Annotated in this window: 36 protein-coding genes and 4 pseudogenes (2 of these 40 cut by a window edge); 13 read left to right on the top strand and 27 right to left on the bottom strand. The window is 71.3% G+C overall.

Going from position 1 to position 57,671, the window contains the following annotated elements; translation table 11 throughout:
• Positions 1 to 1,210: the start of an NPCBM/NEW2 domain-containing protein gene (locus QF027_RS16040; RefSeq protein ID WP_373432414.1), read on the bottom strand. The gene continues 2,018 nt to the left of window position 1, outside the view; only the first 1,210 of its 3,228 coding nucleotides appear in the window; its start codon is at positions 1,208 to 1,210; its stop codon lies off the left edge, out of view.
• A 385-nt stretch (positions 1,211 to 1,595) separates the two neighbouring features.
• On the opposite strand from QF027_RS16040, the pseudogene QF027_RS16035 reads away from it, so the two are divergent.
• Positions 1,596 to 1,904: pseudogene (locus QF027_RS16035) on the top strand (IS200/IS605 family accessory protein TnpB-related protein); the annotation flags it as partial.
• Positions 1,905 to 2,356: 452 nt separating this feature from the next.
• Here QF027_RS16035 and QF027_RS16030 read toward each other — a convergent pair.
• The 3 genes from QF027_RS16030 to QF027_RS16020 all read right to left on the bottom strand — a co-directional run bounded on the left by QF027_RS16030 (position 2,357) and on the right by QF027_RS16020 (position 7,944).
• Positions 2,357 to 2,998, bottom strand: a complete 642-nt coding sequence (locus tag QF027_RS16030) for a DUF6461 domain-containing protein (RefSeq protein WP_307075245.1) — start codon at positions 2,996 to 2,998, stop codon at positions 2,357 to 2,359.
• Positions 2,999 to 3,147: 149 nt separating this feature from the next.
• Positions 3,148 to 4,533, bottom strand: a complete 1,386-nt coding sequence (locus QF027_RS16025; RefSeq protein WP_307075243.1) for a NucA/NucB deoxyribonuclease domain-containing protein — start codon at positions 4,531 to 4,533, stop codon at positions 3,148 to 3,150.
• A 42-nt stretch (positions 4,534 to 4,575) separates the two neighbouring features.
• Positions 4,576 to 7,944 carry an ALF repeat-containing protein gene (locus tag QF027_RS16020; protein WP_307075241.1) on the bottom strand — a complete coding sequence of 1,123 codons (3,369 nt, stop codon included), beginning with the start codon at positions 7,942 to 7,944 and terminating at the stop codon, positions 4,576 to 4,578.
• Positions 7,945 to 8,495: 551 nt separating this feature from the next.
• On the opposite strand from QF027_RS16020, the gene QF027_RS16015 reads away from it, so the two are divergent.
• Together QF027_RS16015 and QF027_RS16010 are read left to right on the top strand one after the other, a co-directional pair.
• Positions 8,496 to 9,023 (top strand): hypothetical protein, encoded by a 528-nt coding sequence (locus QF027_RS16015; protein ID WP_307075240.1) that lies wholly within the window; start codon positions 8,496 to 8,498, stop codon positions 9,021 to 9,023.
• Between the two features lie 83 nt (positions 9,024 to 9,106).
• Positions 9,107 to 10,648, top strand: coding sequence for an FG-GAP-like repeat-containing protein (locus QF027_RS16010; RefSeq protein WP_307075239.1), 1,542 nt, complete (start codon positions 9,107 to 9,109; stop codon positions 10,646 to 10,648).
• Between the two features lie 110 nt (positions 10,649 to 10,758).
• On the opposite strand, the gene QF027_RS16005 is transcribed toward QF027_RS16010, so the two are convergent.
• Complete coding sequence (locus tag QF027_RS16005; protein ID WP_307075238.1) at positions 10,759 to 11,271, bottom strand: hypothetical protein; 513 nt, start codon at positions 11,269 to 11,271, stop codon at positions 10,759 to 10,761.
• Between the two features lie 338 nt (positions 11,272 to 11,609).
• On the opposite strand from QF027_RS16005, the pseudogene QF027_RS16000 reads away from it, so the two are divergent.
• Positions 11,610 to 11,902 (top strand): annotated as a pseudogene (locus QF027_RS16000) (VapC toxin family PIN domain ribonuclease); the annotation flags it as partial.
• A 986-nt stretch (positions 11,903 to 12,888) separates the two neighbouring features.
• Here the strand turns inward: QF027_RS16000 and QF027_RS15995 are convergent.
• On the bottom strand, positions 12,889 to 16,074 hold the full coding sequence (locus tag QF027_RS15995; RefSeq protein ID WP_307075236.1) for an AfsR/SARP family transcriptional regulator: 3,186 nt from the start codon (positions 16,072 to 16,074) through the stop codon (positions 12,889 to 12,891).
• 232 nt (positions 16,075 to 16,306) lie between these two features.
• On the opposite strand from QF027_RS15995, the gene QF027_RS15990 reads away from it, so the two are divergent.
• Entirely contained in the window at positions 16,307 to 18,421 is a 2,115-nt protein-coding gene (locus QF027_RS15990; RefSeq protein ID WP_306981724.1) for an ATP-binding protein, read from the top strand.
• Positions 18,422 to 18,463: 42 nt separating this feature from the next.
• Here the strand turns inward: QF027_RS15990 and QF027_RS15985 are convergent, their stop codons facing one another.
• The 8 genes and pseudogenes from QF027_RS15985 to QF027_RS15950 all read right to left on the bottom strand — a co-directional run bounded on the left by QF027_RS15985 (position 18,464) and on the right by QF027_RS15950 (position 29,083).
• A complete protein-coding gene (locus QF027_RS15985; protein ID WP_307075234.1) occupies positions 18,464 to 18,976 on the bottom strand; it encodes a hypothetical protein in 513 nt (170 codons plus the stop codon).
• Positions 18,973 to 20,196 carry a hypothetical protein gene (locus QF027_RS15980; protein ID WP_307075232.1) on the bottom strand — a complete coding sequence of 408 codons (1,224 nt, stop codon included), beginning with the start codon at positions 20,194 to 20,196 and terminating at the stop codon, positions 18,973 to 18,975. Before QF027_RS15980 ends, QF027_RS15985 begins: the two co-directional genes overlap by 4 nt.
• Positions 20,197 to 20,388: 192 nt before the next feature.
• A complete protein-coding gene (locus tag QF027_RS15975) occupies positions 20,389 to 22,020 on the bottom strand; it encodes a S53 family peptidase (RefSeq protein WP_306981730.1) in 1,632 nt (543 codons plus the stop codon).
• Positions 22,021 to 22,141: 121 nt separating this feature from the next.
• Entirely contained in the window at positions 22,142 to 24,988 is a 2,847-nt protein-coding gene (locus QF027_RS15970; protein ID WP_307075230.1) for an AAA family ATPase, read from the bottom strand.
• An 84-nt stretch (positions 24,989 to 25,072) separates the two neighbouring features.
• The gene (locus tag QF027_RS15965; RefSeq protein WP_307075228.1) at positions 25,073 to 26,614 is read right to left on the bottom strand and encodes an APC family permease; all 1,542 of its coding nucleotides are present in this window, start codon (positions 26,612 to 26,614) and stop codon (positions 25,073 to 25,075) included.
• 137 nt (positions 26,615 to 26,751) lie between these two features.
• Positions 26,752 to 27,297: a hypothetical protein gene (locus QF027_RS15960; RefSeq protein ID WP_307075226.1), complete on the bottom strand. Its 546-nt coding sequence runs from the start codon at positions 27,295 to 27,297 to the stop codon at positions 26,752 to 26,754.
• Between the two features lie 818 nt (positions 27,298 to 28,115).
• Positions 28,116 to 28,253: pseudogene (locus QF027_RS15955) on the bottom strand (acyl-CoA synthetase); the annotation flags it as partial.
• A 158-nt stretch (positions 28,254 to 28,411) separates the two neighbouring features.
• The gene (locus QF027_RS15950; protein ID WP_307075224.1) at positions 28,412 to 29,083 is read right to left on the bottom strand and encodes an ANTAR domain-containing protein; all 672 of its coding nucleotides are present in this window, start codon (positions 29,081 to 29,083) and stop codon (positions 28,412 to 28,414) included.
• 334 nt (positions 29,084 to 29,417) lie between these two features.
• Between QF027_RS15950 and QF027_RS15945 the strand changes: the two genes are divergently transcribed.
• Positions 29,418 to 30,356 carry an anti-sigma factor RsbA family regulatory protein gene (locus QF027_RS15945; RefSeq protein ID WP_307082381.1) on the top strand — a complete coding sequence of 313 codons (939 nt, stop codon included), beginning with the start codon at positions 29,418 to 29,420 and terminating at the stop codon, positions 30,354 to 30,356.
• 195 nt (positions 30,357 to 30,551) lie between these two features.
• Positions 30,552 to 31,430: an alpha/beta fold hydrolase gene (locus tag QF027_RS15940; RefSeq protein WP_307075222.1), complete on the top strand. Its 879-nt coding sequence runs from the start codon at positions 30,552 to 30,554 to the stop codon at positions 31,428 to 31,430.
• 457 nt (positions 31,431 to 31,887) lie between these two features.
• On the opposite strand, the gene fxsT (QF027_RS15935) is transcribed toward QF027_RS15940, so the two are convergent.
• The 5 genes from fxsT (QF027_RS15935) to QF027_RS15915 form a co-directional block, all read right to left on the bottom strand.
• A complete protein-coding gene (gene fxsT / locus QF027_RS15935) occupies positions 31,888 to 35,808 on the bottom strand; it encodes an FxSxx-COOH system tetratricopeptide repeat protein (RefSeq protein WP_306981743.1) in 3,921 nt (1,306 codons plus the stop codon).
• A complete protein-coding gene (locus tag QF027_RS15930) occupies positions 35,805 to 37,133 on the bottom strand; it encodes a TIR-like protein FxsC (protein WP_306981745.1) in 1,329 nt (442 codons plus the stop codon). The genes fxsT (QF027_RS15935) and QF027_RS15930 overlap by 4 nt, the downstream gene beginning before the upstream one ends.
• An 89-nt stretch (positions 37,134 to 37,222) precedes the next feature.
• Entirely contained in the window at positions 37,223 to 38,005 is a 783-nt protein-coding gene (locus QF027_RS15925) for an aminoglycoside N(3)-acetyltransferase (RefSeq protein WP_307075220.1), read from the bottom strand.
• Positions 37,998 to 40,163 carry a radical SAM/SPASM protein FxsBH, inactivated beta-hydroxylase extension form gene (gene fxsBH, locus QF027_RS15920; protein ID WP_307075218.1) on the bottom strand — a complete coding sequence of 722 codons (2,166 nt, stop codon included), beginning with the start codon at positions 40,161 to 40,163 and terminating at the stop codon, positions 37,998 to 38,000. The genes QF027_RS15925 and fxsBH overlap by 8 nt, the downstream gene beginning before the upstream one ends.
• A 181-nt stretch (positions 40,164 to 40,344) precedes the next feature.
• Positions 40,345 to 40,518, bottom strand: a complete 174-nt coding sequence (locus QF027_RS15915) for a hypothetical protein (RefSeq protein ID WP_307075216.1) — start codon at positions 40,516 to 40,518, stop codon at positions 40,345 to 40,347.
• A 206-nt stretch (positions 40,519 to 40,724) separates the two neighbouring features.
• On the opposite strand from QF027_RS15915, the gene QF027_RS15910 reads away from it, so the two are divergent.
• Positions 40,725 to 41,639, top strand: coding sequence for a DUF4231 domain-containing protein (locus tag QF027_RS15910; RefSeq protein WP_307075214.1), 915 nt, complete (start codon positions 40,725 to 40,727; stop codon positions 41,637 to 41,639).
• A gap of 21 nt (positions 41,640 to 41,660) precedes the next feature.
• Here QF027_RS15910 and QF027_RS15905 read toward each other — a convergent pair whose 3' ends face one another.
• Both QF027_RS15905 and QF027_RS15900 read right to left on the bottom strand, forming a co-directional pair.
• Positions 41,661 to 42,128: a hypothetical protein gene (locus QF027_RS15905; protein ID WP_306986700.1), complete on the bottom strand. Its 468-nt coding sequence runs from the start codon at positions 42,126 to 42,128 to the stop codon at positions 41,661 to 41,663.
• Between the two features lie 194 nt (positions 42,129 to 42,322).
• Complete coding sequence (locus QF027_RS15900) at positions 42,323 to 42,907, bottom strand: Gfo/Idh/MocA family protein (protein WP_307082379.1); 585 nt, start codon at positions 42,905 to 42,907, stop codon at positions 42,323 to 42,325.
• Positions 42,908 to 43,100: 193 nt separating this feature from the next.
• On the opposite strand from QF027_RS15900, the gene QF027_RS15895 reads away from it, so the two are divergent.
• Positions 43,101 to 43,730 (top strand): ScbR family autoregulator-binding transcription factor, encoded by a 630-nt coding sequence (locus QF027_RS15895; RefSeq protein ID WP_307075212.1) that lies wholly within the window; start codon positions 43,101 to 43,103, stop codon positions 43,728 to 43,730.
• Positions 43,731 to 43,821: 91 nt separating this feature from the next.
• On the opposite strand, the gene QF027_RS15890 is transcribed toward QF027_RS15895, so the two are convergent.
• The 4 genes from QF027_RS15890 to QF027_RS15875 all read right to left on the bottom strand — a co-directional run bounded on the left by QF027_RS15890 (position 43,822) and on the right by QF027_RS15875 (position 49,579).
• Positions 43,822 to 44,859: a rod shape-determining protein gene (locus QF027_RS15890; protein WP_306981759.1), complete on the bottom strand. Its 1,038-nt coding sequence runs from the start codon at positions 44,857 to 44,859 to the stop codon at positions 43,822 to 43,824.
• Positions 44,860 to 45,057: 198 nt separating this feature from the next.
• Complete coding sequence (locus tag QF027_RS15885) at positions 45,058 to 46,740, bottom strand: carboxyl transferase domain-containing protein (protein WP_307075210.1); 1,683 nt, start codon at positions 46,738 to 46,740, stop codon at positions 45,058 to 45,060.
• A complete protein-coding gene (locus tag QF027_RS15880; protein ID WP_307075208.1) occupies positions 46,733 to 48,181 on the bottom strand; it encodes an acyl-CoA synthetase in 1,449 nt (482 codons plus the stop codon). Before QF027_RS15880 ends, QF027_RS15885 begins: the two co-directional genes overlap by 8 nt.
• A gap of 36 nt (positions 48,182 to 48,217) precedes the next feature.
• Positions 48,218 to 49,579, bottom strand: a complete 1,362-nt coding sequence (locus tag QF027_RS15875) for an SLC13 family permease (protein ID WP_307075206.1) — start codon at positions 49,577 to 49,579, stop codon at positions 48,218 to 48,220.
• Between the two features lie 208 nt (positions 49,580 to 49,787).
• Here QF027_RS15875 and QF027_RS15870 point away from each other — a divergent pair, with 208 nt between their 5' ends.
• Positions 49,788 to 50,498 carry a FadR/GntR family transcriptional regulator gene (locus tag QF027_RS15870; RefSeq protein ID WP_307075205.1) on the top strand — a complete coding sequence of 237 codons (711 nt, stop codon included), beginning with the start codon at positions 49,788 to 49,790 and terminating at the stop codon, positions 50,496 to 50,498.
• 443 nt (positions 50,499 to 50,941) lie between these two features.
• On the top strand, positions 50,942 to 54,157 hold the full coding sequence (fxsT, locus tag QF027_RS15865) for an FxSxx-COOH system tetratricopeptide repeat protein (RefSeq protein WP_307075203.1): 3,216 nt from the start codon (positions 50,942 to 50,944) through the stop codon (positions 54,155 to 54,157).
• 28 nt (positions 54,158 to 54,185) lie between these two features.
• Here fxsT (QF027_RS15865) and QF027_RS15860 read toward each other — a convergent pair.
• Both QF027_RS15860 and QF027_RS15855 read right to left on the bottom strand, forming a co-directional pair.
• Positions 54,186 to 54,863 (bottom strand): annotated as a pseudogene (locus tag QF027_RS15860) (hypothetical protein); the annotation flags it as partial.
• A gap of 18 nt (positions 54,864 to 54,881) precedes the next feature.
• Positions 54,882 to 56,171 (bottom strand): RNA-guided endonuclease InsQ/TnpB family protein, encoded by a 1,290-nt coding sequence (locus QF027_RS15855; RefSeq protein ID WP_307075202.1) that lies wholly within the window; start codon positions 56,169 to 56,171, stop codon positions 54,882 to 54,884.
• Positions 56,172 to 56,199: 28 nt separating this feature from the next.
• Between QF027_RS15855 and QF027_RS15850 the strand changes: the two genes are divergently transcribed.
• Positions 56,200 to 56,349, top strand: coding sequence for an Arc family DNA-binding protein (locus QF027_RS15850; protein WP_306981771.1), 150 nt, complete (start codon positions 56,200 to 56,202; stop codon positions 56,347 to 56,349).
• A gap of 335 nt (positions 56,350 to 56,684) precedes the next feature.
• Positions 56,685 to 57,671, top strand: the 5' portion of a protein-coding gene (locus QF027_RS15845) for a MerR family transcriptional regulator (RefSeq protein ID WP_307075200.1). 81 nt of this gene lie beyond the right edge of the window; only the first 987 of its 1,068 coding nucleotides appear in the window; it begins with the start codon at positions 56,685 to 56,687; its stop codon lies off the right edge, out of view.

Below are 57,671 nucleotides of genomic sequence, written 5' to 3'. Positions count from 1 at the left end.
CGGAGCTCGGGCAACTGTTCGCGCTGCCGCCGTCACCGCCCTCACAGGGGTAGTGGACGCCGACGACGTCGACCGACTTGGCGAACTCCGGGTCGGAGACGATGTCGTCCGCGACGTCCAGACCCGAGTCCGCCCCGACGATCCGCACCGGGAGGTGCCTGGCGGCGAGCGTCGCGTGCAGCTTCTCGTACCAGCCGATGTCGTAACCGCGCTCGTTCCAGCCGCCCAGGTAGTCGATGTCCAGGCCGTGTTGGCGGGCACAGCCCAGCCAGGTGGTCAGGTAGTCGATCATGTCCTGGGACCAGAAGTCGCCGCCGCCGGGGGAGTTGTCCGTGTTGCCGATCCAGCCGGGGGCGCCCCAGGCGAGGCCGTACAGCTTGATGTGCGGGTTGCGCTTCTTGGCCTGCTCCATCAGCCACCACTCGTAACCGCTGTCGCAGTGCACGGTTCCCCTGGTGTGCTCGATGCTGGGCTCGGACCCGTCGGTGGAGTTGGTGTCGCCGCCGATCTCCACCTTGAGCATCTGCAGGGCGGCGCCGTAGCCCGGCTTGAAGAGGTAGTCCAGGATCCGGCTGCGCTGCGGCTCGGGGTAGTTGATGAGCAGCCGTGAGTTGCCTCCGCCGCCGCTGATGGCGCCGATGCCGTCGAAGGTGCGGCCGGTGCCGGCACCGTCCACGGTGACGTCGGTCTTGCCCGGGACGGGTGCCTCACCGACGAAGTCGATCCGGTCGACGGTCACCGCCGTGCCACTGGAAGCGGTGTTCTTCCGGCCGGTCGACGTGAGTGTGAAGGTGTGCGGGCCGTCGGGAAGGGTGGGGCTGGTCCACACGGCGGCGTCGCCGGTGCGGGTGGCGCTGTAGAGGTCGACGTCGACGGGCGTGCCGCCGTCGATGGAGACGGCGCCGATGCCATGGCCGGGGTCGGTGATCGCGCGGAAGGTGAGCTGGGTGCCGGTGAAGGCGAAGTCGACCGAGTCGCCGGTGGTCTCGGTCCAACTGTTCGTGCCCTCATAGGGATTGGCGGGTGCGCCCTCGCCACTTGCGTGGCCCCATCCGGAGCCGTGGTAGTCGAACTGGTCCCGGCCGCTTCCCTGGACGGAGTCGTCCACAGTGACGGTGGTGGCGCTGGTGGGGGCGGTGTCTGCGGCGGGGACCCCGGCCGCTCCGGCCTTCGCCGTGGCCGACAGCAGCAGGAGGGTGGTGAGGACCACGCTCCCCAGTCTGGTTGCACGACTCCATGGGGATGGGGACATGTGCGCTCCCGGTGTTGCAGGGGGGATGGAGGGGGAACACTCCGCGCACAGTGCTACAGGAGCTCACGCAGTCGGACAATGGTCCAGACAGAATTCAACAGAAGATTGCACCGCATCCATGTGCAGACCGCTCGATGAGCAGGGCGCGCGCCGTCCCCTTTGGTGGTCAGTAGCCGTAACCGCCACCCGAGTCGCTCGAAGAGGGGCTGGGTGTGGTGCCGGTGATCGGGGTGCCACTGAGGCTGACCACAGTGTGTTCTGGCGTGTGTGAGTGAGTACGGAGGGCCCCGGCGGACGTCTGGAGGCGTTGCCCTGGGAGGGGTCGACGGGCCGTACAGGGGGTGTGGGGTGGGCGGGTTGCGGGAGCTTGGTGGCGGTCCGTACGAGGCTCAAGCAGCTGACGCCCGCCGATGAGAAGGTCCTCGCGCTGGTCGGCGCGCACCTCGGGTCCCTCGCCTCCCGGGACCTGAAGGTCCGGTGCGGGCAGGGACTGGAGCACTGCGCGGACACGTGGGCGGCCCGTAAGCGGGCGTTGACGCCGGTGTCGTCGTCCCGGTGGGCGGGTTCGCTCACCAAGGCCACGCATGACCAGTGGGCGCTGGCCCGGCGTGGCCAGCTCGCCCACATCCAGTTGGCCGACGCGTCGTCGCGGCCCGGGTCGGGTGACCGTGACCGGTGGCCTGTTCGTCAACTCGATGGCCGCGTACGGAATGTCACGGCTGAAGTGGCGAGTCAGGGAGGCGGTCTTCACGCTCGTACTGCTGCTGATGCTGGTCCGGCTGGCCGCTGCCGCCCGGCTACGACGCACGAGCCGCACGCCGCCCCGGCGAAAAGGCGGCATTCACGTGGCCCCACAGGTGCGGCTCGCCGACGGAACTGTCGAGCGTCGACGGCGCCAGGGGCGGGGACGCAACCGGTCGCTGCCCGTGGGGCCAGTTGCGGGAAGAGCGCGCTCACGTCGAGCGGCCGCGGGGGCCACGACTCACTCGGCTACCGATGGTGCTGATCAGCTGAGCTTGTTCCCGAGCGTGAACAGCCCCGTGACAGGGGTCCGGTGAGGATGGCTCCCTCTCGGATCACGGGCTGATCGGGCAAGGGCCGCGCTCACCCTCCGAGCGGCGGCTGGGGCGGAACCGGTCCCTCGCCCGCGTAGGTGTCACCCCGCGGTGCCGACGGTGCGTCGTCCTCGGCGAGCGTCAGACTGGGCCAGGGCCCGGCGAGGGCGGTGTCGTCCAGGGCGATGCCGAGGTGGTCGAGGAGCAGGGCAACCACCGGAGCCATCCCGGTGTCCTCACCCTCGTACGCGGCGAGCGCCGCTTCCACCCGGTCCCACCAGGATTCGGTCCGCTCGGGCCGGGTGTGTTCCATGCCGGGCTCGAAGTTCTCGACGCACTCGCCGTCGCGCCAGTACTGGAACACGTCAAGTCCCTCGGTGGTCAGCACGCTGTACGTCTCGGTGCCGCGGGACAGCTCCGTCAGCGCTTCGCTCCAGGATCCGACGGCACCGTCCTCCTCGACGCAGAACGCCCAGTCGCCGAGCCTGCCGGACCGCAGCAGCGAAACCGCTCCGTCACCGGAGTCGTCCGAGAGAAGATCCGAGGCCTCGTCCGCGTCGAGGGGACGTGCCTGCTCCGGGTCGGCCCCGTACCGGGCGAACACCTCCTCGGGGCCCAGCCCTCGGGTGAAAGTGACACACATCCAGGATGTCGCCCAGTTGAGCGAACGCGCGTCCGTGCCTGCCGCCATGGTCTGCCTCCGTCCTTCACGCCCGGCATCGACTGCCGGGGCTGAGCCTTCCGGGCTCCCCGCGGCGCGCGAGGCGCGGCGGGGAGCCCGGTTCATCATGCCGGGTTCAGACAGCGGGGCCGGTCACGGCATGGGACACCTGTGGGGTCCTATGCCGTGAACTCGATGCGGAACGGGTCACCGTCCACGAGGCGCTGGTACTTGCGAAGAGAGCCGAGGACTCCGCCCGCCGAGCTGTTGGCGCGCTGGGTGATGTGGAGCCGCAGACAGGTCTCGTCGCCCGAGGTCGGCCGGGTGGGCCAGGTCGCCGGGGCGGACCACAGGCCGTTCACCACCTGAGGGGTCAGTTCGGCGCACAGGTCGCCGTCCTGGCCGCCCTCCTGCGTGCTGGCGGGCGGGAACTCGTCGCAGCTGTCCTTGCCGACCTCGCCCGGGTACAGGTTGGTGAAGGGGGTGCAGGTCGAGGCGCGATTGGCGTTCGCCTTGGTCTGGTTGACCGCGTGCAGGACGTCGGTGCCCCGGCGCCTCATGATCTCCTCGTAGATGGGCACGACGATGCCGTACTTCTCGTGCGACTGCGAGTAGCTCAGCACCGGCATCTCGTCGGTCGGTATGACGCAGCCGCGCAGCCGGGGCTGCTCCTTGTCGCAGCGGATCTCGCCGGTCGCGGGGCTGGACCAGGAGGCGTTGGGGTCGACCGGGGTCGCACCGGGCATCGTCACGTACATCTTGTAGCTGGTGCGGAAAGAGGAACGGGTGGTGTCCGCCGCGAAGGCGTCACCGCTGTACTTGGTCTTTCCGGTCTTTTCCGTACCGGGTGTCATCTCGGAGGCGCCGTACCACGGTTGCTTCGTGACCGTCGTGCAGCCGGCACCGCAGCCCACCTGCATCTTCACCACGAGGCTCTTCACATCGCCGGTGACCCGGACCAGCTTGGCGGTGATCGTCTCGTTGAGGTCGAGGGACTTGTAGGAGGTGGCGAGTGTGGAGTTGACCTGGATGAGGCCGGTGCCGATGGTCTTGCCGTTCTGGTCGTAGAGGGTGTACGTGACCTCGACGCCGTTCAGGCACAGGCCGCCGGTGCGGCTCCAGGTCCAGGTTCCCTGACTCGTCAGCGCACACGAGGGCGGGGGCGGCTCGGGGTCGTCGGCGTCCGGCTCGAACTCCGTCCCGAGGCCGTCCCCCGGGTCGTCGGCAGCGAGGTCGGCGGCTGCCGGGGCGGGCGCACCGGTCTTCGTACGGGTCGCCGTGCCCCTCCCGCCGTCCACGCTCACACATGCGCTGACGGCGTCGGGTACGGTCGCGCGGGCTGCGGCGGGGAGCCGGGAGCAGGAGTCCTCGGCGGCGAAGGCGGCGCTCTGCAAGGTCGTGGCGGGAGCGGGGGAACCACCGTCCGCGGTCGCGTCGGCCCCTCCGGGAAGGGACGTACGGGCGGGTGCGGTCCGGCCCTCGGCAGCGCCGGCGGTACCGGTCGCCGTGAGGGCCATGGCGAGGAGCGGAGCGAGCAGCACCCATCTGATGCGTGATGAGGTCATGACTTCTCTCAGGTGTGGTGGGGAAGGAACAGGTGCGGCGGCTCAGAAGATCGACGACAGGGCCTTGGCGGCCCCTGACACGACGTCCTCCCCGACGTCGGCGATCTTGCCGACGACGGGTTTGATGATCTGGCCGCCGGCTGCCTTGTCCGCGGCACCGAGCCACTTGGACTGGCCGAAGGTGACCAGGCTCAGGCCGGTGCCGATGGCGGATTCGATGAACTCGCCGCTGGAGAAGCCGTGTTCGATGCCGGTGAAGAGGGTGCCAAGGGCGCCGGCGCCCATCGAGACCGCGGAGAAGAAGCCGGCTGCCGCGGCAGCCGGGGGGAACACGAAGGCGGCGAGGGCGCAGCCCGCGGCCAGGAAACCGGCGCCGACGCTGATGGCGTTGAACGCGTCGGCGTAGAAACCGGCGTCGTTCCACCACTCGTCGGCGTCCGCGCCGGTGCCGTTGGGGTTGATCTGGTCGTTGGTGTCCTTGTCGGCCGGGTTGATCTTGGCCTCCCGCTCCCGGCGGGCCTTCTCGGCAGCAGCCTTGGCAGCCGCCCTGACCTCGGCCTCCCGCTTGGCCGCGGCGATCTGCCTGGCCTCGGTGGCCGCGGCGGCGGCCGTGGCCGCGTCCTTGCCCGCCGCGATCGAGGAAGCGCGGGCGTCGGCGGCCGAAGCCTGGGCGCTGTACGACGACTTGAGGGCGGCGCGGGCCGAGTCCATCGCCTTGTTCGCCGAGTAGTTCGCGGTGCGGGCGGCACCCCGGGCGGTCGACGCCGCCGTGCTCGCCCTGTTCGCGGACGCCTTGGCGTCGGCCGCGGACTTGTCGGCGGCGTCCGCGTTCCGCCTGGCCTCGTCCGCGTAGTCGTCGGCCTTGGCCGCGGAGTCGAGTGCCTTGTCCGCCCACTGCTTGGCCTCGGCGGCGGCGTTACGGGCGTCGGCGCCGGCCTTCGACGCCAAGGCGGCGTTCTCCTGCGCCTTCTCGGCGATCTTCGCCGCGGCGGCGATGGCGCCGCGGATCGCGGCGACATGGGTGGCGGTGTCGTGGTCGAGCCGGGCCGTGCGGAACTGCACCAGGGAGACGAAGTTGCGGCGCATCCAGGTGGGCCCCTCCATGGCCACCTCGGCGTACGCCTTGGTGAAGGCACCCCCGGTGTTCATCAGCGTGAGGGTGAGGGCCGCGTCGTCCTCCCGGATCGCCTCGGGGTAGTCGTGGTCGAAGAAGTTCTGCAGCGCTTCGGTGGTGTTGAGGCTGAGTGCCTTGTTCGCCGCGGCGGTGACGGCCCTGCCGGGGTTCGAGGCCAGGATGCGGCTGATCGCCACCCGGTTGTCCTCGTCTGAGGCCTTCTTCATGCCGCTGGTGAGGAAGTCGCCGACCGCCTTGGCATCGGGGCTCTCCAGGGCGCCCTGGGCCGCTTCGGCGATCCTGGGGCCGGCGATCGTGGCGACGTGGAGCGTGGTCTCCCGGTCGTCCTGCCCCTGGGCCAGCAGCCGGTCGAGGTCGATCCAGGCGTACACGTCGTCGTCCGTCCCGGAGAGGGCGAACTGGGCGGCCTGCCGGGTCCAGGCACCCCTTGAACCGAGCAGGGCGACGGCCGCCTTGCGGCCCAGGACCGCCGCGGCCGCCATGTCGTTCGCCGCCAGCGCCTGTTCGGCCCTGGCGATCAGATCCTTGGTCGCCTGATCGGTCTGCTGGACCTGGGCGGCCTTGTTCTGATAGGCAGTCAGCTCCTTCGCCTCGATCTCGGCGAGCAGCCTGACCTCCTCGATGGCCTGCAGTTTGTCCTGCTCAAGGGTTTCCGCCTCGGCGTTCCGCGCGTTCTGCTCCACCACGAGGGCGTCCGACACGGCCTTGGTGGCGGTGTTGGCGGCCTGCACGGCCGCCGCCGCGTGGGCGGTGGACCTGTTGGCGTAGTCGACGGCCTGGCCCGCGTACTTCACGGCCTCCTCGGCGGCTGCCGCCGCCTTGTCGGCGTGGTCCGCCGCGGAGTTGGCGGCGTCCCGGGCGGTGCGGGCGGCGGCGGCCGCGGTGGTGGCGAGGCTCTGGGCCTTGGAGGCGGCATTGGTGGCCCGGTTCGCGGCGCTGGACGCGATCGCGGCCTGGCGCTTGGCCTCGGTGGCCTCCGACTGTGCGGCGCCGGCGGCGGCCCCGGCCTGGGCAGCGGCGTTCGCGGCGGCGGCCGCGTTGCGTGCGGCGGAGGCGGCGGCCGAACCGGCGGCGGCGGCCTTGGTTCCGGCGACGGCGGCCTGATCGGCGGCCTTGGCCGCGGTACGCGCCTTGGCCGCGGCGTTGCGGGCGGCGACCGCCGCGTTCTTGGCGGCCTCGGCCTTGCCGGCGTCCTTGGAGGCACCGATCGCGGCATTGAAGGCGCGGGCCGCGGCGCTGCCGGCGTTCGCGGCGGCCTGGGCGGCGCCGGTGGCGGCCCAGGAGGCGCGGCGGGACGCCGACACGGCGGCGTTCGAGGAGTTGATGGCGTTCCGCGCGGCGTCCGCCGCGCCCTTCGCGGCGGACGCCGCCTTGCGGGCCGCCGCCCCGGACTTCTGCACATCCTCCTTGGCGGCTGCCGCCTCGGCGGCAGCCTTCTCCGCCGCCTCCTTCGCCTTCTCCGCGGCGGTCTGGGCGCGTGCGGAGGCCTCGACTGCCAGGTTCGTCTCGCGCTCGGCGCGCTTGCCCTCCCGTACGACGACGGCGACGAGCTCCTCGATCGTCGCCGACTCCTGGTCCCGGGCACGGGCGATGTGCTGCCCGGTCTCGATGAACCACTCCACGTCGGACGCGGTGCCGCTGAGGGCACGCTCGGCGTACTTCTGCACCTCAGGGCCGGCCTGCGTCAGCATGGCCGAGACGTGGACCCGGGCGTCCTCCAGGCGTGCGTTGTACTGGGTGTCGGTGAGGAACGTGAACAGGCTCGGCTGGGTGCCGGCGTTCAGGGCGGCGGTGGCGTCTCGCTGGACCGCCTTGTCGCCGGTGCCCGACACAATGCTGGTGGCCACCTGAAGGTCCTCGAGGATGGCCGGTTTGAAGCCGTCCTTCAGGAAGTCGGCGATGGCGGCGTCACCGTTGTCGAGGGCGGCGACCGCCGCACGGCGCAGGCCCTTGCCCGCGCGGTCCAGGCTGCTCACGATGGCGACGCGGTTGTCCTGCACGGTCTGGTTCGGCAGCGTTTCGGTCAGGAAGGTCTGGATCTCGCTGTCGGAGCCGGCAAGGGCCTCGGCGGCCGCGGCCTTGACGCCTCTTCCGCCCGATATCCAGGCCTTGACCACTTTCGCCCGCTCGGTGTCCGGCAGCGGGACGGGGTCGGGGGCCGTACCCTCCGCCGCGGCGGCGACCGGGGCGAGGAGCACCGAGGGTGTGGAGGCCACGGCGGTGGCGGCGGCGAGCGCGCCGAGCACACGGCGCCGGCTCCAGAAAATTGTCTGCATAAGAGAGTTGTCCCCGTGAGCTGTTGACCGGACATGTCGGATCTCGCTGGCGAGAAGGTTCCCGACGTGCCCGTGGGATGGAATGTCATCGGATGTGAAGTGGCGTACAAATCGCGCTTCTTGTAGTGCCGGACCATATCAACTGCTCTGACAAAAGGAGGTGATTGTGGAGTCCGCTCCCTCAACATCGGTGGGAATTCCAGCCACTGACTGGATCTCGACGAGCATTTACATGTCCTCCACAATCTGCCGTACAACCCTTACTGGATGTGACGGGGATCACCAATACTCCGCGAGGAATGTGGCTTTTTGCATGGTTCTCTGCACTCGACCTGAGAGTGTCTTCATGTTGGTATGGCGAACCGGATGACGATTACCGAGACGGGGGGCCTCTCGTTGCGAGAGGTAAGGGGGCCGCTTTCCAGGGGAGTTGGGACATTCCCGGCGGAGTGATGTCGATATCGCATTCCTGTGTACCCGAATTCGAACCCGGTGATGAACATCCGGCCGTCGGCGACGAACTTGGGGATGTAATGAGGAAACACGGCAGAATGTCCACGAAGCCGCAACGCAAGCGGCTCGCGCTGCGTGCGCTGGGCGCGGCCGCGGCCGGCGCCCTGGCCTGGATCGCGGTGACCGCGGGCTTCCCCGGCGGGGCGTCGCAACACTCGGGCCCCACCGAACTGGTCGCGGAGGGCGCCCCCGGTTATGCGGTGGAGGACTTCGCCTACCCGCTGGCGGACAAGATCCTGGCCGAGAAGAAGATCGTCCTCAAGCGCGGTGACGGGCACATCACCCTGGCCGACTGCGCGGGTGGGACCGGCCTCCTGGAGATCATGGCCCGCGACAAGGCGGACAGGATCTGCTTCAAGGTGGTGGGCAACTCCGGCTGGCTGACCCTGGAGATCCCCGCGGTCTACGCGATCAAGGGCAACGACTACACGACCGCGGTCGACATGACCGTAGGCACCGAGGAGAAGTCGTTCGACATCACCAAGAACTCCTGGACGCCGGTGGGTGAGGCCGCGGACCCGGAGGGCCGCGATCACATGCTCGTCGAGATCCGGTCCGCCAAGTAACCGCGGTTCACACCGACTTGCTCACCGCCGCGCGGTCCGGTGCCCACAGGACGCGCAGCCCTCGTGACTAGGAACCCACCTTCATGTACCTCTCCAGACGCCACCGGCTCGCCGCGTTGGCTGCCGGCCTGATCGCGGCCCCTGTCGCGCTGAGCTCCGCCACCGCCACCGCACTCACCGGAGCCGACGCCCCGGCGCAGCTGAACTACGTCGCGAAGATCAACGTCGGTGAACAGAGTGCCTGCACCGGCACCCTCATCGACCCGCAGTGGGTCCTGACCGCGGCCACCTGTTTTGCCGCGGACGGCAAACCCCCCGCGGGTAAGCCCGCCGTCACCACCACCGTCACCGTCGGCCGCACCGACCTGACCCAGACCAGCGGCAGCGTCCTGTCGGCCATCCGGCTCGTCCCGCACGCCGACCGGGATCTGGTGCTCGTCAAACTCGCCGCCAGGATCACCGATCCGGGCATCACGCCCGTCCGGCTGGCGACCACGCCCGCCGCTGCGGGTGAGGAGTTGGTGAAGGCCGGATTCGGACGCACCAAGACGGAATGGGTGCCCGACAAGCTCCACGCCGGTACGTTCACCGTCGCCGCCACCGCCGACACGACAGTGGACCTCGACGGCTCCGACACCGCGACCGTCTGCAAGGGCGACGCGGGCGGTCCCGCGCTGCGCACCGTCGACGGCACCACGGAACTCGTCGCCGTCAACTCCCGCTCCTGGCAAGGCGGGTGTCTCGGAATCGATCCTGCCGAAACCCGTACCGGTGCCGTCGACACCCGTGTCGACGACATCGGCGACTGGGTCGAGCACGCCGTCTCCCGCGACCCGGACGACCTCACCGGTGACGGCAAGGCCGACCTCGCGGCCGTCAAGGACGACGGCATTCTGTGGATCTACCCCGGCACCGGAAACGCGAGCGGCAGCACCTTCGGCACCCGGTTCCAGGCCGGCACCAGCTGGCAGAGCCAGGACGCCGTCACCGTCGGAGACCTCAACAACGACGGCATCGGTGACCTGCTGTCCCGTCAGGCGTCCGACGGCACCCTGTGGGTCTACCCCGGCACCGGGAAGCCGGGCATGGAGGCCTTCACCACCCGCTACCAGGTCGGCAGGAGCTGGCAGACCCAGGACGTCACCCGCACCGGGGACTTCAACACCGACGGGCTCACCGACGTACTGACCCGTCAGGCGTCCGACGGCACGTTGTGGGTCTACCCCGGCACCGGGAAGCCGGGCATGGAGACCCTCGGCACCCGCTACCAGGTCGGCACCGGCTGGAAGAGCCAGGACGTCATCACCAATGGCGACCTCAACAACGACGGGCGTCCCGATGTGTTGTCCCGTCAGGCGTCCGACGGGACGTTGTGGGTCTACCCCGGCACCGGGAAGCCGGGCATGGGGACCCTCGGCACCCGCTACCAGGTCGGCAGGAGCTGGCAGACCCAGAACGCCATCCGCACCGGGGACTTCAACGGTGACGGGCTGACCGATGTGTTGTCCCGTCAGGCGTCCGACGGCACGTTGTGGGTCTATCCCGGCACCGGAAAGTCCGGCATGGACACCCTGGGCACCCGCTACCAGGCCGGGACCGGCTGGGGGCCCTACCGCATCTTCTGAGCGGCGGTGACGAGGCTGCGGACCGGCAACGCCCGCTGGCAGTCTTCGCCTGCGGCACGCTTCGGTCATCGGCTTGACGGCGCGGCAGTCCGGACGGTTCGCCGAGTGATCTACTCGAGGGAACCTCCGGACTGCTTGCGCACCGGGACGAACCCCACGCCTGGTTCCACGGCGGTCGCAGCCCCGAGGAGATCAGCCGGTGCGGTAGGAACCGGCCGGGGCCAGGGCCAGGGTGGAGCCGCCGGCAGGGCAGATCCGTCGGCGTAGGCCGACAGCCAGGTGCTGGTGGTGGGCTCGATGCCCGTCAGCGCCACCTTGACGCTGGGCTTGGACGTGGCGCCAAGTGTGCGCTGGGCCGCGCCGGTGCCGTCGCGGGTGTCCGGCACCGGAGTCGGAGAGATCGCGAAGCAGGGCGAGCCCGGGGCGCCCGGAAGATCGCCGGTGCCCGCTCCAGGGCCGACCCGGCTGGAGGCGGTGGCGTCGGTCTCGGTGACGTTCAGCAGACCGCTGAGGCGTTGCCGGCCCCGTCGGCTGGCAGGGTGAGCGTGACCGGCCCGCCCGGTCCGGCTTTGCCCGAGCGCCGTGCAGCGCCGCCCCGCCGAGACCGAGATGCTCGAGGGCATCCAGGCCGGCGGCGGACTGGACGGTCCCGGTCCCCGTACACGTGTCGACGGCCGGGGCTGCGAGTCCTCGCTCGTCCCGGGACACGAGAACGACCCGCGCCTCGCCCGGGGCACCGAAGCCCTGTCCGGAGAGCCGCGCAACGTGCCCGTCTGCCCGCCGTATGAGCGACTTCCGGTCCCGGCACCTCACCGCCCCCGAGGGCTACCCGCGTGCACAGGCCCTGGAGGACGTCCACACACGCGGCCGAGAAGCTCTCTGCGAGGGGCGCGCGGGGTGGGTTCGAGCAGGCATCGGCGGCGTACGACGCGCAGAAGCGTGCCCGGCGTACGGCCTTCGAGTGATCACTTACCTGTTGGACACGTCCGCTCTGTGGCACCTCCTTCGAGTTCCCGGCGCGCTGCGGCCGTGGGAGGGGCACGTCGCTGCCGGGGTGTTCCACATCTGCGAGCCGACGCGCACCGACTCTCTCCACTCGGCCACCGGCCCCGCTCATAGGGACGACCCGCCGAGGTGTTGGACGCCCTCTGCCTGCTTTCGCCGGTTCCCAAGAACGCGTGGCCTCGGGTCGACGCCGGCCAGGACGAGCTCACGCAACGGGGCCCACATCGCGCGGCGGGCTCGATCGATCTGTCACCTGTGAGGGTTCGTCGTGCCTGGATCAGGGTCTGGGTGCGGTGCGGTGCGGGAGGCGAGGTGAAGGTGATTCCGTGGAAGTCCCGGCCTTGGATCAGCGGGCCGGAGAGGGTGGACCCCGAGACCTCGTTATGGACGTTGCCGCTGTCGGTGCGCACCAGAGCGGCCTGTTCGTGCCATTGGCGCAGCTCGGTTCGGAAGACAGTGTCCGTCCTCGCGCGTACGGCGAGGGCGTTGCTGAGATCCTGGGCCCGTGTCGGGTCGGTGGGGGAGTCTGCCAGGCAGGTGAGTTCGGCCTCCCCTGAACTCACTCCGGGCGTGCTGGAGCCGACGGATCGTGGGGTCGAGCGCCGCACCAGGGAGCACAGCCCCGCCCACGCCTGTCGCCCGACTTCCCCGCCGGCTCCTCCGGCAAGGGCTGCCAGCAGGGCTACCGATATGGGCTCCACACCCGCACCGCCCCTCCGTCTGCGCACGGTCCGTGGCCGTCCGGCGCGCGCCATGGTCTTGTCCACTGTGGGGTGCGCCAAGAGAGGCTTCAACGGCCTCTCGGAGCGGGGGGAAGGGATTCGGCCGGAGTGTCGGCTCGGTGGGTGGGGTGGCCGGTGATGCCACCCCGACGTGTCTCCCGGGTGGGGAGTTCCGCTTCGGTCAGGGATGTGACCTGTGAGGAGAACCGGTCGGCGGTGTGTGCCGGCCTATTCGGGAGTGGCGATGATGATGCACCTGTCCGTACCGACCTTCGTGGTCGAAACGGTTTCGGCGGCAGCGGCGCCGGGGGCCGCCAGAGCGAGAACACCCAGGGTGATGAAGACAGTCACCACGGATGCTCGGTGGTGCATTTTGGGCACGTGCTTGTTCCCTTTCCCTGTTCGAATCTGCTTACGGTGCGGGAAACCTAGCAGTCGCGGCCCGGTAACGCGAAAATTTGAACGGAGATCAGTAGCTTGTCCCCGCGTCGAGCGAGGGGAGGGGGTGGTTGTTCATTGAATTACCTCGGAATTGCCCTCGAACTGGTCGCGAATGTGCGCACTTTCGAACGCTTGTTTAATCGGGGTGGGGGCGGCCGTCGCATCGCCCGACGCCGATCGCACCTCGGCGAGCGCTCTTTGGGCCCGTACTCTCTCGTCGCTGTCGTGCGTACGTTCGGCCAACGCGACGGCCAACTCCAGATGATGGCTCGCCGAGGCGAGGCAGCCCGCGGTGAAATAGGCCTGGCCCAGGCATCGTTGGGCCTGCACTTCCTGGTGGGCCGCCCCGATGTGCTGGGCGATGTCGAGGGCGTCCGAGAGGTTCCGGGTCGCTCCTTCCGTCTCCCCAGCTCTGCGATACGCCTCGCCCAGCCCGATGAGTGTGTCGGCCTGGCTCTTCCGGTCGCCGAGGGCGCGGAATTCGGCGAGTGTCTCCTGATATAGTGCTACCGCCGTTGCCGTGTCACCCGATTCGGTGAGAGCGTCGGCGAGACTTCCTCGCACCGTCGCACGGTCGTACCGGTTCCCGGACCGCTCCAGATAACGGAGCGACTTCTCGAACGATCGGCACGCGGACTCCACATCCCCGGCCCTCATCGCCAAGTCACCCAGATTGTTGAGCGTCTTCCCGAGCGCCGTATGGTCGCCCGCCTCCGTGAAACCGGCGAGTGCCTTCTCGAAGTGCTTGCGGGCCCGTTCGTGCTCGCCCAGGAACAGCAGGGTGACCGCGATGTTGTTGTGACCGCGGGCCCTGTCCCAGGGGTCATGGGAAAACGCCGTCAGGCCGAACGACTTCTGGAAGAGCACCAGTGCCGTCCGGTGCTCGCCCATGTGCCACTGGAGCGTGCCCAGTGTGCGCAGGGTCTCCGCCTCGGCCTCCGCGTCCCGGATCGTACGGGCGATCTCCAGGGCGCGCTCCCCGGTCTCGGCGGCCTCCGGATATTGGCCGATACGTGCGTGCACGGCGCTCAGTTGCGCGAGGGCACGGCACAGTGCGGCCGGGTCGTCGGTGCGGGACCAGTGGTCCACGGCGGGGCGCAGCACGGTTTGCGCGTCGCGCCAGTGGCACTCCGTGTCGAGGAAGCCGGCCAAGGCGTAGGCGAGTCGCGCGGCCGCCTCCGGACGGCCGTGGCCGCGCGCGTAAGCCTCGATGGCGAGGAGGTTGGTCCGTTCGGCGGCCAGCCATGACCGTGCGGCTTCGGGGCCGGGCCACTGCGGCATGCCGGTCGGGGGGAGGACGGTCGGTGAGACCGGCCTGGTGCGGCGGGGATACGCGAGCCGGTCGGCGCGGTCGGCGGCGGCCGTATGGAAGTCGGTCAGCCGGCGCAGGACGTCGGACCGTTCCTGCTCACTGTCCTCGACCTCGGCTCTCGACCGGCCGTACTCCCGGAGCAGGTCGTGGTATTTGTACCGGTCAGGTGTGGGCTCGCGGAGCGTGTGCGAGGCCAACAGCGACTCCAATGTGCGCTCCACGGTGGTCGGCGGCAGGCCAAGGGCGGCGGCGGCCGCCTCCGCGGTGAAGTCCGGGCCGGGGTGCAGGCTGAGGCGGCGGAACGCGCTGCGTTGGTCATCGGGGAGGGTCCGGTACATGAGGTCGAAGACGTGGGTCACGTCCTGATCGGCATCCCGGATCTCGCGCAGTCGGCCCTCGGGCCGGGCAAGGCGGTCGGCGAGGGTGGTGAGGGTCCATGACGGATGAGTGCGGAAGCGGCTCGCGACCAGCTCGATCGCGAGCGGGAGGCCGCCGCATAATCGAACGATTCGGGTGACTTCCTGGACGTTCCGGGCGCGTTCCTCGCCGGCGAACGACCGGAACAGGGCGACGGCGTCGTCGTCCGGCAGCACGTCGAGCGGAATGTGCCGGGCGTGCGGAAGGCCGGTGAGATGGCGTCGGCTGGTGATGATCGTCAGAGACGTCGGGCTACCCGGCAGCAGCGGTCGGATCTGATCGGCACTCACCGCGTCGTCCAGCACGATGACTGCCCGGCGCTCGGCCAGCATGGTCCGCCACAGGGCGGTGCGGTCCTCCAGCTCCAGGGGAATCGTCTCCGCAGGAGCGCCGAGCAGGCGTAGGAGAGTGGCCAGGGCGGTGCCGGGGTCCAGGGGTTTCTCGACGGGCGAGTGTCCGCGAAGATCCAGGTAGAGCTGGGCGTCGGGGAATCTTTCGGTGAGCCCGCGAGCACCGTGCACGGCTACAGCGGTTTTTCCGACGCCGGCCATACCGCTGACCGTGCCGACGGACTCCAGGCTGATCACCGCGCCGTCCGTGGTCGTCGCTTCCGGTGCCGCGCTCAGGGCCCGCAGTTCCGTGCGGCGGCCGACGAGCGGGGGCTGGTGCGGAAGATTCCGGGGTGGACGAGGGCGTGGACGCGCGGCTGTTCCGGCGGTCTGGCGCTGTGCCGGGGCCGCATGCCCGGGATTGCGCTCGCCCCGGACCAGCGCGGCCACCGGCAGACGATCGAGGATTCCGCTGTGGATGCGGTTCAGTTCGGGCCCCGGACGGGAACCGAACTGCGTCAACAGGAGCTGCCGTGTCTCCTGATGAACGCGCAGGGCGTCGGTGTACCGACCGGTGCCGTAGTACGCCACCATCAGCTGCCCTGCGAGTGTCTCGTCGCCCGGGTGTCGTTCGACGAGGGCGGACAGTTCGGAGCTGAGCCGGTCGAACCGGCCCAGCCGCAGCGAGGCGGCGATCCGCGAGACGGTGGCACCGAGTCGGCGCTCCGTCAGGGCCCTGCGCACGGTTTCGGCCCACAGTCCCGGCAGGCCGGCCAGGGCCTCACCCCGCCACAGCTGTTCGGCCCGTTCCGTGACGGCGACCGCCTGCTCGTCGTCCCCTTCCGACATGAGGGCGCCGGACTCCGCCACGAGGTGCTGGAACCGGTGCCAGTCCACCGAGGAGCGAGCGGCCTCCAGGGTGTATGTGTGGGCGCGGCTGGTGATGCCGGGAGTTTCCGCGCGCGTTGCCTCGGCGCGACGCAGATGCCGACGTATCCGTGAGACATAGGTGTGCACGTTCGCACGGGCGTGGGGTGGCGGCTCGTCGTCCCAGAGCCGGTCGATGAGCGTGTCCAGCGCGACCGGGCGGCCCACGTCCAGGGCCAGGGCACACATGAGGACCCGCTCCTTGTCCGAGCCGAGCTCCATGCGACGGCCGTCCACGCGGAGCCCCACCGGGCCCAGTACCTGGAATTCCACCAGCGCCTCCCGCTGGTCCGGCCGTTCGACGAGAACGGCAGGGGGCAGTGGACTTGGTAACGGAGCGATGAGCATGACAGGAAGAGCAGAGTGTTTCCAGATGTGCCCGCGCGCTGGCTGAATCGTTTCTTTTTTGATCGCATCCGATCGTCGGTTCGCATTTCCCCGGGTGAGACGAGGGTAGGACCGCCCTGATGCAGACGGCGTGACACCGGTCGGGGGAGGACGGGCGATGGCTGCGGCGCGAGATGACGACCGGGGCGGGAGCAGCAACACCATCGGCGGCGCGGCGCACCTGTACGGCCCCACGGTCCAGGCGCGTGACATCCACGGCGGCATCCATGTGCAGGCGTCTCCGCCTCAGGCGCCACCCAAGCCACGTCAACTGCTGCCGGTGCCCGCGCACTTCACCGACCGTGTGGAGGAAGCCGCCGCGCTGGACGGGTTGGTCGCCTCGCGCGAGGAGAGCGGCGCCGGGCAGCAGCTGATCGTGGTCAACGGGCCCGCCGGTGTCGGCAAGACGACGTTCGTCACCCGGTGGCTGCGCAGCCGTTCGTCGGCCTTTCCCGACGGGCAGTTGTACGCCGACCTGCGCGGGCACGACGCGCACGGCCCGGCGAGCCCCGGCGAGATCCTCGGTCAGTTCCTGCGGGCCCTCGGTACCCCCGCGGTGCCTGGCGGTCTCGCCGAACAGGCTTCCCTGTGGCGCACGCTCACCGCGGAGCTACGCCTCGCCGTCATGCTGGACAATGCCTTCACCGCGGCGCAGATCCGGCCGTTGTTGCCAGGCGGCCCGGGTGGGCTCGTCATCGTGACGAGCCGTCGCAGGCTGACCGGGCTGGGCATGGACGGAGCCGAGTTCCACCAGCTGCGTTCACTCACCGCCGCCGCCGGTATGGAGCTCTTCGTCCGAGGTGCGGGCGAGGCCCGAACCGCCCGTGAACTGCCTGCCGTCCGTGAGGTCGTCACCCTCTGCGCGGGGTTGCCGCTCGCGCTGTGTCTCGCTTCCGCACGGCTCGCGGCACGCCCCGGTCAGCCGATCGCCGCACTGGTCGAGGCACTCACACCCGACACCGACCGGCTGGCCGCACTCGAAGTGGAGGGAGAAGGGACGGTGCAGAAAGCCCTGGACGCGTCGTACGCGGTTCTCAGCGAGCCGGCGGCCCGGCTCTACCGGGCGCTCGGTCTGCTGCCGGTGTCCACCGTCGACACCCACACGGCGGCCGTGGCCTGTGCCGAGGAGCCCACGTGGGCGCAGCGGCGGCTGGACGAACTCGTCGAGGCCAATGTGCTGGAGGACATCGGCCCGGACACCTACCGGTTCCACGACCTGGTCCGGGTGCACGCGTACGAGCGCGCGCTCGCCTCGGAGGCCGCGGAGACCCGCGATCTGATCCAGCGTCGGGTCGCCGACAGCTACCTCCGGACCGCCACCGAGGCTCAACGCCGTATCACCCCCATCCAGTTCACCCTGCCCCGTGACTACGCACACCCTGTCCGGCTCCCCGTGTCCTTCACCGACGAACTGGAGGCCCTCGGCTGGCTGGACGCCCGGCGCACTCATCTGATGTCCGTCCTGCGCCTGGCCGCCGAGCGCGGCTGGCACGCAACCGCCTGGCAACTCGTCGACGCGATGTGGCCGTTGTTCCTCCGCCTGCGCCACTACGACCTGTGGATCGAGGCGCACCGGATCGGGCTGGAAGCCGCCCGTGCCGACCGGCACCGGGAAGCCGAACGACAGATGCTCAACTCCGGGGCCATCGGCCTGAGCGCGGCGCACCGCACCGCCGAGGCCGTCGAGTGGTACACGGCTTCCCTACGGGCCGCCCGGGAGGCCGGAGACCGGCGGGACGAAGGCCAGGCCCTGTTGGGGCTCGGCGGTTGCCGCATCGCGGAGGGCCGGTACGCCGAAGCCGTGTCCGATCTCGACCGGGCGGTCGAGACGTGGACCCGGTGCGGATATCCACGCGGGGTGGCGCTCGCGCGGATCCTGCTCGGCGAGGTCGCGCTCACCGAACAGGATCTCGAGCGAGCCCTCACCTGTTTCACTCTTGCCCGGGAGGGTCTGCTCGCCGTCTCCGACCCGCACGATGCCGCCCGGGCCCTGGCCTTCCTCGGCCGGACCCGCGCCCGGGGCGGCGATCACACTCTGGGCACGGCTCAGATGCGGGAGGCGCTGGAGGCGTTCACCGCTTCCGGCGCCGTGCACTGGCAGGCGCGGAGCCTGGAGATGCTCGCCGACAGCGCGCGGGAGCGGGGCGACGAAACGGCTGCCGACGACTTCCGCGCCAGGGCGCGAGCCCTGTACGAGGTCACCAGCCCGGCGGACGCGCGCCGGCTCGGATGACGGCGACGCGCGGCGACGCTCACGACCGGAAGAGACAGGGCCTCACGCCCCTTGCAGGACCTGGATGCCCGCCACGTCCCGGAGCCCGTGCCCCGTCAGCAGCCAGGCGTGTAGGCAGGAAGCCAGCAGCGGCTGGTCGGCGGGCACCTCGGGAGCCAGGAAGACAGGCTCCCGGGCCGAGTCGTCAAGGACTGCCCAACCGCCCCCGGCCAGGGGCGCCGCGGCGATACGGCAGCCGGGAAACGCGGCCATGACCTCCCGCAGCCAGTGCCCGGCGTCCCCCGACGGACGCGGGTGTCCCGCGTACAGGACGTCCGAGCAGCTCAGCCAGTGAGGGTTCCGGCAGGCGTCGACATCGGCTGCGAAGTGCTCGTCGGTCCCGGGCGCGCGCACCGCACCGGTCAGTCCTGCACGGACCGCGAAGACGTACCCGTGACCGGCCGAGGCGGCGCGGAGAACCAGCGCCGGGGCCGGGTTCCGTGCTGCGGGCGTCGTGTGCCGGCGCACCCAGGCTGATGGGGGTGAATGCGGTACGACGGTGACGTGGCGCCTCACGCCGACACCTCCCGTGGGACCCGCGACCAGGCATCCAGTGCGGGAGGCTCCGGCAGCGCGACGGTCTCGGGTTCGTACGCGGGCTGGCCCAGTCGCAGAATCCGGTACATCAGTCGACGCATGTTCCGGTTGAACCGGCCGGGTTCGGAGGTGATGCGCTCCGCGATCGCCGCGTACTCCTCGCGGCGGTATTCGGCGGTGGCGTAGTCGAGTTGGTCGACCAGAGGGTACGTGGGCGAGAGCGCGGGCGCGGTCACCGCGAGAGCCGCCGCGGGAGAGGCGGGGTTGATCTCCTGGTCGGGTGAACTGGCCAGCAGAATGGGCGCGTCGGTGAGGGTGCCGTACAGGGTGACGGAGCCGTGGTCACCGATGATGTGGTCCGCGGAGATGAGCACGGTGCGCCAGTCCGCCTCGGGCGGCACCACGGAGACACCCAGGCGGGCGCAGCGCGCCAGCCAGGACCTGACCTGCCAGGAGCCGTGTCCCGACCACACGTTGGGATGGACGAGGACGACCGGCCGAAAGCGCCCGGCGGGCAGCTCCGCGAGGAGCCGGGGGAGCAGTGCCTCGAACCGGCCGAAGGAGGAATGCGCACCCCAGGTCGACGTGACGGCGACCAGTCTCTCCTCCTCCGCGACACCCAACGCACGGCGGTAGGCGGAGCGCAGCGGCAGACTTGCTCTGATCCGGTCGTGCACGGGATCACCCACCACGTGTGCGAGCGGCAGCACCTCCGGGCAGTGCTCCTTCAGGACGGACAGCTCGGCGTGATGGGGCACGGCCACAGCCGCGGGCAGCCTGCCGCCGGGAACGAGATCCTGCCTGCGCAGTCCGGCCACGCCCGGCTGGGATCCGATGGTCAACTGCTTGAGATATCCGGCTCCATGCGGCAGCGTGATCAACGGGGCGGAAATTTCCTCCACACCGCGCGGGCCCGCTGTCAGAGCCAGATCGAACGTCATGCCCACCGCCTCGTCCCACGGCAGGACGGCTCCGCCGAGGTTCCTGAGGAAGGCAGGTACCTCGTCGTTGAACACATGGGGCGGTGCGGTGAACACCACCTGGATCCTGAAGTCGGCCTCCAGCAGCGACAGAACGTCGATCAGCCGCTTTCCATACGCCAGGGTGTGTACGACGGCCAGTACCGTCCTGCGTCGGGCCAGCGTCAGCCATTGACGTTCGGCGACCAACGGATCCGTGCTTCTGCTCAACGCCGACATGTCGTTCCCCCGTTGTCCTATGGGCCCGGTCGGGCCCTCGTGCCGTGCGTTCTGCCCTTCCGCGCGGATGGAAGGCTTGAGCGGGCCTTGCAGAAACCTTGTGGGGCGCTGTCGGACGGTTCGCGGCATCGAGCAGAGGTCACGCCGCGCGTCCGGAGCGCGGCGTGACCTCTGGTCGTCAGGTGTCGGGCGTCAGCCGAGCAGCTTGCTCGCCAGGGTCGCCGCGTTGTACGAGCCCCAGCCCGTGGTGAAGTCCCAGCCGGTGGCCGCGGAGTAGGCGCCGTTGCTGCCGCTGGTGATGTCGTGGAAGCCGGTGCCCGAGGCGGAGTAGAGGGCCGGATCGGCGAAGCCGAGGTCGGCCTTGCCGGCTGCCGTGGCCTGCTGGTTGTAGAGGGCCGCGAAGGCCGCCCATTCGGGGGCCGCCGCGCTGGTGCCGCCCACCGAGAACCAGCTGCCCTGCGAGTAGACCGAGACGCCGGGGCTGGGGTTGGCGTGCGCCGAGACGTCCGGGACCTGGCGGTAGCCGCCGCCCGCGCTCTTCTGCACCGCGGTCTGCCAGCTCGGGATCTTGAAGACCGTGGACTTGCCGCCACCGCCGCCGGACCAGGCCACCTCCTTGCTGAAGGCGTTGGCCGAGGTGACCGTCAGCTTGGTGCCGCCGACGCCGGTCACGTACGGGTCGCTCGCGGGGTAGTCGACGGAGGTGCCGCCGTCGCCCGCGTCGTCGGAGCCGTCGTCGCCGGAGGCCGCGTAGAAGCCGAGACCCTCGGCCGCGCCCGCCTTGAAGACCGCGTCGACCGCGTTGATGTTGGAGGTGGTGCGGGCGGACTCCGCGGCGCCCCAGCTGATCGAGGTGGTCGGGATGCCGCTGTCGACGATGGCCTGGTAGGTGTCGACCTCGCCGGCGTCGGAGTTGGGGCCCTCGAAGACGGTCACGTTCGCCTTCGGCGCGATCGCGTGCAGGACCTCGATGTCCAGCTCGACCTCGACCTGACCGTCGCCGAGTGCGCCGGAACCGCCGTCCACCTTCTGCACGGTCGGGGTGGGCGAGCCCAGGCCGTAGTTGGTGTCGTACTTGGTGATGTTGGACTGCTGGAAGCCGTCGAACTCCAGCAGCGCGATCTTCTGGCCGCTGCCCGTGTACGTCCCGGAGACGTTGTACCCGCCCTTGAGCTGAGCCGGGGTGTAGCCGCCGCCCGGCCCGTTGTGCGGGGACACGGTGTGCGGGGTGGCCTGGTGGTGGAGCTGGACGCGGTTGTTGAGGCCGGCCACGTCGCTGACCAGGGAGGCGATGGCGGTGGGGAGGGTCGGCGCGCTGTCGTTGGCGTAGAAGGAGCGGCCCGACTTGGTGTCCTTCCACGTCGACAGCCTGGTGCCGAAGGCCTTCTCCAGCTGGGCGGCGGTGCCGGTGGCGTCGACCAGCAGGTTGCCCGAGTGGACCTTGCCGACGGTCAGGCCCTGCGCGCGCAGGTACCCCTTGAGCTGCTTGACCTCGGCATCGGTGCGGCCGAAGCGGGCCGCGAACCGGGCCTTGGTGAGGTAGTGGCCGTAGGACGTCGAGTGCGGGTCACTGACCTTCGCTATGAAGGTGTCGAGCGCCGTGCCACCTCTGGGAGCCAGGCTGATCGCCACCGGGATCCGCTTCCCGGCCGCGACCGAACCGGTGCGCCTCGCCTGCGTGTTCAGGCCTTTCAGAACGTCTCCGGTGACGGCCGCGCGGGTCGCGTGCGGCTGCGTGGTGCTCGCGGCGTAGGCGGCGGGGACGGCCGCGGTGAGCAGGGCCGGCACGGCGACCAGACCGAGCAGTTTCAGACGTGACTTCACTGGGGTCCTCCGGAGAGTGGGGGATGTGTCCCGGAAGGGGAACGGCTTCACCGTAGGAATGCCGGCCCCACCCCCATAAGCGGGGGAACCCTTGCGTCATGTGTTAACTGCGGATGTCACGTCAGCGGCGCGTGTCGAGAGTCCGGGTGATCCGGGCCCTCGCTGGCTGACTGACCGTCACTGCTGGGACAAGCGACGGAACTTGGTCGTCGTCACCGAGGTCGACGGCCGCCCCGGTCGCGAGGACGGCCACCGCCATCGCGTGCGCGAGCGCGGTGCGGGAGCGGACGCCGAACTTGCGGTAGACCCGGGACAGGGCTCCTTCGACCGTCTTGACGCTGATGAACAGCTCCGCGGCGACTTCCCTGTTGGTGGCCCCGCCGCCGACCAGCGCGGCGATCCTGGCCTCCGTGGGCGTGAGTTCGCGGCCGCCCGCCTCGCCGCCGCGGTCCGCGGCGTCCAGTCTGGTCAGCTCGTCCCGGGCCCGGGACGCGAGTGGGGCGGCGCCGATCCGGGTGGCGATCTCCAGGGCCTCGCCGAGGATCCGGCGCGCCGTACTCCTGCGGCGCGAGCGGCGTTCGACCGCGCCGAGGGCGATCAGGGTGCGCACCAGCTCGACGGGAAGGGGGAGTTGACGCAAGCGGTCCACGGCGGTCCGCAGCCGCGCGGCACCGTCCTTCGCCCGGCCGATCCCCGCCTCCCGCAGGCCCTCCGCCCGCTCCAGGGCGGCGCGCACGCTGCCGGGTGTGGCGGCGGACACGCGGGCGTAGGCCTCGCGGACCACCACCTGGGCCTCGTCGGTCTCGCCCAGCACCACGAGGGCTTCGGCCAGGTCGGCGTACCAGTGCAGCAACGGCGGGTCGGCGGCACACATCGCCGTACCCAGCTGTCTGACCCGCTGGAGCGCCTCGACCGCGGCCGCAGCTCCCCGCGGGTCCCCGCCCAGCAGTTCGGCCTGTCCGAGCACCGCCAGCGCGCGCAGCAGGAACAGCCGGTCGCCGTCGGCCTCGGAGGCGCGTACCGCCTGTTCGGCCAGGTGCCGGGCCTCCTCGGCGGTGCCGCCCGCGGTCGCCGCCAGTGCCGCCGCGTACAGCGCGGGCGCCGCCTGTACGCCCGCCTCGGCCAGTGCCCGCGAGCAGCGGTCCGCGGTGTGCAGCGCCTCCCGGCAGAGCCCGGCGCGCACCTGCACGCGGGTCAGCGCCACCAGGGTCGCCAGGACGTCCTCGACGCCCGCGAACTCGCCGATGGCCGCGAGGAGTCGGCTCACCCGCTCGTGGGCCTCGGGCACCCGGTCGGAGTCCAGGGCGAGGATCGCCCGCATCCGGATCAGCCGCCAGCTCTCCGGGCCGCCCCCGGTGCCGCCGCTCAGGGCGAGGGCGGTCTCGAGCGCGGTGTCGGCGGCGACCGGTTCGCCGGCCAGGGACCGCACCCGGGCGAGGGTGGCCAGGGCTCCGATGCGGGTGTCCGTGTCACCGGCCCGGGCCGCCTGCCGGGCATGCCGGTCCGCGGCGTCCAGGTCCCCGCACAACAGCCCCCGTACGGCGGCCCAGTGATGCAGCCGTGCCTCCGACTCCGGTTCACCTGCGGCGTCTTCGAGGCCCTCGGCTATCAAGTCACCGGCGCCTTCGAGGGCTTGACCGGCGTTGCGCAGCAGGATCAGCCGGGCCCGCACCCGGCGGTGCGCGGAGTCCGACTCGGCGAGCACGGCCCCGGCGGCCTCGCCCGCCTCCTCCAGACGCCCGGCGTCACAGGAGTACTCGGCCGCGGCCAGCAGCCGGTCGTCACGGTCCGCAGGCCGGTCGGCCGGGGTGCGTCGGGCGGCGAGGGCGGCCAGTTCGAAGGCGGTGTCGGGTGCGCCGTCGCGGCGGGCGACCTCCGCCGCGGACATCAGGGTGCGGGCGGTGCCCTCGTCCTCGTACGGATGGGCGTGGGCGAGGTGCCGGGCCCGCTCCACGGGCCCGGTCGCCGCGCGGGCCAGCAGAGCGTGCGCCTCCCGGCGGGCGCTGTCCGGAGCGTCGGCGTAGACGGCGGCCCGGATCAGCGGATGCCGGAAGCGTACGGCTCCCTCGGCGTCGGCCGTCGCGACGCCGAGCCGTTCGGCCGCCGCGAGGTCGGCGGCCGGATCGGGGAGCCCGGCGGCACGCAGCACGGTGAGGCCGGGGCGGTCGGCGGCGCTCGCGACGAGGAGGGTGAGCCGGGCCGGCTCGGGCAGGGTGCGGGCCTGGCACAGGAGTTGGTCGCGCAGACGAGAGGGCAGCTCGCCGTCTCGCAGGGCGGCCCGTCCCAACTCCCTCGCGTACAAGGGGTTTCCGGCAGAGAGCTCCTGGACCGTCCGCAGAGCCGCCGGGGGCAGGTCGGTGCCGAGGTCGGTACGGACGAGGTGGGCCACCTCCTCGTCCGTCAGCGGCGGTACGGGGAGTTCGAGGGTGTCCGGCGGGCAGCAGTGCAGCCGCTCGGGCTGCGCGCCGTCGGGCACGCGCTCGGCGGCCAGCATGCGCACACCGATCCCCTCAAGACGACGTACCGCGAAGGCGAGCACCTCGGCGGTCGGCTCGTCGAGCCACTGCAGGTCGTCGACGACCATCAGCACGGGCCCGGTCGAGGCCAGGGCGCGCAGGGCGTCGAGGACGGCGACGCGCAGCGCGAGCCGGTTGCGGCCGTCCGCCGGTTCCCGGCCCCGCAGCAGGGCCGCCCCGAGTGCCGCGCGCGGCTCGGGCGCGAGTGACTCCAGGCAGTGCTCCGGCACGCGTGTGAACAGGTCGACGAGCCCGGCGAAGGGGAGCCGGGCGTCCTCCTCGGCGGGCGAGCAACGCAGGACCGTGCCGGACGAGAGGGCCGTCAGGGCTGTCAACAGCGTGGACCTGCCGATCCCCGCGGGGCCGTGGAGGAGAACTCCGGGACGGGCCGCCGACTCGGTCCGGACGAGGTCGAGCAGCTCGCGCCGCCCGGTCAGCGGGTGCGCGCCCATGGGATCCCAGCAGGTCGGAGCATGTGTTCATGACAACCTTGTGGATCACGGCTGTCAATGCCACCCGTCACCCGCCGGCGTCCGTCACGTCCGCGCCGCGGCCGCCTCGGCCTCCGCCCTGCGCGTCGGCGCGCCCAGCGCCCAGAACAGGACGCCGAGGACCATGAATCCGAGCAGGGGGATGGCCTCCGTCAGGAAGTACTTGACGCGTTCGTGATGGCTCCATCCGTCCGGGGCGTAGGCGGAGCTGAACCAGTTGAAGGGCGCGCCCGGCACGACCAACTGCACGCAGGCGTACAGGACGAGCAAGGTGAGCACGATGCTGATCGCGAGGGGCGCGGGTGCCTTGTACGGGCGCGGGACCTCCGGGGCCTTCCAGCGCAGTACCGCGAGCGCCGGGAAGATGCCCAGGTAGCTGACCAGGGTGGTGGAGACGGCGAGGCCCAGGACCGCGCCGAAGAGCTTCGCCGCGCTGCCGTTCGTGAGGTCGTGGGCCAGGACCAGGACGGCCGTGGAGACCAGCCCGCTGAGGACGTTGACGCGGACCGGGGTGCCGAAGCGGCTGGAGATGACGCCGAGGAAGCGCGGGGCCGCGCCGTCGTAGCCGGAGACGGCGAGGGCGCGGTCGGAGCCCATCACCCAGGTCACGCCCGAGGACAGCACGGTGAGGATGAACAGGACCGCGGCCAGGTCCCCGAGCACGCTCCCGGCACCGCTGAGGGTGGCGGTGCCGTCGCCGGCGACATGGCCGCCGTAGACCGTGAAGACCTGGCGGATCGCGTCGATGAACCCGCCGAGGCCGGTGATGGCCTTGACGGGCAGGACGAGCAGGATGCCGAGGATCGGCAGGGCGTAGAGGAGTACGGCGAGGGCGGCGCTGCGGAAGACGGCGTACGGCACGTCCTTCTGGGCGTCGGTCATCTCGTCGCCCGCCGTGCTGGGCAGTTCGAAGCCGACGTAGTTGAACATCAGGACGGGCACCAGGCCGACGAAGCCCGCATACGTCGGGGAGAAGTCACCGAGTCCGAAGCCGTGCAGGCCGTGCTGGACGCCGTAGACGACGACCGTGACGGTGAACAGGCCGAGCAGGACGAAGCGGCTCCACGCGCCGACGGTGGGGATCCACTTGCCGACGTCGAAGGAGAGGATCGCGGCGAGGACCCCGACCCAGACGAAGGCGAGGGTGAAGACGTAGAAGGCCGGGGTGCTCAGGTCCTTGCCGCCGTTGAAGAAGGTCGTGTACGCGGTGACGGCGGAGACGGAGAGGGTGCCGCCGAGCCAGACCGGATTGGTGATCCAGTAGAGGAAGTTGTTGACCGCGCCGGCCAGGCGGCCGAAGGCGCGGCTGGTCCAGATGTAGGGGCCGCCCTCGTCGGGGAACGCGGCGCCGAGTTCGGCGGTCAACAGGGCCGAGGGGACGAAGAACACGACGGCCAGCACGAGGAGCCAGGTGAACGCCTCCGCGCCGGAGGAGGCCACGGTGCCGATGGTGTCCACACCCACGATGGTGCACAGCAGGAAGAACAGGATGTCGAAGCGGCCGAAGTGCTTGCGCAGCTTCTGGCGTTCCGACCGGGCTGCCGGCGGCGCGTCCGCAGGCTCTGAGGTTATGGGGCCAGCGGTCACCAGGGGCTCCTGCCGATGAGCGGTACAGGCGGAATTCGGCCAATGATCGACGCCGCCGCACATGCTCACAAGCGTTCATTGGGAACTCTTGACCGGGTATTGCCGAAAGGGACAGGAATGCGTCGGACACGAGGGCTCTAGGGGTCCTGGAGCTCCGCGCGCAGGGAGTCGCGCAGCCGGCGCAGGTCGTCCGCGGGGCGGCCCAGGCCGTTGAGGTGCAGACGGGCCGCCTCGGTGCGGTCGACTGGGCGGACGGTGAAGGCCAGGTTCATCGAGGCGCGCAGCATCCACAGGTCGTAGGCGAGCAGCCGGGCCGCGCGGGCCTGCGCCGCGAGCAGGTCCGGGTCGGTCGTCCCCAGGTCCTCAAGCCGGGCGCGCAGCCGGTGCAGGGCGATGCTCTGCTGCCCGCAGTCCCGTGCCGTACCGCGCGACACCGGACCGGGTTCGCCGCACGCGGCCACCACCCAGTCGGCCGGTGTCTGCGCGGCCACCGCCTCGTCCAGCACCGCGACGAGCGCCCGCAACTGGTCCGGCCGCGACGGGCGGACGGGGGCCGGGCGGCGGTGGGGGCGCAGGAGTGGCCGTACGGCATCGAGCAGCTGCACGCCAGCGAGCCACCGCCGGGCCCCGAGCCGCCGTGCCGCTCGGGGCGCGGGTGCGTCCGGAGTTGTGTCTGTGCGCATGGCCCCTCCTGGCGTCCGTGGCGCCCCCGGGCTGGGCTGCGGGCCGCCGCGACCTCGGTGGTCCCGGCGCCGGTGTGCCGCGGGCGGCTGGGTCCGATGACCGCGACGCTCCGGGCCCGGCCGGTGGCCTGCGCGAGCGTGGCGGCCCCGGGGTTCGGGGGCCCGCGACTCCGGTGGTCCCGGCGCCGGTGTGCCGCGGGCGGCTGAGTTCCGTGACCGCGACGCTCCGGGCCCGGCCGGTGGGGTCCGTGCCACCGCGGAACGGGTCCCGTCGGTGGGGGCCTCCGCGGCCGCGGAGAAACGGGCCACGCCCGTCGCGTCCCTCCAGTGTGCGCCTCGTGCGTGGCCGGGTGTCTCCGTGCGTCCCGTCCGGAAGGCTTGATCGGGTGTTCTCAGGGGTAGTTCTCCTCCCCCGGGAGTAGCGGAAGGCGGTGCGGTCGTCCCGGGGAGGCAGGGCAGGTGCCTCCGTGGGCACGATGTGCGGGCGGGTCTCGGGGACGAGGCTGGTCCGTGTCGGGGAACAGGAAACCAGGCCCGAGGAGGGCGCCATGAACCGCCAGATCCGCGTTCGCGTCAGCCGTCGGCCCTCATCCTCCCGTGACACCCGGCAGCCCGAGATCGACCGCAGGACACCGTCGGGACGGCTGCTGCCGTACTGACACCGGTCCGGGCAACTCTCGACACCACGACCGTCCACGGGGTCGACGTCCGCTGCGGCGCGCGTACCGCTTCGCCGCACCGCCCCAGGAGCGCCGGTACAGCCCCACCGCCACCCGGTGCGGCCGCAGCTCCGGGTGGGGCTCGGCCGCCTCGAGCCGGTTCGGACCGCGCACCCGGATCTCGCCGACCGTCTCGCCGCAGTACGACGTGATCGGCGGCCCGCCCTCCTCCTCCACCAGCCGCAGCTCCACGCCCGGCAGCGGTGCGCCCACCGTCCCGGCGCGTGGCTCGCCGTCCGTAGGGCCGTCGGCTCGTCGATCCGCCCCTCGGCACTCAGTTCGGACGACGCTCGGTCGCCGTCCGCAGCTCCACGCCCGGCAGCGGTGCGCCCACCGTCCCGGCGCGTGGCTCGCCGTCCGTAGGGCCGTCGGCTCCTCGATCCGCCGCTCGGCACTCAGTTCAGACAACGCTCGACGGCCGTCCGCAGCGCCTGCCGCAGCTCCGGCGACGGCAGCGGGCCACCGCCCTCGGCCCCGGCCGTGACCACCGCGGCGACCTTGCGCAGCTTGGTGTTGGAGAGCTGGGAAGCTTCCCGCAGGACGTTCCATGCCTGGTCCGAGGAGCAGGCATGGGTGGCCATCAGGACCCCGCGTGCCTGGTCGATGACCGGGCGGGTGACGATCGCCTGCCGGAGCTGCTCGACCTCCGTGCGCAGCAGGTTCAGCTGTTCCGCACGCTCCAGGACCACTGCGGAGGGCACGGGCTCGCGGTGGGTCCCGGGGCCGTGCAGCGGATCGTCGGGATCCAGACCGGCCATCTCCAGGACGCGGCGCGGCTGGTCGTTCCAGCCGGTCGCCGTCACCCGTACCCGACGGCGGCGGCCGTAGGTGTCGAGGACCTCCAGGAACTGCAGTCCCGTCGTGTCCATGAACGCGACGCCGGTCATGTCCAGGTCCACCCGGCCGGTGCCGTCCGGCAGCCGCGCCAGGGCCCTGGCCAGGGTGTCCGCACAGCCGTGCATCAGATCGCCGCGGAGGACGAGCACGGCCCTGCCCCCCTCCACGCCGGCGTCGATGGTCAGGTTGTCCAGTCGGCCTGCGAGCGATGTGTGTGCCGCTGAGCTCATGTCCGCCTCGCTGCTCCCCACAGTCGTCACGACGTTGAGTCACCGATCGCCACCGGTTCCCGGTCCGGTCCGAGGGTGTGGCCGCGCGGGGCCCGGCGGTGCTGGAATGCGCCTGCCCGGCGTGTCGGGGAGTACACCCGGCGCATCGGGGAGTGACAGGTGCTTCCCGGGGGTAAACGCGGTCTCGTCCAGGTAGTGGCGGAGAGACGTTTCTGGTGGGGAGACGTATCGAAGGGAAGACAGCCCGTTCGGGAGAGTGGAGAGCAGGTGTGGACATATGGCCCGAGACGCCCCGGCGCCGCTTTCCGTCGGGCGGGAGCGCGGTGACGACGCCATGAACGCCGTGGCCGAGACCGCGGGTCCGTTCGTGCATCCCGCGCTCTTCTACCGCGACGAGCGGGAGTACCTCGCCGGTGTGGTGCCGTTCGTACGCAAGGCGCTCGCCGCCGGGGAACCGGTGGCCGTGGCCGTGCCCACCGAGAAGCTGCGGCTGCTGAAGGCGAAGATCGGCGCCGGGGAGGCCGTACGGTTCCTCGACATGCGGGAGGCCGGGCGCAACCCCGGCCGGATCATCCCGGGGGTGCTGCGCGCCTTCGCCGACGCGCAGCCGCCGGGTACCCGGGTGCGGATCGTCGGTGAGCCGATCTGGGCCGGACGCACGGCCACCGAGTACCCGGCCTGCGTCCAGCACGAGGCGCTGATCAACGCGGCCTTCCAGGGCCGCCCGGTCACCATCCTGTGCCCGTACGACACCCGGCGCCTCGATCCGCAGGCCGTCGCCGACGCCTACGCCACCCACCCCGTGGTCGTCGACGCCGGTTCCGGACGCGAGGAGGAGAGCGGACGGTACGACTTCGAGGCCGTGCACGCCCGCTACAACACGCCGCTGCCGCCGGCCCCGGACGTCCCGGCCCACGCCTTCGTCGCCGATGTGCTCGGCGAGATCCGGCACTTCGCCACCGACGTGGCCGCGCGGTTCGGGCTCGTGCGGCCACGGCTCGACGACCTGGCGCTGGCCGTCGCCGAGCTGACCACCAACAGCGTGGTGCACGGCGGCGGTTCGGGCCTGCTGCGGGTATGGGCCGAGGACGGTCATGTGGTGTGCGAGGTCCGCGACCGGGGACACCTCAGCGATCTGCTGGCAGGGCGCCGGCCGCCCTCCCGGGACCGGCAGGGCGGCCGGGGCCTGCTCATGGTCAACCTCGTCGCCGACCTCGTGCGGGTGCACACCGGGCCGGAGGGCTCCACGGTCCGCTGCTGGTTCGCCCTCTGAGCGGCCGTGACCCGCGCGCCACGGTCACCGGTCACGGTCACCGGTCACGGCGAGTCCTCGCCCAGGTGGCCGAACTGCGTCGGTCCACCCGTCTCCGGCCCCGTTTGACCTGCGAATTCGTTTCGCCGTACCCCCGCGTGGGCAGGGTTCGGGCAGCGTGGCCCGGTCAAGGCCTCGGGTGGGGGGAGCGCGGCGGTGCCCGACCATGTGCGTACGGCGGACGGACGACGGTTACGGGTGGAGGTCTCGGGGGATCCGCACGGACGCCCCGTGTTCCTCCTGCACGGCATGCCCGGCAGCCGGGTGGGGCCGAAACCCCGCTCGATGTTCCTCCACCAGCGCGGCGCGCGTCTCATCAGCTACGACCGCCCGGGGTACGGCGGTTCGGACCGCATGCCGCGCCGCCGGGTCGCGGACGTGGCCCAGGACGTCGCCGATGTCGCCGACGCCCTCGAACTGGACCGGTTCGCGGTGGCCGGCCGCTCCGCCGGCGCCCCGCACGCCCTGGCCTGCGCCGCGCTGCTGCCCGACCGGGTCACCAGGGCGGCGGCGATGGTGGGCTGGGCACCGCGCGACGCCGAGGGACTGGACTGGTACGCGGGCATGGCGCCGTCCAACGTCGCCGCCCTGAGTACGGCCGCCACCGACCCCGAGCGTTTCGCTGCCGGGATCATTCCGCGCTCCGCCGCCATCCGCAGCAATCCCGCGCGCCTGCTGGAGGAACTGCGCGAGGACCTCACCGCCGACGACCGGCTGATCGTCTCGGACAACACCATCCGCTCGATGCTGCTGCGCAACTACCGTGAGGCGCTGCGCACTTCGCCGTACGGCTGGATCGACGACGCCCTCGCCCTCACCGCGTCCTGGGGCTTCGACCCGGCGCGTATCAAGGTGCCGGTGCTGCTGTGGCACGGCAAGGACGACGTCTTCTCCCCGGCCTCGCACGCCTCCTGGCTCGCCGACCGCATCCCGCGTGCCACGGCCGTCCTGGAACCCACCTCGGCCCACTTCGCCGCGCTCCGCGCCCTGCCGGCCGTCCTGGACTGGCTGCTCGCCGATGCGATGGCGCACTGACGGGTGGGCGGATGGCCGCGCGGACGTGAAGGCGTTTTGCGATGCGGGGCGTCTGCCCGTGCGCTGACGGGCGGGCGCGCGGACGCGAGGGTGTTGTGCGATGCGGGGCGTCTGCCCGTGCGCTGACGGGCGGGCGCGCGGACGCGAGGGTGTTGTGCGATGCGGGGCGTCTACCGGCGTCTCGGGGTGGTGGCAGCCGAGGGCCTCGCGCAGCGCCGGCAGCGCCGCCTCGTCCCGTTCCCGCGCCTCCTCGAAGCGGTGCATTGCCCATGCGGGGCGTCTGCCCGTGCGGGTGCGCCGGCGGATGGGTGGGCGGACGTGCGGGTGTATTGCCATGCCGGGCGTCTCCCCATGCGGGCGCGTTGACGGGCGGGCGCCCGGCCGTGCGAGTGCGTCGCCGCGCGGACGCACCGACGAGCGGTCGCCGCCTCACTCGGCGGCGCCGCTCCGGCCCGGATCACACGGACAGGGGCTCCAGGTCCCGGTAGATCCGCCGCTCACGGCTCGCCAGCAGGGTGATGCCGTTGTCCTCGCCGAGCAGCAGGCGCAGCTCCGCCAGCGCCTCCTCGCGCAGGACACGGGCCTCGCTCTCCCGGCCCAGGGCCCGCAGGCTGAGCCCCAGGTTGGTGACCACGGCGAGCGTCTCGGGGTGGTGGCCGCCGAGGGCCTCGCGCAGCACCGGCAGCGCCGCCTCGTCCCGTTCCCGCGTCTCCTCGAAGCGGCCCTGGTCGTAGAGGACGTTGGCGTAGTTCACGCTGCAGAACACGGTGTGCGGATGGTGCTCGCCCAGCACCTCCTTCATGCGGGGCAGCACCTTGAGGAACACCGCCTCCGCCTCGTCCAGGTCCCGGCAGCCCCAGTGGAAGATCCCCAGATTGTTCAGGGCCGCCTGGGTGTACGGATGCGCCTCGCCCGGAACCTTCATGTACTCGGCAAGCACCTCTTGGGCCACCTCGCGGGCCCGGTCCCGTTCGTCGGCCGCGAACAGGTCCGCCGCCAGGTTCAGGTCGCAGGCCAGCGAGTCGGGTGTCGGGGCCGTGTACTGGTCCTTGTACTGCTTGCGGGTCGCCTCCGTCAGCCGACGGGCGTCCTCCAACTGGCCGTTGCGGCGCAGCGACACCGCCAGGGATTTGGCGCAGCGCAGGGTGCCGGGGAACTCCCTGGTCAGGATCCGTTTGTGGGCCGCGTACGCCCGCGACAGGATGGACACCGACTCCGCGTACCGCCCGACCTCCCGGAGGTCACGGCCGAGGCGCTCGGCCGAGGCCAGCGTGTAGGGATGGTCGGGGCCGAGGACGGCCGTGCGCCGGTCGAGCGTGTCCTGGTCGATGCCGCGCGCCTGGCCGTAGTTACCCACCATCCGCAGGGCGAGAGCGAGGTTGTTGGCCGCGCTGAGGGTGCGCCGGTGCGACTCGTGGAAGATCTCGCTGAAGCCGTCGTGCGCCTTCTCGGCCAGGTCGACCGCCTTCGTGTACTCGCCGAGGGCCGCCAGGTCGCTGGAGAGCGCGGACATGGTGGCGTAGGTGTGCGGGTGCTGTTCGCCGAGTTCCCGGCGCTGCCGTTCCAGCAGGTCCTCGCCGATCTCCCGGGCCTCCACGTAACGCCCCTGCGAACGCAGCACGTTGGCGAGGTGGAAACGCAGGTAGAGGTAGTAGACGTCGTCCTCCCCGAGCACCGGCCTCCAGTGCTGGAGCAGGTCCTCCGCGAGGCGCCTCGCGGCCAGGAAGTCACCGCGTTTCCACTGGTAGCGGACCCGGTCGATGAGCAGTCGACGGGTGTCGGCCTCACGGCAGTTGCGGGCGTCGGAAGCGGACAGGTGCGGCCAGATGACGGCGAAGCGGGGCCACGTGGCCGGGTCGTCGATGGGTTCGTCGCCGTCGGGCCGGGCGCCCGCCAGGACGGTGTGCACGACGTGCCGGGCCTCCTGCTGCTTCTCCTCGGGCATCTGGGCGCGGATCACCGCCTGCACCAGCCGGTGCACCTGGAGGCTGTTGGTCTTCTGGTCGACCTTGGCGAGCGCGAACCGGCCGATCTCCCGGATGACCCGGCCGAGCAGCAGGCTCTCCTGGAGCGAGGGGTCGTACGGCTTGAGCGCCGTGATCATCTCCTTGCTGTAGAGCAGTTGCTGGGAGATCGGCTCGGGAGCGAGGAAGGCGCACAGTTGCAGCAGCCGTACCGCCGCGGGTGATCGCTTCTCCAGCTGCTCGATCGACACGTTCCAGGTGGCCGCGACCGTCCGCGGGTAGTCGGGCGGCTGGTTGAGGTCCAGCACCTCGGTGGTCTGGCGGGCCAGCTGCCGCAGATAGTCCTCGATCGGGGTGGCGGTCTCGGCCAGCCAGGCCGCCGCCTGTTCGACCGCCAGCGGCAGATCACCGAGGGCCTCCGCCACCCGGTCGGCGTCCTCGGCCGTCAGGCCGTCCTCGCGGCGCCGGGTCAGGTGCTCGACGCTCTCTTTGCGTTCGAAGACGTCGATCTGCTGGGACGCCCCGTGCTGGGACCAGGCCTGGTTGCGGGAGGTGACGAGAATGTGCCCACCGTCCCCGGTGGGGAAGTAGCGGGCCAGCTCCGCGGGATCGCCGGCGTTGTCGAAGACCAGGATCCAGCGCTTGGTCGGCAGCCCCCGGGACAGCCGCTGCACCGCTTCCTGGCTGGCCTTCGTCATGTCGTCCTCGGGGCCCGTCGCGCCTATCAGCGGGGCGAGTTCGGCCAGCGAGGCGACCACGTCGTCGATGTGTTCGGCGGACATCCACCAGACCAGGTCGTAGTCGGCCATGAAGCGGTGCACGTACTCGATGGCGAGCTGGGTCTTGCCCACCCCGCCCAGCCCGAACAGTGCCTGCGGCTGCGGCGGGCCGGACAGGTCGCCCAGCTGGGTGCGGATCCGGTCCATGATCGGGGCCCGGCCGGTGAAGGTGGTGTTGCGCTGGGGCGCGTTCCAGATGCCGGGGGTGATGCCGGGGAAACGGGGGGCCGACGGGCTGCTCTCCGCCGGCTGCAGCGGGAGTTCCAGCGCGCGCTGGAGTGCGGCCACACACTCCGTCTCGTCGAGCCGGTGCAGGTCGGTGCACGGCTCCGGGAGCGGGACCTCCTCGACACGCAGCGGCACCACCGAGCTGCGGGCACCGTCCGGGGTCCGCTCGCCGAGGGCACGCCAGACGGAGTCGGCGTACCGGGACTCCTGGAAGGTCTTCGACAGCAGCACCACGGTGTGGGCGGTCGTCTCCGCCGGCTCGACCGGTCCCGTGGAGATCTCGTGCAGCGTGACCTCGCAGCCGGCCCGCTTGAGGAGGTACTCGACCCAGTCGGCCCACATCCGCTTCTCCGCCGCGTACGCGACCACGACATCGGCCACGCTGGTCAGCGGCCGGCGCCTGAGGTAGGCGTCCCGGCAGCGCAGCCGGACCGGTTCGGGGATCTGCGGCAGCGAGGTGACCTCGCGGTCGGAGATGACGGCCGTGAGCCGCTCGAAGGCGGACAGCAGCGAGTTGGCGATGCCGCTCTCGTCGCCGACGGTGGCGAGGGTCTCCTCGTACGCGTAGTACGGGCGGTAGGGGATCTCGACGTTGCCCCAGTAGGCGCTGAGCTCCTCCTGGCTCAGCGGCCGGCCGTCCGCCCCCTTGGGCAGCCCCTCGAACCGCATCCGGGCCAGCGCCCGGCCGGCGTCGACCTTCTCCTTCTCGCCCTCGTCGATGCGCATCGGCACCGGCAGGACCCGTATCCGGCGCGGCCGGTAGCCCTCCTCGACACTGCGGGCGACGACCGCCGCCCCCTCCAGCGCCTGGTCGCTGAGGGTGAAGCAGTCCACCAGGACGTCGGGCATCTCCATGGTGCAGATGTCGGCGTTGTCCGAAAGACCGGTGCGACTGTCGATCAGGACATAGTCGTACGTCCCCTTCATGCTGGCCCTGAGCGCCCTGAGGAAGGTGCCGCCGCCGAGGCGCTCGTAGAAGTTGTCCCACTCGAACGAGGTGACCGCCGCCGAGTAGGCCCGGTCCTGGCGGCCCGCGGAGAGGAAGTCGAGGGAGCCGCCCTCGGGGAAGTGCAGGTCGAAGCGCTCGGGCCGGATGGACACGGCGTGCTGCTCGACCTGGGCGTAGGCCAGGTGCCAGTCGTCGGGGCGCTGGGTGCCCGTGGTCGCGGCCCAGGCGTAGTCCTGGATGATGTTGATGACCCCCGGGGTCGCGGACAGCGCCTTGGGGTCCAGGAACGGGTGGAAGAAGCGGTGCAGTCCGGGTGCTTCCAGGTCCCAGTCCACGGCGAGCACGCGTTTGCCGTTGGCCGCGAGGATCCAGGCGGTGTTGGCCAGGGCCATGGTGCGGCCCGTACCGCCCTTGTACGAATAGAAAGTGATGACACGTCCGTCGCGCGGGCCCGTCATGCTTCTCCTCCGTGGTCGGGTCCGCCTTCCGGGTACGGCGGCTGGATGGGGCCCAGCAGACGGGGCCTGGGCACGTGCGGACCCGGCGGCGGATGGGCCTCCGCGTGTTTGAGGTACTGCCGGGTGGTGTGCGCCACGACGGCGGGCAGCACGTCGGTGAACGCCTTGAGCGTGGGGACGCCGTTGACCGCGGTACGGCAGTCGGTGCGTCTGCCGCGCTCCAGCAGCAGCGGGAGCGTGCGCTCGAACTCCGTGGTCAGGCGATGTCCCTCGTCGCCGTGACACTGCAGATCGGCCCGGTTCCAGGGGACGACCGCGCTCACCCAGGGCTGGGCCTGGGCGTCGAAGGCCTTCAGTCTGCGCCGCCGTTCCTCGTCGGTCAGCGCCCACCGGTCGACGAGCAGGATGCGCGGCCGGCCGGTCTTTCCGCTCTCGTCGCCGGTGCCGGGGGACAGGGGGCCGTCGGTGTCCTCGTCGTCGAAGGAGGAGACCGTGGGCCGGTAGTCCAGCGAGCGGATCAGCTCCTCCGCCAGGGCGGGCAGCGGGCGTGTCGACTCGGAGTGGTACGGGTTCCAGTCCAGCGCGTCCTCGCCGTAGGGGCGCGGGTCCCGGTCCTCGGGGACGCTGTCGCGGGTGGGCGCGGCCACCGTCAGATGGATGTGCCGCGGTTCCTCGCCGCGCGGCCGGAACGCACTCGGTGTCGACTCGTAGTCGCGCAGCCGGCCGGGCGGCAGCGGCGACTCCTCGGCCACCTGGACGATCCGCTGGGCGAGGGTGAGGACGGTCTCCTCGTACTCGTCGCGCAGTCTGCTGAGTTTGATGAGCCCGTAGAAGCCGTTGGTCGCGTAGCGGTCGCCGAAGGTCGTGCGGTCGAGGTGTATGTGGCGTATGGAGTCCGGCAGTTGGTGGAAGTCGACGCGCGTCCACAGGGCCGGGACGATGGCGGACACCTCGCGTCCGCCGGCGGCCCTGGCGTGCAGGAGGCGCTCGTTGAACGCGAACAGTTCCCGGCCGCACATCTCGCTGGTGAAGTAGCGCGGTGACAGCAGCGGTACGAAGACCCGGCAGCGGGCCAGGTTCTCGCTGAGCTTCCTCGGCCACCCCACGCCGGATCCCATCTCCCGGTCGATGAAGCCGACTTCGGCGCCGGCGGGCAGGTCGGTCAGCGCCATGATGTGGTTGCACAGGTCCCGGTAGAGCTGGTGCACCCAGTGGTCGGGGTCGCCGCCGCCCGACCCCCACGGCGGGGTGTGGGCGTAGCTGAGGAAGAAATAGGGCTGCCCCTCGGCCGGGGCCTGCCCCCACTCTCCGTCAGGTGTGTCCAACACGCCCCCCTGCGCGTCGATGACCCCGTAGCCGGAGCCACCTGGAACCGGAAGAACAATGTGCCTGACCAAGGGCCTGGGAGGTTCACTTAATTCAGGTCATTTCGGAGGCGATATCTGGACAGTTGATCGCGTACGTCGTCCACGACGGCCCTCATGCCGAAGAGCGTGACCGTCTTTCCGGCCCACTGCCCCCGGGTGAGGAGCTTGCCCGGCAGCCGGGCGCCCATCTCCGCGAAGTCCCGGTCGTTCAGGGCCACATCCTCGTACGTGTACCAGTTGCCCGGCGCTCCGACCACGCACCGGTACACGCGTGTGGGGGGTGCGGGAGTCATGCGGTACTCGGCGAGATGGAAGGCGCTGCACGCCTCGAACCCCACGCGCAGCAACAGCACTTCAGCGTCCGCCGCGTACAGCCGGGCGAGCGGTGAACGCTCACCGAGGTGGCAGTGCGGGTCGTGTCCGGACAGCAACTCGGCGGCCCGCGCGCCGATTCCGGCCAGCGAGGTCTGCGGATGCGCGCTGCGTACGGCTCCCCTCGTGGTGCGCACGCACTCGGCGAGCGCGCCCATCGAGGGACAGGGCGTGGTGTCCGGGTCGAAGGGCGGCATCTTCCTCGCCCGGTACACGTCGGCCTCCGCCGCGCTCAGGTGGGCGACGCGGGCCCGGTGGGCGCGGGAGGTGTCCGAGTTCTCCGGGGTGAAGGCGGGCACCACGAGGGTCCCGTCGGGACCGAGGGCGGCCAGCAGCGCGTCCCGGACCAGGGTGGGGGGCAGGCCGGTGCCGCTCAGCGAGGTGTGCACCATGAGGACACCGCCGGGCCGGACGCCCAGCTCGCCCAGCAGCAGGCGCAGTCGCGTCAGCTCAGACAAGACGCTGCCACTCCGCGCGCAGTTCCTCCAGGAGGGCGGCGCCGCTCTCGGTGAGCTCCCGCGCGGGCAGTCCGGCCAGCTCGGTCAGTGCCCGTTCCGTGCGTGCCAGCGCCGAGGCCGCCGCGGCGCTCGAGGGCCCCGCGCGCCCGGCGTCCCCCAGGCCTTCGGACGCCTCCGCGAACAGCTCGCCGGCCCTGCTTCCCGGCACGTGCAGATGCGCCGCCTCACGCAGCGCGGCCAGCCGGGCCCGGCGCAGGTGACGCGGTAACTCCCTTGCGATTACGGCGGGTTCGGCGTCCACCGCGACACCCAGCGCGCCCAGCCCGTGCTCGTCGCCGCGGACACCCGTCCCGGCCGCGAGCGGGGTGACGACGGCGAGGCGCAAGGGGGTCCGGGCCTGCGACGTGAGCGCGGCGCGGACCCGCTCCTCGAAGGCGGCCAGCGCGCCCGGGGCCAGGGGCGCCGAGACCTCCACCGTGTAGACGGCACGCCAGGGATCGGCGTCGTCGATGAGCAGCGGCGGGGTGCCGTTGCCGTCGGACATCTCCAGCGTCGTCAGGGGCCGCCACCACGAGCCGGGACCGGCGTCCGTCGCCAGCGTGCTGCCGTCGGCGAGACACACGCTCACCGTACGGCCGGTGACGGTCGCCTCCACGCGCCCGGGGGCGGGCAGTGTCATGGTGCCCAGCGCCGGAAGGTGCAGTTCCCGGGACGGCTGCTCCCAGGACAGCCGCAGGGGAGTGCGGGCGTGCACGGCCGCGGCGACCGCGACGGACGCGCAGCGGGCGGTCGTGGTGGTGCCGGACTGGCCCGAGCGGCGCAGTGAGGACCGTACATAGGGGTGGGCCAGCAGTCGGTTGAGGTGGGTGGCGCCGTCGTCGTCCGCGTCCAGTCGCAGCAGGGCGTGCCAGGTCTCGTCCCAGTCCGGGCGCCCGGCGAGCCGCTCGTTGGCGGCGGCCAGCCGTTCCCGGTCCCGTTTGAGCAGGGCGAAGGACAGCTCGTCCGGGTCGTGGACGCCGGGGAAGAGGGCGCGCTCGGTGATCCGGTCGGCGATGCCGTCGACCAGGGCCCGCAGGTCCGCGCAGAACACGGAGGGATTGTCGAAGCCGCTCTCCGAGCTGTACCGGTGGGCGTAGAGGCCACCGCCGCAGGACTCCACCACGGGACAGCGACGGCAGGTCTCGGACACTCCCGCGAGGCCCGTCTGGCGGGCGCGCACCCCGGGATGCCGGGCGAGTTCCGCGAAATCGTTCCGGAAGACGTCGTAGCCCGTGGCGGGGGCACCGTCGTAGGCGGTCTTCAGCGAGTCGGCCTGTTCGAAGGTGCCGTCGGTCTCCACGACCGCGAGATCGGACGGGGCGAGTCCCATGGCCTCGGTCAGACTGGGGCCGCCGCGCAGGGTGCTGAGCACCGAGTCGAAGGTCCGCACTGGCACCTTGCGACCCTGCTCGGTCCAGCGGTCGAAGATGGCCAACAGCCAGTCCGCGTACGGTGTTTGTGATCCGGATTCGCCGCGTGGGGGTGGCGTGTCCCAGGTGGAGTGCGGCAGGAGGTAGTCGATGCGCGGCGGATCGAGCGCGGTCAGCGTGTCATGGACGGCGACCGGATCGTTGCGGACGTCGACGGTGCACAGCAGTCCGCCGAAGAGGTGCCGGTACGGCGGTGTCTGCAACAGGTCGACGGCGCGCAGGACCCGGTCGTAGCTGCTCCGGCCGCGACGGTCGAGCCGGTGCCGGTCGTTGGCGAGTTTGTCACCGTCCAGGCTCAGACTCACCCGGACGCCGAATTCCGCGAAGACGTCCAGATGGCGTCGGCTCAGCTGAATTCCGTTGGTGTGAATGCGGAGGTCCAGCGGAGTGATATCGGTAAGTGCGGTGGTGAGTTCCGCGCAGATTTCCCGCAGTCGGGCCGGTCCCGCGAGAAGGGGTTCTCCACCGTGCAGGATGACGGAGACGGATTCCAGTCCGACGGCTCCGGCGTATTCGGCAAGCCGACGGGCCGTCTGAGTGACCGTCTCCTTCGCGATGACGACCGGCCGCGCCTTCCAGCTCCGGTCGGCGTGCTCGTAGACATAGCAGTGATCGCACGCCAGATCGCAGCGGCTGTGCACCTTGAAGACGAGCTGCTGGAGCGGGGTGTCCGCTGCGGGGTCGGTCATTTACCACAGATTAGTACCTACGGCCACCCCCGACGCCCCGGTTCTGGACAACTCCCAGGTGAGCCACAGGGGTTGACGGGGGAGCGGGGTACCAGTGAGATTGACTCAGAAGTGGGCTGCGCAAGCCCAGCGCGGCCGACTTACAGCCCACTTCTGTCAAGCGACTGCCGGACAGCGCGACCTACAGTGCACTGTCGAACGTGATGGGCTTGGCGGGACGCCTTTCCGGGACGTCCAGAACCCGAGTGGCCTCGGTCCTGGCCGACTCGCTGGGGACGATCGTCCCGAGCGGGGTGAGTCGACGGGACGTGGGACCGGAGACCGGTCCGCGCTCCGTTGTGGTGTGTGCGTTCATGTGTGCTGATGTCTCCTCTCGAGGGCACCGGTCTGCCCCCGGCCCAAGGGGACCAGAGGGTCCGGTGTCGCTTCGCGATCCATGAGGCAGAGACAGCCCGGGTTTAGGCGGACGATACCTCAGGAGACCGGGCCCGGAGCATGGCTTGGGGGCGCGTACACGCTCATACTCGATGGTCCAGGTGAGCATGCCGTCGGGGGTGGTTCATGAGCGCCGCAATTCCGGGTCCTGGCACGACATGGAGTGATCACGACCTGCCCCCGCTCTTCCGCGTTAACGATCAACTCGCGATCACCCATCAGAGTGAATCGTTCCGCGCCGTCCGCGCCCAGTTGATCGTCCTGCTAGCGGCCACCACCTCGGCCATGCTGGCCGAACGCCTGGACAGCCATGTCCCCGCGTTCCTGGCCGCGCTGCTGTACGCCCTGACCATCGGCATCGGACTGCGCACCACACGCCGTCGTGCCCGCGCACGCTGGCAGGCCCACCGTGCCGTCGCCGAGCTGCTGAAGTCCCTGGCGTGGCAGTACATGGTGCACGGCGGGATCTTCCACTCCCAGGTGGCCAACGCGGACGCGCTGTTCGCGGAGCGGGTCGAGGAACGGCTCAGGGAGATGCGCAAGGTGGGCTGGGAGGACTCCAGGAGCGGGGTCCACACCCGCGGCGAGGGCCAGATCACCCCGGCGATGCGTCAGGTGCGGGCGAAGGCCTTCTCGGTACGACGGGACATCTACCTGCGTGAGCGATTACTGGAGCAGCACGCGTGGTACCGGCGCCGCGCCGCGCAGGCCCACCGTGCCTCCGTGCAGTGGTCGTCCGTGACCGCCGTACTGACCCTGCTGGCCCTGCTCGCGGCCGTGCTCAGGGCGGCCGGGATGCTCGGCGCCTGGGATCTGACCGGGGTGCTCAGCGCGGCCGCGGCGGCCGGGGTCGCCTGGCAGGAGGTGCGCCGGCACCGGCCGCTGACCTACGCGCACTCGCTCGTCGAGCAGGATCTGGAGACCCTGCGGGTCGAGATGAGCACGACCGTGACCGAGGACCGGTGGGCCCTCGCGGTGGCGGAGGCGGAGCGGCTGGTGTCGCCGCAGCACTCGGACTGGCTCGGCAGGTTCGGTGGCTGACGGCCGGTCACGAGCCGGGTGTCATGGCGCGCGACGCACGTCCGGCTCCCACAGCACGGTCACCGGCACCCCCGTCCTCCGCGCGTAGGCGACCACATCGCCGGTGCCCCCCAGCCCCCGGGCCGGGCGGCCGTCCCACACGGCGATCAGGCGGTCGCAGTGGTCGACGATCCAGCGGCCCGCCGCGAAGTACGCCTCCTCGTGCGTCGGCTCGCGCGGCAGATCGACGCGGTTCGCGCACGCGCGCAGGATCCTGCGGTACCCGGCGCGCGCCGCGTCGTCGTCGAGGTGGGCCTCGTAGTCCATGCCCGGGATCACCGCCGTCACCGGGACGCCGCCGTCCAGGGCGATGTCCGCGAACAGCTGGTCGGCGCCGGCCGCGAGACAGGTGAAGGCCTCCAGGGCGCCGCCGCTGAGCTGTCTGCGCATCTCCGCACGCACACCCGGCAGGACGGAGCCCGGGATGGAGCGGTGCCCCGTCACGCCGATCCGGGTGACGGAGGTGAAAGCCGGTGCGGTCGCGGTGGAATCGGTTCCGGCCTGTCGGGTCGTCGCGGTTCCGCTCGTCACGAGAGAGCCTCCCACAGCCGTCGGAACTACACCGTAGCGCCGTCGGCGGGGAGCACACAGGGGCGCACCTGCTCACACCGGGCTCGTCGGGCGACGTCCCCTCAGCCCCACCCCTAAGCCGGCCCCCGAGCCCAGTCACTCAGCCCAGCCGCACCCGACCGTTCCCGGCCGAGGACCTGACCGCGTCCAGCAGCCGGTGCACCCGGACGGCGGTGGTGAAGTCCGGCCCGAAGTCGTCTCCCGTGCAGATCGCCCGGGCCAGGTCCGTGTAGACCCGGGCCACGTTGCTCCAGCAGGGACGCCGACAGCACCTCCCCGATCAGCCCCTGCGCCAACGCCTCCCGCAGCAGCTGTACTTCGGGGTGGTGCCGGCTCTGCAACCCCACCGCGTGCCGTACGCCCGCCGCCCGCGCCGCCGACTCGAAGCGCTCGGCGGTCACCGCGTCCCGGGCCAGCGGCCACTCGCTGTACACATGTCGGCCCGCGGCGATCGCAGCCGCCACCAGCCCGTCCCGGGAGGGGAGTTGGACCGCGACGGTGACCAGGTCGACGTCCGGGTCGGCCATCAGCGCCCGGGCGTCGTCGTACGCCTTCTCCGCGCCCCACACCGCGGCGGCGGCCCGCGCCGACGCGCAGGTCGTACCGGCAACTGCCGTGACCTGAAAATCGTTTAGCGCCCTGAGTGCCGGGAGATGGATGTTGCGACCTCATCCCCGCTCGGCGTGCGCGCCGACGACTCCCACCCGGATCCTGTCCGCCATGCGAACTCCCCTCGTTTTCCAGGTGGTTCCCTGGTCCGTCGATACAAGTACCAGTCGGTTGGTTTTTTTATGGGCCGGGAAGGCACACTGGCCCCGAGAGCCCGTCGCGACACAGGCAGGGGTTGGACGCATGGTCAGACAGGAACGCGCGGAGGTCACCCGGTCGGCCATCCTCGACGGGGCGGCCCGCGCCTTCGACGCCGAGGGGTACCACGGGACGTCTCTCGGGGACATCGTCAAGGAGGCCGGGGTGACGAAGGGCGCGCTCTACTTCCACTTCGGCTCGAAGGAGGAGCTCGCCCAGGCCCTCGTCGACGAGCAGTTCTCCGCCCTGGAGTCGGTCACGGACACGGGCAAGCCCGGGGTGCAGACCGTCATCGACATCGTGCACACCATGGCCCGGCTGCTGGTGGCGGACGTCCGGGTGCGGGCCGGCATCCGCCTGGTCATCGACCAGAGCTCCAAGACGGGCATCGTCAGCGAGCCGTACACCCGGTGGATCGAGCTCTTCCGGGAGTGCCTGGTCCAGGCGCAGCAGCGCGGGGACGTCAAGGCGGACCTCGACCCCGGACGGGTGGCCCGGCTGGTCGTCGGCTCCTGGACCGGGCTGCAGCTCAGCTCCCAGGTCCTCAGCGGGCGGGCGGACCTGACCGAGGAGACCACCCTCATGTGGGAGATGCTGCTGCCGAGCATCGTGCCGCCACGGCGGCTGGAGCGGTTCCGTCCCGAGGGCACGGCGCTGGTGCCCGAGATGGCCTGACGGGATCTCACGGGGGGCGACTGCGGTGTGACGGCCGTATCGGATCCGGTCTCACGCGGGTGCGTGAAGATCGCCTGGGGCGTGCCGTGCCTCAGGTGGCCAGCGGGTCCAGCGACAGCGGCTCGATACGGCCCTCCAGCATGTACCCCAGTCCCTGTACGGCGCAGACGCCGGGCTGCTCGGCGATCTGCACCGGCATCCCGGTGGCGTGCCGCAGCATCTGGTCGAGTCCCGGCAGCAGGGCCGAGCCGCCCACCATCATGATCCCGCGGTCGGCGAGGTCGGCCACGAGGTCGGGCGGGCAGTTGCGCAGCACCCGGCCGATGCCGTCGAGCACGGCGGTCAGCGGGGTCTCGATCGCGTCCCGCACGGCGGCGGTGTCGACCTGCACGGAGCGGGCGAGACCGGTGGCCACGTCCCGTCCGTGGATCTCGGTGGAGGCGGGGCCGTGCGAGGTGAGGCCGTTGCTGGAGAGGGCGAGCTGCAGCGGCCGTACGGACTGACTGGGCAGCATCAGCTCGTGCTCGTGACGCAGGTGCTGCACGATCGCGTGATCGACGGCCTCACCGCCGACCGGGATGCGCTCGGCGGTCACGATCGACCCGAGGGAGAGCACGGCGACCTGGGTGGCGGCGGCCCCGCACACCATGATCATGGTGGCCTCGGGCCGCTCGACGGGCAGCCCGCAGCCGACCGCGGCGGCGATGAGGGTGTCCACGAGCTCCACGCGCCGCGCCCCGAGTCCCACCAGGGTCTCGATCGTCGCGCGCCGGGCCAGCGGATCGGCGTCGTGCGGGGTGCAGGCGGCGGCCCGGAGCCGGGGCTTGCGGCGCAGACTGCGGCGGATCTTGTCGCCGAGCAGATGGCGCAGCATGCGCTGGGCCATCTCGATGTCGACGACGGTACCGCCGGAGACGGGCCGTACGACGCGGATGTAGTCGGGGGTGCGGCCCGTCATCTTCTCGGCGAACTCACCGACCGCGATCAGCGCGCCGGTCCGGGTGTTCACGGCGGCGGCGGACGGCTGGTCGACGACGAGCCCGGCCCCCTTCACGTACACCCGCGTCCTCGCCGCACCCAGGTCGACGGCGAAGTGGCAGCGGCGCAGCTGCTCCAGACTGGCGGTCATGGAGGTCCTCCCGAGAGCGCAGACCGTGGGGCCGCGCCGGGTGACGGGGCCTTAGTGGCATCGTGCGGCGGCGGGGGAGAGGGGGCCTTTATTGAGGGGCCGAGTGGGGTGCGGCTAAATGGGTGATTTTTTTCGTGTGTGCCTGATGTGAGTGACTTGTGAAGTCTCGTGATGCAGGGTCAGGGGTTCGCAGCCGACCTACGGCAGTGTTCTCCCCTCGGAGCGGGCGATCACCCCGAGCTCCACCAGGTCCTGTGGCCGGATCCGCAGTTGGTCCGCCGTCGCCTCGACCTCCTCCCGCGGTCGCTTGAGGATCGCCGCCGCCGGTTCGGGTGCGATCACGGAGAAATAGCTGTCCGGGGTGGCGTACGTGGCGCCGGGTGCCGCCAGGGCCAGCGCGCCGCCGGAGCCGCCCTCGCCGATGAGGAGGGTGGTGATCGGGGTGCGGGCGGAGGCGACCGTGCTGAACAGGTCGGAGATGGCCGCGCCCGCACCCTGACGTTCGGCCTCCGCGTCGTTGGCCGCGCCCGGGGTGTCCACCAGGGTGAGCACCGGGATGCCCAGCCGGTCCGCGAGGCGGATCAGGCGGCCGGCAGTGCGGTAGCCGGCGGGGCGGGTCGCCGTGCCGGTCTGGGCGGCGTAGGCGATGGTGCGGCCCTCGTGCTCGCCGAAGCCGCACAGCATGCCCGGGTCGGTGCCGCCGCAGCGGTCCCCGGAGATGGCAGCGCGGTGGGTGAAGTAGGCGTCCAGGTAGGCGGCCGCGCGCGGCCGCTCGACAGAACGGGCACGCCGGACCGCGTCCCACCCGGTGGCGGGGAGATCGGTGGCGCCGAGAGGGACCGGGACGGGGGCGGGTTCGGCGCGTGGTGTGGGGTGGGGTGCGTCGGTTGGGTCCGGCGGGGTGGGGTTGGTGATGCCGGGTGTGGGTGGTCCTGCGGGGACGTCGGGTGGGGCGAGCTGGGGCGCACCGGTCGCGTCTGGAGGTGTGGGGCGGGTCGCGCCGGTCGGGTCCGTGGAGGTGGGGTCGGTGTTTCCGGATGCGGGATGTCCTGCGGGTTCGGTGCGTGGTGTGGGGCAGGTCGCACCGGTCGGGTCCGGCGGTGAGGAGCCGGTGCTGCCGGGTGTCGGGTGTCGGGGGACGGGCGCCGCCTCGGTGGTGCGACCGTCCGCGGTCACGTCGCCGGCACTGTCCGACGGTCTCGCCAGCAACCGCAGCCACATTCCCAGCGTCCGCCGCAGCTCCTCCGGTCGTACGACCGCGTCCGCCGCGCCCGCCGCCACCTGGGCCTCCGCCGTGTACGCCGACGCGTCGGCGTCCGGAGGGCGGACCCGGGAGCCGGCGAAGCCGACCTGGGCGCCCGGGAGGGCGAGGATCACGTCCGCGCCGGCGCCCAGGGTGGCCCAGCCGCCGCCCGTGGTGGGGTCGCGCAGTACCGCGATCTGGGGGAGACCTGCCTCCCGGGTGAGAGCCGACTGGCGTGCCACACGCTGGAGTTGGGTCAGGGCGAGCATGCCCTCCTGCATACGGCTGCCGCCCGTGGCCACCAACGGGACCACGGGAAGCCGGTGTTCGCGGGCGTACGTGTACGCCGCCTCCAGACGGTCGCCGGTGCGTTCGCCCAGCGAGCCGCCGAGGAAGCCGAACTCGAAGGCGATCAGGACGGCTCGGGTGCCCTCGATGCGCGCAGTGCCGCAGATGACCGACTCCTGCTCGCCGGTGCGTTCGGCGGCACGGGCGCGCGAGGCGTCGTAGCCCTGCCAGGCGAGCGGGCCGTCGGGCTGCGACTGCCGTTCGGGGTACGGGATTTCGGCGAAGTCGTCGGCCACCAGGGCCACGACCTCGCGGGCGGACAGCCGCTCAGCGGACGGGCGCTCAGCCATGCAGCGCCCGCTTCATGATCTTCCCCATGTCGTTGCGGGGGAGGGCGGTGAGGTGGTGGACGACCCGCGGGCGCTTGTGGGGCGCGAGACGGGCGGCCACGTGGTCAGCCAACTCGTCCAGAGAGGGCGCGGACTGGGGATCCTCCGGGACGATCCACGCCACGATCCGCTCACCCAGATCCGGGTCCGGCTCCCCGGTCACGGCGGCCTCCCGCACCCCCGGGTGCTCCAGCAGCGCGTTCTCGATCTCGCCCGCCCCGATCTTGTAACCCCCGCTCTTGATCAGGTCGGTGGCCTTCCGGCCGACGATCCGGACGTATCCGTCCGCGTCCCGGACCGCCATGTCCCCCGTGCGGAACCAGCCGTCCGCCGTGAACGCGGCCGCGGTCGCGTCCGGCCGGTTGAGGTACTCGGTGAACAGGTTCGGACCGCGCACCTGGATCTCGCCGACCGTCTCGCCGTCGTACGACATGATCGGCGACCCGTCCTCCTCCACCAGCCGCAGCTCCACGCCCGGCAGCGGTACGCCCACGGTCCCGGCGCGTGGCTCGCCGTCCGCACGCACGCTGGTGTTCATGAGGGTCTCCGTCATGCCGTAGCGCTCGATGACCCGGCGGCCGGTCATGGCCGTGATGCGCTCGTGGTCGTGCACGGGGAGTGCCGCCGAGCCGGAGACGAGCAGCCGGGCCCCGCCCAGTGCCTTCACCAACTCGGGGTCCCCCGCCAGGGTTTCGGCGATGCGGTGGTACATCGTCGGGACGCCGAAGAGCATGGTCGCGCCGGCGTTCAGTTCGCGGGCCACCCCTTCCGTGCTGAAGCGGCCGAGGTGACGGACCGAGCCGCCGCGGCGGAGCGGGCCGAGGATGCCGAGGACCAGGCCGTGCACATGGAAGAGGGGCAGGCCGTGCACCAGGATGTCGTCCGACGTCCACTGCCAGGCCTCGGCGAGGGCGTCCAGCGTGGTGGCGATCGCCCGGCGGGGGAGCACGGCCCCCTTCGGCGGGCCGGTGGTGCCGGAGGTGTAGACGACCAGGGCGGGGTCGCCGTCCCGCGCCGCACTGTCGGGGGCGGTGCCCCCGACAGTGCCGTGCACGTCGATGTCGACGCGCTCCAAGTCCCCAACGGCGGCGGGTAGTTCGGTGCCCGGCGGGACGAGCAGAAGGCCCGGCGTGCTGTCGTTCAGGATGTGCCCGAGCTCCTTCTCCCCGGACTTCGGGTTGAGCGGTACCGCGGCGACACCGGCCTCCAGCGCCGCCACCACGGCCACCGCGGTCTCCAGTTCCGCGGTCGCCCAGACGGCCACGCGGTCGTACTGCGCGAGACGGCCCGCCAGGGCGCCGGTCGCGGCCGCGAGTTGCGCGTAGGTGAGTGAGCGGTCGCCGAACCGCAGGGCGGGACGGTCCGCCGTGGCGCCCCTGAGCGCCGGGAAGAGAGAGGTCACGCTTCACAACTCCTTACCTGTTGTCGCCTGTCGGTCCTACCCGAAGCCCGGAACCACCAACACCAGCCACACCACCGCGGGTACCACTGCCACCACGATGCCTCCGTAGATCATCAGCTGGCGGAAGAAACGCTCGCGGTCCACGTCCGGTGCCGCGGCCAGCACCAGCGCGCCGTTGGTCGAGAACGGGCTCACGTCCACGACCGTCGCCGACACGGCCAGCGCCGCCACCATCCCGACCGCCCCGATCTCGCCCTGAGCGAGGAACGGCACGGCGAGGGGGATCAGCGCCCCCATGATCCCCACGGACGAGGCGAACGCGGAGACGATCGCGCCGATGTAGCACAGCAGTACGGCGGCCAGCAGCGGGACGCCGATGCCGCCGACGCCCTCACCGGCCCACTTGATCGTGCCGATCTCCTCCAGCACGCCGACGTAGGTGAGGACACCGCAGATCAGCAGCACCGTGGACCAGGCGATCTGCCCGACCGCTTTGCGGCTGTCCTCCGGCCAGGCGGCGCTGAGGATGACCGCGAGGGTGATGGACGTGAGCCCGGCGTCGAGGTCGAAGGCGAGGACGGCGACGACGAGGGCGACCAGAGCGGTGAGGGTGGCGATCCGGGCGGGGGTGAGACGGGTGGTGCCGGGGGCCTGGGTGCGGGTGGCCACGGCGGTGGCGGGGCCGGTGCCGGAGGAGGGGGCGGTGTCGACGCCGGTGCCGCCGTCCGATGCGTCCCGCCTGTCGGGAGCACCCGCGGCCCCTGCCGTCTCGTCCAGCGGGACCGCACCCTGCGACCACAGCTTCAGCCCGCCGAACAGTACGAACATCACGCCCGCGATGACGAGGTTGACGATGAGCGAGGCCAGGAAGAGGAACACCTCGTTGCCCGGGAGGTGCTCGCGCTCGACGATGCCGTTGACGATCGTGCCGTAGATGCTGATCGGTGAGAAACCGCCGCCCTGGGCGCCGTGCACGACCATCGCGCCCATCAGCAACGGGCTGATCCCGTACCGCGCGGCGAAGCTCAGTGCGATCGGTGCGACGATCGCGACCGCGGCCGGGCTGACCGCGCCGATCGCCGTCAGCGCGCCGGTGATCGCGAACATCACCCACGGGATGAGCGCCACCCGCCCGCGCACGAGCCGGATGGACGCGTGGACGAGCCAGTCCGTGGTGCCGTTGGCCCGCGCGATCGCGAACAGGTACGTCACGCCGACGAGGACGACGAACAGGTCGCCGGGGAAGCCGGCGAAGATGCCGTCCGCGTCGAGGTCGGCGACGAGCTCGCCCACGGCGAAGGCGGCGGCGAAGGCGAGGGCGCCCATGTTGACGGACCGGGTGGTGGCGATGACGAACACCACGACCAGGACGAGGATCGAGATGAGTTCTGGGGACATACGGGCTCCCGTCGTTGGGCCCCGGAGCGGTGGAGTGGCCGATTGGCTCAGTGGGCAATTGGCTGAGCCACTCAGCCACATGGGGGATGGCTGGTTAGCGTGGTGCGGACCGCGCGGCTCGTCAAGGGGGCGCGCAAAATTGGCTCAGCCACTTGGCCAATTGGCCACCTATGGGGTGTTACTCTCCCGACGAACGAGAGGGGGACCCGTGACCGACGCCCTGCGCCCCATGACCAAGCCGCGGCTCTACGAGCAGGTGCTCGACCGGCTGCGCCAGTACGTTGCCGAGGGCGGGCTCCGGGCCGGCGACCGGCTCCCGCCCGAGCGCGACCTGGCCACCCGCCTCGGCGTCAGCCGGGCCTCCGTGAAGCAGGCGATCGTCGTGCTGGAGGTCCAGGGCCTGGTCGAGGCACGGCACGGCGGCGGGACGTATCTCGTCCGGGACAGCCTCGACGTCGAGCCCGTCGACAAGATGGTCGAGCGGCGCCGGCGCCTGCCCGACGTCCTCGACGCCCGCGAGGCCCTGGAGACCAAGCTCGCCGAACTGGCCGCCGAGCGCCGCACGGACGAGGACCTGGTCGCCATGCGTATGGCCCTCGCCAAGATGGCCGGGGAGATCGAGGACGGCGGTCACGGCATCGAGGGCGACCGGCTGTTCCACGCGGCCGTCACCGCCGCCGCGCACAGCGCTCTGCTCGCGGAGTTCATGCGCTCCATCGCCGACCAGATCGCCGAGAGCCGCACCGAGTCCCTGCGCCAGCCGCACCGCCCCGAGCGTTCCCTCGCCCAGCACCGGGCGATCCTCGACGCGATCGCCCTCCAGCGCCCGGGCCAGGCGGCCTCGGCGATGCGCCGCCATGTCCGCACGGTGGCGAAGGTACGGCTGCTGGACTGGGAGCCGGACCCGACGGACCAGTAGACCGCCGACGAGCTCCGGCGACCGGGCACGCCACCGCTCACCCGCCATCGCCGACCGGCTACCGGCCATCGGCTACTGACTGCCGCCACGACGCCACAGCAGTACCTTCAGCGCTTCACGGGCGTCTCGACGCCTGCCCGGGCTGCGCGCCAGCACGGCCGTGAGAGCCACGGTTGCGATGGTGCCTACATAGAGCGCACCGCTGATCGTGACGGGCAGGAGTGTGCCACCGACACCATGGAGCGTAGCGAGCATCGCCGCCGCCTTCCGTCGAGCCGGCCGGGTGGCCGGGTGGGCTGGTCTGCGCCCATGTCTTCAGGCCCGTGGCGGTTCTGTGGAGCGGGCCAGCACTGACGGCTGTCCGTTTACGCTGGTCAGTCCAGGTGCGGAGGTTGTTCGGTGTTCATTCGGACCGGAAGAACGACAGACGGGGCGGTCACGGCATGACGGAGGGGCAGGGGGAGAGGGACCCCGTTCGGGGCTTCGGGGACGACTTGCGTGGCCTCTATGTGGCCGCGGGCTCGCCGCAGTACGAGGCGCTCGCCCGCCGGGTGGGCGTGGCGCAGTCTGTCCTGCATGAATGGGTGAACGGTGCGTCGATTCCCTCGGACAAGCATCGGCAGTCTCTGGACGCTCTGGTGACGGTCCTGGGGAAGCTGGTCCGCGGGGAGCACCGGACGTACCCGACCGCTTGGTGGGAAGCCCGGCGCAGGGCGGCCCGGCAGCACAGGCGGACGAGCGCCGGCCGAGGCGGCTCCCGGTCGGTCTGCAGGGTCCTGGGGCCGGTCCCGCCCGAAGCAGAGTGCTACCAGGATCGGCCCCATCTGCGCCTGACGTTGGAGACCGCGGCGGCGGACGGCACCTCAGCGCCCTGCGAACTCGTGACCGGCATGGGCGGTGTCGGGAAGACCCAACTGGCAGCCTGTCACGCCCGTTCGGCCTTGGCGGCGAAACGGGTGGATGTACTGCTGTGGGTCACGGCGGCGTCGAGGGCGGCAGTCGTCGACGCGTACACGAGCGCGGCCGTTCAGCTCCTTGGAGCCAGGGAGGACGACCCCAAAGCCGCGCACACGTTCCTGAACTGGCTTGCGATTCCCCCGGGAAGCAGGTCCGGCTCCCCCGTTCCCGGGGCGCGCTGGCTGATCGTCTTGGACGACGTCCCGCACGCTGAAGCCGTACGTGGGCTGCTGCCTCCGCCCTCCCCTCACGGGCAGACCCTGATCACCACGCGGAACCGGGACGCGGCCCTCCTGGGGCCCGGGCGCCGGCGTGTCGAGGTCGACCGATTCAGCCGCGAGGAGGCCGTCGCGTACCTGACCGCGAAGCTGGAAGCCCACGGTCGAAACGCAGAGCCGGTACAGGTCGAGGGTCTGGCGGAGGACCTCGGCCGACTGCCTCTGGCCCTCTCCCAGACCGTGCCCTACATGATCAACAGGCAGCTGGACTGCGCGGCGTACCGCAGACGCCTGGCCGACCACGCGAGAACCCTGAAGGACGTGCTGCCGCCGCGCACCGGCCTTCCGGACGAACAGGACCTGACCGTGGCTGCGGCCTGGGACCTGTCCATCGACCTGGCCGATCAACTGCCTCCCCAAGGCCTGGCGCGCCCCCTGCTCCAGCTGCTGTCCGTCCTCGACCCCAATGGGATCCCAGCCGCCGCGATCACATCGGCCCCCGCTCGCGCCCATCTCGCTCGTGGCGGCGCGTACGACGCACACCCCTCGTCCGATGCCGAGACGACGACCGACGACGCCACGGACGCCCTGTGGAATCTGCATCAGTTCAGCCTCGTCGAGCACAGTCCTCAGGTGGCGCACCGAGCGGTTCGTGTCCACCGGCTCGTCCAGCGCGCGGTCCAGGAGCGCTTCAGCGCGGGGAGCCGTCGCCACTGCGGCCGGACTGCGGCCGACGCACTCGTCGCAACCTGGCCCGACACCGAACGTGACACGGACCTCGTCGGCTCCCTGCGTGCGAACGCCGCCGTTCTGTACGAGCACTTCGCCGACGCGTTGTGGGAACCGGAGAAGCACCCGGTGCTGTCCGTGATGGGGCACAGCCTCTTGGAGGCGGGCCAGGTGATCGCGGCCCGGGACCACTGGCGGCGGCTGGCGGAGACGGCCCGGTCGCGACTTGGCCCGGATCACCGGATCACCCTGGAGACGCTTGGGACGTTCGCGAACTGCCTGGGGGAGTCGGGGGACACCGTCGGGGCGGCCGCCGTCTATGCAGAACTGGTACAGGACGCGGGCCGAGTGCTCGGCGCACGGGACAGGAGCGTCCTGATCACCCGCTCCAACAGGGCGATGTGGCGGGGGCGATCGGGGGAGTGGGCGCAGGCCGCCGACGAGTTGACCGAGATCCTCAAGGACGCGGTGGAGGTGCTCGGCGCGGACAGTCCCGAGACCTTCCAGCTCCGGGGGAACCTTGCGGCTTTCCGCGGAAGCTCGGGAGACGCGGCCGGTGCTGTCGAGGCATCCGCCGAACTGCTGGAGATCCAGCGGGAGACGCTGGGGCCCGACCATCCCGACACCCTGACCACCTGGAACAACTACGCCTATTTCCTGGGAGAGTCGGGCGAGGTGACCGGGGCGGTCGAGGCCTTCGCCGAACTGCTGGAGCATCGCAGGAGGGTCCTGGGGGACGATCACCCGATGACTCTCGCCACCAGGGGCAACCACGCCTTCCGCCGGGGGCAGGCGGGTGATGCGGCCGGTGCCGTCGAGGCTCTCACCGAATTGCTGGAGCACCGCAGGCGGGTTCTCGGGGAAGGACACCCCGACACGGTCACCAGCAGAAGCAATCTGGCCCTGTGGAAAGGGTGGTCGGGGGACGCGGCAGGAGCGGCCGCCGAGTTCGCCTTCGTCGCGGCGGACGCGGAACGCGTATTCGGCGCGGACCACCCCGACACGCTGGTGGCTCGTGCCCGACTCGGCCTCTGGCGAGGGCGGGCCGGCGATCCTGTCGGGGCCGTCGCCGCATACGGCGAATTGCTGGAAGACCAAAGGCGGATCCTGCGCGACGACCACGATCGCATCCGTTCCACGCTGGTCGAGATCGCCCGCTGGAGCTGGATCGCGGGCGACCGCGAAGCGGCTCTCGCCGCGCACGACCAGTTGCTCGAGAACGTGACGCGACATCTGGGTCCCCATGACCCGGCCGTCCTCGATGTCAGGACGGGTCGCGCCCACCACAAGGGACACACGGGGGATCCCGCAGGCGCCGCGGACGAGCTCACCCACGTGGTCTCCTCCCTCTTGCTCACGGAGGGTGCCGACAGTCCCCACACACTCTCCGCCCTACACGGCGTGTTGATGTGGCGCATGGAGGCGGGTGACATCGACGCGGCCGCCCTCGTGTACGCGAGGCTGACGGAAAGTCTGCGCCGGGCCCTGGAGGCGGGCCCGCAGTACCTGGGGCTGCGCCACGAGCTCGCCTGCGGGCGTGGCGAGGCCGGAGACCGGGAGGGGGCGGCGACCGCGTTCGGCGAACTGACCCGGAACATCCAGCGGCCCCTCGGCGCCGATGCGTCGGAGGCGTACACCGCCGCTTCCGCCGCGGCCTACTGGCGTTGGCGCGCGGGAAAGGGAACGCCACTCGCAGCCCATTCAGCGCGCCGTGAGCTTTTCATCGAGACGTTCAGGGTCGCCGCCCACCTGTGACTCGCCCGCTCGGCGTCCGGGGCCCGCGCTACCGACCCGCAGCCGCCAGCACCGCCTCCACCACCGGCCGCAGCGACTCCGGGTGCAGGCACAGGAAAAGGTTCGGCTCGACCAGCTCCAGTTCCATCACCCGCGGCCGCCCGTCCTCCCCGTCGACGAGGTCCACGCGCGCGTACAGCAGCTCCGGCGCATCCGGTACGGCGGCCAGGGCGCGCTCGGCGACCGCGAGTTCGGCCGGGGTCGGCGTCCAGGGCTCCAGGCCCGGGTGGGCGACCTTGGCCGCGTCGAAGGCCGTCCCGGGAGCGAGGACCGCCCGCTTGCCCTGGCGTGCAGCAGCCGGCCCCCGAAGAACTGCAGCGCCCGCTCACCGCCCGCGTCGATGCCCCGCATGTACGGCTGAACGATCGCGGTCAGCCCTTCGGCGTGCATGCGCCGCAGCTGTCGTACGGCGGTCTCGTGCTGCTCGGGCGTGTAGCGCGCCGCGTACAGCGCCCCCGCCTCGGAGGTCGGCTTGACGACGTACTCGTGCGCGTCGGGGAGGTCGAGCGGGTCGCCGGGCGCGAGGTAGCGGGTCGGGGCACCACCGGCACCCCGGCCTCCGTCAGCTCCCCGATGTACCGTTTGTCGGTGTCCCAGAGCACGGCCTCCGCCGGATTGGCGAGCCGCATGACCTTGCCGCGCCCGCACTACTCCAGCTGTAGTCCCAGTTGACATCCTCCCCCTCTTAAAAGAGGGGGATTCCAACCCAGGTGGGTTGAGGTTCACGGACGCTCGAACGGCGGGTGGCCGTTGTCGTCCCTCCGGCATCGGCTGAGCGCCGAGGGTGGGGAATCCAGCCCTGTCCTGCCGCGACGTTCGTTGCTGCGTTGGTGTCTGCGTTGCATGTGAAGCCGCAGGATACGCACTCGAAGTCAGCTTGGCTCTTGCGTGACTTCTTGTCGATCCATCCGCAGGCGCTGCACCGCAGGGAGGTGTACGGGGAGGGGACGTCTTCAACTCGGCCGGGAGCTTTGTGTTCGGTGCGTTGACGCAGGAGGCCCCAGCCCTGGGCGAGGATCGCCCGGTTCAGTCCGGATTTCTGCGCCACCTGCTTGCCCGGCGCCTTGGCCGTCCCTTTCGCGGAGCGGGTCATGTTCTTGATGTTCAGCTTCTCGAACCGCACCAGGTCGTAGGTGCGGGCGAGCACAGTTGAGGTCTTCTCGCACCAGTCCTTGCGCCGGTTCACCTCACGCGCCTTGAGCTTGGCGACCCGTGCGTACTCGGCGGCCTTGGCGGGGCTGTTTTTCTTGGCCCGTGCCGCCCGGCGCTGGTGCTTGCGGATCTGGGCCTGCTCGCGGGTGGTGAGCTGCGGGCAGTTCAGCGTGCGGCCGTCGGAGAGGGCGGCGGTGATAGTCACGCCGCGGTCGACACCGATGACTTCCCCGGTTCCAGGCGCATGGATCGGGGCGGGGATGACGGCGAAAGCGATATGCCACTGGCCGTTGCGAAGGGTGACCCGGAAAGTCTTGGCGTCGGGCAGTTCTTTGCGGGTGAGGCGGAAGCGGACCCAGCCGCATCCGGGGACCTTGACCTGAGCCCAGCGCCGGTTGAGCTTCTGCACCACCACTGAACGGCCCATGACCTGCTTGCCGGTCTTCGCGTTCAACTTCCACGAGCCATCCGGCTCGTACTCCGGTACGCGGTCGGTGCCGATGACGCGGAAGCCCTCATGCAGGTATTTCCTACGCCAGGTCGGCTCACCGAACCCGGAGGTGAAACGGGCCGTCTTGGCCTTCGCGAAGTCCTTCAGGGCCTGCTGCTGCACATCGGCGTTCCCGGCACCCAGCCACTCGTTCTCACGCCGCGCCTCGGTGAGCTGCCTGCACTGCTCGGCGAAGCCCGGCGCGGACTTCATGCCCGGATTCCAGTGCGAGTGCTGCTCGACGGCCAGGTTCCACACGTACCGCGCGTGCGCGCAGTGCAGCAGCATCTGCTGCTCCTGCTTGCTCGTGGGGTACATCCGGAAACGTGACATGCCGCCATAGTAACGGCACAATGACGGCATGCTCAAGTTTACGCTGCGCATCCCCGACGACCTCCACGCCCGGCTGATCACTCAGGCAGAGACCGACCGCCGGTCCCTCAATTCCGAGATCCTGCATCTGCTTGAGGTCGCCCTCACCACCGTGCGGGCAGACGATGAATCGCCCTGACAGCGATTCGCCTGTTCCGCGCCCTACTTCGCGGGAGCGGGCATCCTCCTGGCCTCGATGGGCCGGGCATCCTGCCCAGAAGCAAGGTGTCCGGATGACGGTTGGGTCGTAACCGGCCCAGTCGACGTCACCGTCGTCCCAGAACACTGCGTCCGGCTCGCCTCCGGCCTCGCACAGGGCCGCCACCAGCACGGGAAGGTCCCTGTCATGGCTCGGCTTAGGTCGGGGGCGTAGGCGACGAGGGCGACTCGGGGCATGGCGAATTCCTTTCCCAACCCGTTTACCTTCCTCTTCGGTGAAGCCCCACCATCGAGGCGAGGAACAAAGGAGGCCGTATGGAGTGGCTGACGATCGGGGCCTTCGCGCGGGCGTGCCGCCTGTCGCCGAAGGCGTTGCGGCTCTACGACGAGCTGGAGCTGCTGCGTCCGGCCCGCGTCGACGCGGCGACGGGCTACCGCTACTACACGCCGGCCCAGCTCGAACAGGCCCGGCTGGTGGCGTGGTTGCGGCGGCTGGGCATGCCGCTGGCCCGGATCCGTACGGTGTGCGCGCTCCCGCCCGCTGCCGCCGCCGACGAGATCCGCGCGTACTGGACGCAGGTCGAGGCGGAGACGGCCGTACGGCGGGATCTCGCCGCGTTCCTCGTCGACGAGCTGACGGCGACACCGAGGAAGGACACCACCGTGCTCGAACTGCGTTACTCCGCCCACTCGGACCCGGGCCTGGTCCGCCCCGCCAACCAGGACACTGCCCACGCGGGCGCCCGCCTGCTCGCGATCGCCGACGGATACGGCCCGGCGGGAGCCCCCGCCAGCAGCGCGGCCGTGGCGGCGCTGCGGTTCCTGGACACCGCCGACATCCCGGCCGGCAACGTCCTGAACCTCCTGGCGGACGCCGTGCACGGGGCGACCGAGGCGGTACGGGACGTGGCCGCGGGCACCGACGAGAACGGCACGACCCTGACCGCCCTGCTGTGGACCGGCTCCCGCCTCGCCCTGGTGCACATCGGCGACTCCCGTGCGTACCTCCTGCGCGACGGCGCCCTCTTCCGTATCACCCACGACCACACGGTGGTCCAGTCGCTCGTCGACGAGGGCCGGCTGACGGCGGAGGAGGCCGTCACCCATCCCCAGCGGGCCCTGCTCCTCAAGGCACTCACGACCGGCACCCCGGACCTGAAACTGCACGACGCCGAACCCGGCGACCGCTATCTGCTGTGCTCCGACGGCCTCTCGGGCGTCGTCCCCGATCCCACCATCCGCGACCTGCTCACCACCGCCACCGCCCCCGACACGGCCGTCCACTCCCTGGTCGACGCGGCG

Source organism: Streptomyces canus (assembly GCF_030816965.1).
Classification (GTDB): Bacteria; Actinomycetota; Actinomycetes; order Streptomycetales; family Streptomycetaceae; genus Streptomyces; species Streptomyces canus_E.
This window is presented reverse-complemented; position numbering and strand designations above follow the sequence as displayed.

Bases quoted from the DNA above. Each gene is read 5' to 3' on its own strand.
- QF027_RS15890 (WP_306981759.1), bottom strand. From the start codon at position 44,859: ATGACCGCCAGTCTGGAGCAGCTGCGCCGCTGCCACTTCGCCGTCGAC.
- QF027_RS16010 (WP_307075239.1), top strand. From the start codon at position 9,107: ATGTACCTCTCCAGACGCCACCGGCTCGCCGCGTTGGCTGCCGGCCTG.
- QF027_RS15960 (WP_307075226.1), bottom strand. From the start codon at position 27,297: ATGCGCACAGACACAACTCCGGACGCACCCGCGCCCCGAGCGGCACGG.
- QF027_RS15875 (WP_307075206.1), bottom strand. From the start codon at position 49,579: ATGTCCCCAGAACTCATCTCGATCCTCGTCCTGGTCGTGGTGTTCGTC.
- QF027_RS15850 (WP_306981771.1), top strand. From the start codon at position 56,200: ATGCTCAAGTTTACGCTGCGCATCCCCGACGACCTCCACGCCCGGCTG.
- QF027_RS16020 (WP_307075241.1), bottom strand. From the start codon at position 7,944: ATGCAGACAATTTTCTGGAGCCGGCGCCGTGTGCTCGGCGCGCTCGCC.
- fxsT (WP_307075203.1), top strand. From the start codon at position 50,942: ATGACGGAGGGGCAGGGGGAGAGGGACCCCGTTCGGGGCTTCGGGGAC.
- fxsBH (WP_307075218.1), bottom strand. From the start codon at position 40,163: ATGACCGACCCCGCAGCGGACACCCCGCTCCAGCAGCTCGTCTTCAAG.
- QF027_RS15950 (WP_307075224.1), bottom strand. From the start codon at position 29,083: ATGAGCTCAGCGGCACACACATCGCTCGCAGGCCGACTGGACAACCTG.
- fxsT (WP_306981743.1), bottom strand. From the start codon at position 35,808: ATGACGGGCCCGCGCGACGGACGTGTCATCACTTTCTATTCGTACAAG.
- QF027_RS15915 (WP_307075216.1), bottom strand. From the start codon at position 40,518: ATGAACGCACACACCACAACGGAGCGCGGACCGGTCTCCGGTCCCACG.
- QF027_RS16025 (WP_307075243.1), bottom strand. From the start codon at position 4,533: ATGACCTCATCACGCATCAGATGGGTGCTGCTCGCTCCGCTCCTCGCC.
- QF027_RS16005 (WP_307075238.1), bottom strand. From the start codon at position 11,271: ATGCCCTCGAGCATCTCGGTCTCGGCGGGGCGGCGCTGCACGGCGCTC.
- QF027_RS15980 (WP_307075232.1), bottom strand. From the start codon at position 20,196: ATGTCGGCGTTGAGCAGAAGCACGGATCCGTTGGTCGCCGAACGTCAA.
- QF027_RS15990 (WP_306981724.1), top strand. From the start codon at position 16,307: ATGGCTGCGGCGCGAGATGACGACCGGGGCGGGAGCAGCAACACCATC.
- QF027_RS15945 (WP_307082381.1), top strand. From the start codon at position 29,418: ATGAACGCCGTGGCCGAGACCGCGGGTCCGTTCGTGCATCCCGCGCTC.
- QF027_RS16015 (WP_307075240.1), top strand. From the start codon at position 8,496: ATGTCCACGAAGCCGCAACGCAAGCGGCTCGCGCTGCGTGCGCTGGGC.
- QF027_RS15910 (WP_307075214.1), top strand. From the start codon at position 40,725: ATGAGCGCCGCAATTCCGGGTCCTGGCACGACATGGAGTGATCACGAC.
- QF027_RS15895 (WP_307075212.1), top strand. From the start codon at position 43,101: ATGGTCAGACAGGAACGCGCGGAGGTCACCCGGTCGGCCATCCTCGAC.
- QF027_RS15970 (WP_307075230.1), bottom strand. From the start codon at position 24,988: ATGGGCGCGCACCCGCTGACCGGGCGGCGCGAGCTGCTCGACCTCGTC.
- QF027_RS15855 (WP_307075202.1), bottom strand. From the start codon at position 56,171: ATGTCACGTTTCCGGATGTACCCCACGAGCAAGCAGGAGCAGCAGATG.
- QF027_RS16030 (WP_307075245.1), bottom strand. From the start codon at position 2,998: ATGGCGGCAGGCACGGACGCGCGTTCGCTCAACTGGGCGACATCCTGG.
- QF027_RS15885 (WP_307075210.1), bottom strand. From the start codon at position 46,740: ATGGCTGAGCGCCCGTCCGCTGAGCGGCTGTCCGCCCGCGAGGTCGTG.